The 42,610-nt window shown below is 45.2% G+C and carries 26 protein-coding genes and 1 pseudogene; 16 read left to right on the top strand and 11 right to left on the bottom strand.

The features are described from left to right. Positions 1 to 18 precede the first annotated feature (18 nt). The 4 genes from F6K37_RS04350 to F6K37_RS04335 all read right to left on the bottom strand — a co-directional run bounded on the left by F6K37_RS04350 (position 19) and on the right by F6K37_RS04335 (position 5,029). Positions 19 to 1,083 carry a lipase family protein gene (locus F6K37_RS04350; protein WP_287248417.1) on the bottom strand — a complete coding sequence of 355 codons (1,065 nt, stop codon included), beginning with the start codon at positions 1,081 to 1,083 and terminating at the stop codon, positions 19 to 21. Between the two features lie 103 nt (positions 1,084 to 1,186). Continuing rightward, positions 1,187 to 1,477, bottom strand: coding sequence for a hypothetical protein (locus F6K37_RS04345; RefSeq protein ID WP_287248414.1), 291 nt, complete (start codon positions 1,475 to 1,477; stop codon positions 1,187 to 1,189). Between the two features lie 135 nt (positions 1,478 to 1,612). Then, positions 1,613 to 2,248, bottom strand: coding sequence for a single-stranded DNA-binding protein (locus tag F6K37_RS04340; RefSeq protein ID WP_287248412.1), 636 nt, complete (start codon positions 2,246 to 2,248; stop codon positions 1,613 to 1,615). 243 nt (positions 2,249 to 2,491) lie between these two features. Further along, entirely contained in the window at positions 2,492 to 5,029 is a 2,538-nt protein-coding gene (locus F6K37_RS04335) for a mannose-1-phosphate guanyltransferase (protein ID WP_008178697.1), read from the bottom strand. Between the two features lie 728 nt (positions 5,030 to 5,757). Between F6K37_RS04335 and F6K37_RS04330 the strand changes: the two genes are divergently transcribed. Further along, positions 5,758 to 5,952, top strand: coding sequence for a hypothetical protein (locus tag F6K37_RS04330; protein ID WP_008178699.1), 195 nt, complete (start codon positions 5,758 to 5,760; stop codon positions 5,950 to 5,952). Between the two features lie 2 nt (positions 5,953 to 5,954). Further along, complete coding sequence (locus F6K37_RS04325) at positions 5,955 to 6,746, top strand: cobalt-precorrin-6A reductase (protein ID WP_008178701.1); 792 nt, start codon at positions 5,955 to 5,957, stop codon at positions 6,744 to 6,746. A 129-nt stretch (positions 6,747 to 6,875) separates the two neighbouring features. Here F6K37_RS04325 and F6K37_RS04320 read toward each other — a convergent pair whose 3' ends face one another. From F6K37_RS04320 to F6K37_RS04310, 3 genes are all read right to left on the bottom strand, one after another. Beyond that, positions 6,876 to 7,526 (bottom strand): DUF3386 domain-containing protein, encoded by a 651-nt coding sequence (locus F6K37_RS04320; protein WP_008178703.1) that lies wholly within the window; start codon positions 7,524 to 7,526, stop codon positions 6,876 to 6,878. Positions 7,527 to 8,068: 542 nt separating this feature from the next. Next, positions 8,069 to 9,790 (bottom strand): ATP-binding protein, encoded by a 1,722-nt coding sequence (locus F6K37_RS04315; RefSeq protein ID WP_044492116.1) that lies wholly within the window; start codon positions 9,788 to 9,790, stop codon positions 8,069 to 8,071. A 132-nt stretch (positions 9,791 to 9,922) separates the two neighbouring features. Continuing rightward, complete coding sequence (locus tag F6K37_RS04310; RefSeq protein ID WP_008178707.1) at positions 9,923 to 10,207, bottom strand: type II toxin-antitoxin system CcdA family antitoxin; 285 nt, start codon at positions 10,205 to 10,207, stop codon at positions 9,923 to 9,925. Between the two features lie 175 nt (positions 10,208 to 10,382). Here F6K37_RS04310 and lepA point away from each other — a divergent pair, with 175 nt between their 5' ends. The 8 genes from lepA (at position 10,383) to F6K37_RS04270 (ending at position 29,273) form a co-directional block, all read left to right on the top strand. Continuing rightward, a complete protein-coding gene (gene lepA, locus F6K37_RS04305) occupies positions 10,383 to 12,194 on the top strand; it encodes a translation elongation factor 4 (protein ID WP_008178709.1) in 1,812 nt (603 codons plus the stop codon). Positions 12,195 to 12,469: 275 nt separating this feature from the next. After that, positions 12,470 to 13,420 (top strand): UDP-glucuronic acid decarboxylase family protein, encoded by a 951-nt coding sequence (locus tag F6K37_RS04300; protein WP_008178712.1) that lies wholly within the window; start codon positions 12,470 to 12,472, stop codon positions 13,418 to 13,420. A gap of 111 nt (positions 13,421 to 13,531) precedes the next feature. Next, entirely contained in the window at positions 13,532 to 14,923 is a 1,392-nt protein-coding gene (locus F6K37_RS04295; protein ID WP_008178714.1) for a UDP-glucose dehydrogenase family protein, read from the top strand. A 948-nt stretch (positions 14,924 to 15,871) separates the two neighbouring features. Beyond that, on the top strand, positions 15,872 to 19,609 hold the full coding sequence (locus tag F6K37_RS04290; RefSeq protein ID WP_008178716.1) for a hypothetical protein: 3,738 nt from the start codon (positions 15,872 to 15,874) through the stop codon (positions 19,607 to 19,609). Further along, complete coding sequence (locus F6K37_RS04285) at positions 19,606 to 22,038, top strand: tetratricopeptide repeat protein (RefSeq protein WP_008178718.1); 2,433 nt, start codon at positions 19,606 to 19,608, stop codon at positions 22,036 to 22,038. Before F6K37_RS04290 ends, F6K37_RS04285 begins: the two co-directional genes overlap by 4 nt. A 364-nt stretch (positions 22,039 to 22,402) precedes the next feature. Continuing rightward, entirely contained in the window at positions 22,403 to 23,707 is a 1,305-nt protein-coding gene (locus tag F6K37_RS04280) for a family 8 glycosyl hydrolase (protein WP_202799141.1), read from the top strand. Between the two features lie 189 nt (positions 23,708 to 23,896). Beyond that, positions 23,897 to 26,509 (top strand): cellulose biosynthesis cyclic di-GMP-binding regulatory protein BcsB, encoded by a 2,613-nt coding sequence (locus F6K37_RS04275; protein ID WP_008178723.1) that lies wholly within the window; start codon positions 23,897 to 23,899, stop codon positions 26,507 to 26,509. Between the two features lie 169 nt (positions 26,510 to 26,678). After that, positions 26,679 to 29,273 carry a glycosyltransferase family 2 protein gene (locus F6K37_RS04270; RefSeq protein ID WP_008178726.1) on the top strand — a complete coding sequence of 865 codons (2,595 nt, stop codon included), beginning with the start codon at positions 26,679 to 26,681 and terminating at the stop codon, positions 29,271 to 29,273. A gap of 196 nt (positions 29,274 to 29,469) precedes the next feature. Here the strand turns inward: F6K37_RS04270 and F6K37_RS04265 are convergent, their stop codons facing one another. Next, positions 29,470 to 29,646: a hypothetical protein gene (locus tag F6K37_RS04265; RefSeq protein ID WP_287248398.1), complete on the bottom strand. Its 177-nt coding sequence runs from the start codon at positions 29,644 to 29,646 to the stop codon at positions 29,470 to 29,472. A 239-nt stretch (positions 29,647 to 29,885) separates the two neighbouring features. Next, entirely contained in the window at positions 29,886 to 31,994 is a 2,109-nt protein-coding gene (locus tag F6K37_RS04260; protein ID WP_502708338.1) for a cellulase family glycosylhydrolase, read from the bottom strand. Between the two features lie 1,096 nt (positions 31,995 to 33,090). Between F6K37_RS04260 and F6K37_RS04255 the strand changes: the two genes are divergently transcribed. Beyond that, entirely contained in the window at positions 33,091 to 33,870 is a 780-nt protein-coding gene (locus tag F6K37_RS04255) for a hypothetical protein (protein ID WP_008178731.1), read from the top strand. Positions 33,871 to 34,203: 333 nt separating this feature from the next. On the opposite strand, the gene F6K37_RS04250 is transcribed toward F6K37_RS04255, so the two are convergent. Next, a complete protein-coding gene (locus F6K37_RS04250) occupies positions 34,204 to 34,575 on the bottom strand; it encodes a hypothetical protein (protein ID WP_008178733.1) in 372 nt (123 codons plus the stop codon). Between the two features lie 343 nt (positions 34,576 to 34,918). Here F6K37_RS04250 and F6K37_RS04245 point away from each other — a divergent pair, with 343 nt between their 5' ends. From F6K37_RS04245 to F6K37_RS04235, 3 genes and pseudogenes are all read left to right on the top strand, one after another. Further along, entirely contained in the window at positions 34,919 to 35,125 is a 207-nt protein-coding gene (locus tag F6K37_RS04245; protein ID WP_008178736.1) for a hypothetical protein, read from the top strand. A 1,644-nt stretch (positions 35,126 to 36,769) separates the two neighbouring features. Beyond that, entirely contained in the window at positions 36,770 to 37,552 is a 783-nt protein-coding gene (locus F6K37_RS04240) for an HAD family hydrolase (protein WP_008178737.1), read from the top strand. 631 nt (positions 37,553 to 38,183) lie between these two features. Next, a pseudogene (locus tag F6K37_RS04235) lies at positions 38,184 to 39,932 on the top strand (adenylate/guanylate cyclase domain-containing protein). A 3-nt stretch (positions 39,933 to 39,935) separates the two neighbouring features. Here F6K37_RS04235 and F6K37_RS04230 read toward each other — a convergent pair. Then, positions 39,936 to 40,106 carry a hypothetical protein gene (locus F6K37_RS04230; protein WP_154659655.1) on the bottom strand — a complete coding sequence of 57 codons (171 nt, stop codon included), beginning with the start codon at positions 40,104 to 40,106 and terminating at the stop codon, positions 39,936 to 39,938. 164 nt (positions 40,107 to 40,270) lie between these two features. Here F6K37_RS04230 and F6K37_RS04225 point away from each other — a divergent pair, with 164 nt between their 5' ends. Both F6K37_RS04225 and F6K37_RS04220 read left to right on the top strand, forming a co-directional pair. Beyond that, positions 40,271 to 41,131: an RNA-guided endonuclease InsQ/TnpB family protein gene (locus tag F6K37_RS04225; RefSeq protein WP_287248390.1), complete on the top strand. Its 861-nt coding sequence runs from the start codon at positions 40,271 to 40,273 to the stop codon at positions 41,129 to 41,131. A 73-nt stretch (positions 41,132 to 41,204) separates the two neighbouring features. Beyond that, on the top strand, positions 41,205 to 41,594 hold the full coding sequence (locus tag F6K37_RS04220; protein WP_008178744.1) for an RNA-guided endonuclease InsQ/TnpB family protein: 390 nt from the start codon (positions 41,205 to 41,207) through the stop codon (positions 41,592 to 41,594). The last annotated feature ends 1,016 nt before the right edge of the window (positions 41,595 to 42,610 follow it).

The following is a 42,610-nucleotide window of genomic DNA, read 5'->3' as shown; positions in this document are numbered from 1 at the left end:
ACAACCCCAGACCAAGAGCTACAACCAATATCTACAGACTTGACTAGGATCTGGTTTCACCGACTTCATCGTTTTGTCCTGATCGTAGTCAAAGGTTCTCTCACAAAAGCCACTTTCACTCTCCAACGCACAATTCAAAACAGTTTTATAATTTTTGTAATGATGATTGTCTATAACCTCAAATTTACCCATTAAGTTGTCTCGAGAAAATGAAACTAGATAGGCATAGGGCAAATGCTGATATCCTTCATATTTAAATGGGTCACAAGGAACTTTGTCATAAACATTTTGGATACGAATAGTTCGTGTCTCGGGGTTTTGTTGCGGTGCCTGTTGTTGATAAAATTCTACAAATGCTTGGTTGCCTACACGAGGGGAAGCATAGTTGTAGCTTGCAGACTTGATATCTGGTCTAGACAACGCCATATCAAGTGTGAATAAAGTGCTCAGTGTAGAGCCTAAACTATGGCCAGTAATATACAGAGTATCGATCGGTTTTTCAGATGCTTGGTATTTATCAACTAGGGCAAACACCTGATTCTGCATCGAGGGTGTGTTCCCATCACTATTGGAATAGATATGGTAGAAACCTGATTCAACCCTAAGCTTAGATGGCACTACAACATCTTCCTGATAAGGTACAAATGTTGTATGATTAACACCAAAAGTATCTATTAGATCCTCTGTGGAATAAGTACCTCTAAAGGCAAATATATAAGTGTAAGGAGACTGCTGAGATCGAAACACTACACCATAACACTCAACAGTTTTGTATTTATTAAAAATCGCATCAACACCAGTCCAGTAGTCTACAAAATCATAACCATCCGGTGGAGACACCTCAAGACACTCAGCAGGGTTTTGCTTATCAAAAGCATCATAAGTTAGACTGCTTGCTTGCGCTAAAAGGATGGCCCTGGTGGAATCAAGGTCAGCAGTTGTGAGGTAAGTAATTGTGTTATCCATCACGCATGCTTTCATTAGGATTGCTATATATAGCAATCCTATCTGATTTGTGAAAGAAATGGTCTGCTTTAAGGCAGGAAGCAGACGGCAGATGGCAGAAGGGAAGGGAGAAGGCACCAGTTTTTAACAATTCCAGTGATTTTACAAATAATTTAGGATTGCTATATAGGCTTCCTCCCCAGCAGCAAGGATGAAGCCAATGGCATTACTGTCGAGTCTGTTAAACCCTAGTCATGTAATTATTTTTTGCACAAAAGTCTATACAATTAATTGCTGCTTCAGAATTAGCAACAGAGGGATGCACGGTACATTTAAGACGATAATCACCAGTAAAAAACTGACAGTTAGAACAGGGAATTTGATGCAGTCGTTTGGCAACAGCAAAACTTTCTCGGACTGCTGACAAAACCGTCCAAACTAGAATCATCGTTATCCCCCAAGCCAAACAAAAGCAAATCAAGTCTAGATCAGGCTGGAGGGCATAGATCAGTACGTAAAGAAGTTGAAACACAATTTAATAGACTTCTTGCAGAAGTCGGGAACAGGGAGCAGGGAGCAGGGAGCAGGGAGCAGGGAATAGGGAAGAGGTAACACATTTTGTGTACCTCATAGCTATGATAAAAGCTATAATCTTTTCTCCTAATAACTAAAAGGGAATATCATCTAAATCTTGTTGATGACTAGGGCTACCAGAGGTTGGGTTTTGAGGAGATGAAGACCCAAAAGAAGAGTCAAAGCTTTGCTCAGTATTTTGTTCAGTGCTGGTATAAGCAAAATCTTGTCCGGTATTGTTAGGAGAAGAAACTGATGACGACATCCGATGTTGCTCCATGGATACCACCTTATCATGAGGTGCGACCCGTGGCGAATTTAATTCGCCAACGGAAAGCGCACCTATGGTTTGGGGACGAGATGGTTCTGGGGTCTGCTGGAAAGTTCTTTCCGAGCCCATGACTTGTGGCTCAAAGTGATCATCTGTTCCCAATTTGTGAATCCGGGAAACATTCAATTCTGCCCGTTTTTCCTTGAACCCTTCTGGTCGCTCAATCACATTCATCCTTAAGCTACCTTCAATCACCACGCGATCGCCTGTGGAATAGTTTGCTTTAATTTCATTAGCCAAATATTCCCCCCAACCTACCACTTTTAAGGTTGATGGGGATTCCTCAGCCTTAACACTGGCGAATTGTACTAGCATCTGAGTCAGGGGTGTCTGATTCTCTGAGGTGTAACGCAGTTCTGGATCCTGAATAATTTGTGCCATTAAAATGCAGCTGTTCATCTCCTATATCCCTGGTCCTTTGAATGTTGACTCCTTATTATAGAACAAGCGTACCAGTACTCTTGGCTTTTCTTTGATTGAACTTAACCTACCAACAATTAACTACCAACAAGGGCATAGCGGTGACTTTCCTGAGGTCTACAAACACTCTTTAGGTGCGCTTTCCAATGGGCGAGTAAATCGCCCTTGGGTCGCACCTGAGGAAAGCCACCGCTATGCCTGTTAAGAGCCGATTAATCGGATTTATGACACGGCTGAAGGTTGTGCTTCTACACCTTGTTCTTTTTCAACGAATTCCTGAACATGGTTGCGATAATGCTTGAGGTTTTCCTCAGCCCAATCCCGGTCATCGCTGTTGGCAAAAATATGAACTAAGGGTTCGCCAGCATCGGGTAAAATCAACACCCAGTTATCATTTTGCGGGTTGATAATTTTAACTCCATCGACAAGTTCGAGCTGCTCACTGGGATGGGTTTCGACCAGATGACGCATGAGGCTACCCTTAACTGTCCAAGGACAGCGCAGAGTAACGGTTTTGTACCATACCCGGGGGAGTTCGGCACGAATATCAGCAAGCGATCGCTCTTGGACTGTCAGCATCTCGATCAACTTGGCGATTCCAAACATGGCATCAAAGCCTGGATGTAGTTGGGGGAAAATAAAGCCCATGTCCCAACTACCTCCCAATACCACATTGGGGTTGCTTTGAGAAGCTTCCATCAGTGCTGTGGGGTTAGCTTTGGTGCGGATCACCTTGCCATCATGGCGTCGGGCAATTTGTTCCACCGCACTTGATGTCTGGACTGGAACCACCACAGTTCCCCTGGGATTAGAGGTTAACATAATATTGACCATCAGTGCAGTCAATACCTCACCTCGAATCGAGATTCCCGATTCATCAACCAAAATCAGCTGTTCCCCATTAGCAGAGACCTGCACGCCAAAATTGGCTTTTAGGGCCTCGACCACCTGACCCAGCTGATTGAGCAAACTCTCTCGTTCTTCTGTGGAGATAGCTGTTTGTTTCAAACTGGCATTGAGGACTACTGCATCAGCCCCAAATTTCGCTAACAGTTGGGGTAACACCGCACCAGACACAGCATAAGCATAGTCAATAACTACCTTAGCACTACTGTTGCGAATTGCCTCTACATTGAGATGCTTCTCAAAGGCAGTACCGTAGATATCGATTAACTGAATCGGGTAGTTAACATTGCCGATATCATTGATCTGGACTCGTCTTAGGTCTTCTTTAAAGTAAGCCCCCTCAATTTTTTTCTCTTTACCCTTGCTGATATTAATTCCCTTGGCATCAATAACTTCGATCAGGATATGATCTGGTCGGTCAGGATGCACTCGCACATGGATACCTCCGGAGACCCCTAGGGTTGGTACCACGGTTCGAGCCACGGGAATTGCGGTTGCATCTAGGTTCTGGACATCGACACCCACAGACATCAACCCCCCAATCAAAGACCGGGTCACCATGCGACAGATACTACGCTGGTCACGGGAGAGTGATACTTGGGAGCCTAGTTTTAAGGTAGACCCATAAGCCGCTCCCAACTTAACGGCAAATTCAGGAGTAATATCGATGTTGGCTAAGCCTTGGACACCCCGCTGACCAAAAAGATTCCGTTGGGCAGTGTTGCCCCAAATTAAATTGATATTCAATGTTGCACCTGATTCTATAGTTTTATTTGGCCAAACCCTTACAGTGGGACTAATTTGAGCTTCTTCTCCCACTTTAGACAGGGAACCGACAACGGCACCTTCCAAAACCTGAGCACGACGGTCTACCCTGGTTCCCCTGGAAATGGTGCAGGCACTCAGATTAACCTCTTCACCAATTAACGCTCCATTCCAAATAATCGGTCGTTTCAGGTTAGCGTGAGCAGAGATGGTAACATTATCGCCAATTACTGTTCCTGCTTCGATGTGGGCGTTTGGCCCAATCCGGCAGTTGCTACCAATTAGTACTGGGGTTTCAATCTTGGCAGTAGGGTCGATATAGGTATTTTGTCCCACCCACATTCCTGAGGATTGTTCTGGGTAAGCAAAGTCTAGTGTGACCTTATTCATTAAGCCGTCATACTGGGCTTCTCGGTAAGCCTCCAGGTGACCAACATCACACCAATATCCCTCAGCTACATAGCCATACATTGGCTCATCTTTCTCGAGGAGTTTCGGAAACAGGTCTTTAGAAAAGTCACATTCCTCATTTGATGGCAGGTACTCTAGAACCGATGGTTCAAGAATGTAAGTGCCAGTGTTAACAGTATCGGAAAAAATTTCTGAGGTCGAAGGTTTTTCCAAAAATCGGCGGATGCGCATTTCCTTATCGGTGATCACCACCCCGAACTCAACGGGATTGGGAACGCGAGTTAGGATTAATGTCGCCTTTGATTTCTTAGCTTTATGAAATTCGATCGCAGCAGTCAAATCAAAGTCGGTGATGCTATCGCCACTAATGACTAAAAAGGTTTCATTGAGTAATTCGGAAATATTTTTAACACAACCTGCAGTACCCAGAGGCTGTTCTTCTTCTACCGCATAGGTCATCTTGACCCCAAAGTCACTGCCGTCTTGGAAGTAGTCCCGCATGACATCTGGGAGATAGTAAAGAGTGGCAATGACCTCAGTGATATTGTGCCGTTTGAGTAGATTAACAATATGTTCCGCAATGGGTCGATTCAGGATTGGCACCATGGGCTTGGGCAGATCACAGGTCAACGGTCTAAGCCGTGTTCCTGAACCACCAGCCATCAGCACTGCTCGCATAATTCCTCCTCTTTTAACCCGTTAAGGGGTTTGATCATGTTGTCTACGTTCATTTGTCTTTTTATGGGCTTTTTTTAGTGAAGTACTTTCCTCCACAAACAGTGACTTGATCTGAAAACCGTGATTTTGGTATGGCCTAGTCGATAGTGATTCATAAGTGATTCACATAGGTGCCCTTGACCCATTAAGAATTAAATTCGCCACGGGTCGCACCTAAATAGTGCTTTCGACAAAGACTGGCGGAACCATAACAACGACACTGGTGTCGCCAAGTTTCCTCCTCCCTGAGAAGAAAGATCCCGTGTTGACCCGCTCCTTCTTCACTCACGTAATCATGACTACTGAGTTTGGCTAGTCTGTAACTCCTAAGGGTGACACCACATAATGAAGACTAGAGAAACTGGATCTGGATCAATGCTACTTTGAGCTGTAATCCGAATCAATTCGTAGGTGCGCTTTCGTGTCGCACCTGTTGATTAACCTACACACTTATGGTATTGAGGTCATGGTCTAACACTTGCTTGATAAGGTAAAATTATCATTAATATAAAAATTATCTTATAAAAAGCACCCGAGGTGAAAAACCATGTCACAATAACCAAATGTGTTCTACCCAGATTCATCGACGGTAGTTAAAACCGCCCCAAGGGCTCGCTTTTCCTCCCTGTCAGGCGAGACGCCTATCTTACTTGAGACGGGGTTTCCAAATATGGCAAGATTTTTGATGAATGGCTAACTTAATTGTCTTCGGGTTACTGGTAGTCTATGGGTATGGCGTGTGGAAATTCTGGAGGGGGTTTGAGCGGACTGACTTCAGCCGGAGTTTAACCAATCGGATAGCATTGTCACTGTTGTGGCCAGCTTTAATCGTTGCCAATAAGTCCTATCGCAAAAACTTTACTAAAGCCCTTAAGGGCAGATAGGAGTGGTAGATAGCAGTGGCCGTATTTGGCTGATTGGTGGAACCACCGAAAGTGTGACTCTGGCAAATGCGATCGCATTCAGGGGGATTCCCTGTACAGTAACCGTTACCACAACAGCGGCTAAATCCCTCTATCCCCAAACCCCAAATTTAAGGGTTCGAGTCGGACGTTTAGATACAAATGGGCTAGAGCAGTTTTTGGAGAACCATGGTATTGTAGCGATCCTAGATGCCTCTCACCCCTATGCGGTGGAAATTTCCCAAATAGCGATTTCAGCCGCTTGTGCTCGGCATATACCTTACCTGCGTTTTGAAAGGCAACAGCTAAATTCTCAGGTAAGTTCTGAACTAGACAATTCACCAATAATTTATCTCAATAGTTTCCAAGACCTGATTGCTGGTAACTATCTCCATCAGCAGCGGGTATTACTGACAATCGGTTATAAACATTTACCCTTATTCCGTGGTTGGCAAGACCAATCAACCCTATACGCCAGGGTTCTCCCCAGTGTTACTGCAATTGATTTAGCGATCGCGTCTGGATTTAGCCGGGATCGAATTATTGCCCTGCGTCCTCCGGTACCAGCTGATTTGGAAAAGGCACTCTGGCATCACTGGGACATCTCTGTTGTGGTCACCAAGGCCTCTGGGGTTGCTGGGGGAGAAGATATCAAACGAGCCGTAGCTACTGAGTTAGGCATCTCCCTAGTTATAATTACTCGCCCAGTTGTTGATTATCCGCAGCAAACCAGCCATGTATCTGTGGCATTAGAGTTTTGCGTACGTTATGTTTGAACTCTCTCCCGGTAAATAACAGGTAAGCCTATGGGCTACAGATGGTGCTACTTGAGGTGCCGTCAGCTGTCAGCCGTTGGTCTTTAGCTGATGGCTGATAGCTGATAGCTGAATGCTTACAACAAAAGTTTAAACCATAGCTGGTTGGAGTAACCTGATATTATAAAAGTTGAATTCAGTAGCTGTCCGCCCTTTTTCCTCGATGGCATAAACTACTTGACGAGTCATAATATAATAATCACCAACTTTCTCGAACCTGTCCTCAAATTCTCGTTTAGCCATCAAATCACCAGTTTTGGCATTGCGAAAAATGGCATTGTAGCCTGAAGAAATATACCCTTCTCCTGTATCTAGGCTATGGTTGGTATTAATTGTAAAAGCCATCGGACCCATAACCCGACTGACATGACAAATTTCCCTACCCCGGACTTTATAGTTAGAGCCCATAGCATCACCCTTGACCAAAATTTCCACTGCACCAGTAGAATCGTTTTCACCAAAGCTAAATTGGTTTTTCCCATGGGCTTTTTCAAAGGATGACCGCTTGCGATGGGTCACAATATCCCGCATCTGGTTATAGACACTTTCTTTGACCTTTTCATCATCAAACCCACTGACTTCAACACTGTGATCACTATTAATGCGAACTTGACCAGTGTATACTTCATCACCTTGCTTAATTTCCAGGTCAGCTTTGTAACCAGGAAAATTGTCGTCCCAGGTGTAGCGGTTTTCGTAAGCCGCCTGGAACACTTCACGAGCTGTTTCGTTTTCGATCATAGTCTTGTTAAGTCAACCGATATTTTGAGCTAATAGTTCCCAAACTAGACAAACTATACTAGGGAAGTGTTACTATCCAAAGACTACTCACTAATCTCTGACGGTGCTTATTATAGCATTACTGTTTTATAGAGAATCTTTAAATTTGGTGAGGTACTTTAAGCGTAAGCTATCAGCGTGTCGCGTATCAGCTATCAGCTAATGGGCTACAGATTGTGCTACTTGATGTGCTTATGGGCTATTATAAAGCTACGGAACTTTTGAATAAAACAAGTAAGGATTCGAATAATGCTGAGTTATGGAAAGCACCTCAAGCAGCGTGAGCCATTCGCGTAGCGTGGCCTTTGGCCAAGGCTCAGGGCTGACGGCTGACGGCTGAATGCTTACGTTTAATCTAACTTTCAGCTAAAACTAATACTAACACTTTTCACCATTACTCCCAAATTTATTATGGCTTGTAAGTGTTAGTAAGTTTAGTTTAAGTTTTCCGTAAAAAGCTAAGGGCTGAATCCTTACGTAAGGGGAACCTAAAGAGTGGATGGTTAATCAATATCAGTTGCTTGATTGGAAATCATCACAGGAACTTGATAAAGAGGTACTGTGAAGGTAACTGTTGACCCTAAATTTTCCCCCATACTGAAAAAATTGACCACACCCCCCATGGTTTCAATCAGCTTTTGGGATATGACTAAGCCTAAACCCGTGCCGCCATATTGGCGAGTCCGGGAACCATCGACTTGGGTAAAGGTTTGAAACAGCCGGTCTTGCTGGTCGAGGGAAACACCGATGCCAGTATCGGCAACTCGAACTTTAACCAATCCTGGGAATTCTGTACCTTTGAAAGTTATCTTCTTTCGGATCACCTCAGCACTAACAGTCACCCCACCTTCATCAGTAAACTTAATGGCATTGCCGACTAGGTTTAACATGACCTGTAGCAGCCTTTGATAGTTACCATACATAACAATGCCATCATAGACATCAGGCATTTCAATTCTGAGGCTGAGGTTTTTGAGCTGGGCTTGATTGATCGTAAAGTCCTCAACTTTTCTAAACAGAGAATCTAATTCTACTGGAGCGAGTTCTAGCTCCATTTTACCAGCTTCAATCTTGGCAATATCCAGGATATCATTAATAATATTGAGCAGATGCAATGCAGAATTGTAGGCTTCTTGGATAAAATCCCTTTGCTCCTGTGGATCGTCTGCCATGCCATCAAGAACCAACTTGAGAAACCCAATCATGCCATTGAGAGGGGTACGTAACTCATGGGAAGTATTAGCCAGAAAATCACTTTTGTGGCGAGAAGCTTCTTCAGCCCTTTCGCTAGCTATTTCTAACTCCTTGTAAAGGGTGCCATGAGCGATCGCTGTGCCGACTTGTTCAGCCAATTCTCCCACTAACTTTATTTCTGCGGCACTCCATTGACGGCGATCACCACACTGCTGTAGGCAAATCAAACCATTAGGTTCATCTTTATAGGAGGTTGAAACCACCAACACAGACAACTGTTCCCATTCACCGGGAAGAATGTGTTCTACCAGCAGTGGCTCCTGACTAGTGAGGGCTTGTTCGAGGTAAGGCTCAGAATCTAAGGGTAGCAGTTGTTTCGCCATTGACCGCAAGGGCTTTTGACAATATTCTGCCTGCACCTTGGTTACCCGTGCGTCTGGTTTGTAATAGCAGACGAGGCAACGGCTTACCTGGAGTGCCTCCCCTAGACTTTGGGCAGTTTGTTGCCAAATCGTATCTAGATCGAGGGTCCGACGAATCTGCCGGGAAATTTTGGTGAGTAATTGTTGATGGGGGTCTACACTTAGGTTTGTAGGAGATTCCCGCCATTCCAATATTGATGATTCCGGCAAAAAGCGACCCATAACTAGAACAGTGGTTGCTTCACCATCCGCTGGCAAAATGGGGCTAATCACCAACTCAAAGGCAAAGGATCTGTCCTGGTAACAAAACGATTGAACACAACGTTCAGGGGAACGCTTGCTCAAAATTCTCTGAAGCCTCTCTTGGTAGGCTTCGGCTTCAGTCGGGCAGAATGCATCTTCTAGGGGAAGTCCCACCACTTGTGTCAAACTCAGACCATATTGCTCAGCAGCTTGCCAGTAAAAAGAAAGGCATTTACCCGATGCCTCTTGAGTATAAACCAGCTCACACCCTAAACCCTGCAAAAAGTTAGAATCACCTTGTGCACTAGCGGATTGCCTATTTATATATCCAGTTTGAAAACATTGAAAATTCACAGGTGCAGCCATTAAAAGAAACCTGGAAACTACAAGCAACACCGGGAGCCTCAGTTCCCGTTTCAACAAGTAAATGCAACCAACCAACCCTAACCCACGAGCCAATGGCAACGTCTCAAAGTAGATGCCTTTACCTCTTGTCTATCAATCGTTCCACTCACCTCGGGGCGGCAGGGGAGGATTTCGGTCAAAGGTACGGGCTAATTCCTGATCTGTTCCCCTTTCACCCCTAAGCCATTGACGAATTGCCGTTTCTATTACTTTACTCGGATCATTAGTCAAGTGTTTGATTTGATCCAAGAGTTCCGTATCCAAATGAATAGAAATTTCTTCTTTGTCAGCTGAACGTGATAGATCTACGTTAGTAGCTTTGGTAGACTCAAGGTGGTTTTCAAGCAAACCCTCTTGATGTAAGGCATGATCATTCATAATCGATGGGCTAATAACACTACTAATATAACTTTACGATAACTGACAATTAGCCTGGCTCACTTATAACCATTCCAGGGATAGTACCCTTACCTCTGACGGAAAACATTAAAATACATTAAGTGAAGCATGAACTCAATAGACCAGTTATTGACTGGGTTTATACCAATAGCTTATGACTGATGCCCCTGTCTCTCATATTCGCAATTTTTCGATTATCGCCCACATTGATCATGGGAAATCGACCTTAGCTGATCGCCTACTGCAAGCTACTGGTACCGTAAGCGACCGCCAGATGAAAGAACAGTTCCTGGACAATATGGATTTGGAACGGGAGCGGGGAATTACGATTAAGCTGCAAGCGGCTCGGATGAACTATACTGCTAGCGATGGTCACGAGTACGTTCTCAATTTAATTGACACTCCCGGTCATGTGGATTTCTCCTATGAAGTGTCCCGCTCACTAGTGGCTTGTGAAGGAGCACTGTTGGTAGTCGATGCATCCCAGGGTGTAGAGGCTCAAACTCTAGCAAATGTTTACCTAGCCCTTGAACACGATCTAGAAATTATTCCCGTTCTAAATAAAATAGACTTGCCTGGAGCTGAACCGGAAAGGGTAAGTACCGAAATCGAAGATATCATTGGTCTTGATTGTAGCCAAGCGATTCGAGCATCAGCCAAGGAAGGTATCGGTATCGAAGACATCCTCGAATCTATTGTACATCTAATTCCACCTCCAAGCGATACCGTAGAGCAACCCCTAAGGGCGTTGATTTTTGACAGTTACTATGATGCTTATCGTGGCGTAATCGTTTATTTCAGAGTGGTCGATGGCACTCTAAAAAAAGGCGATCGCATTCGCTTGATGGCCTCTGGCAAGGAGTACGAAATTGATGAGCTAGGGGTGCTTTCCCCTAACCAAGTCCAAGTGGATGAACTCCACGCCGGTGAAGTTGGTTACCTGGCTGCTGCCATTAAGGCGGTAGCCGATGCCCGTGTTGGTGACACCATTACTTTAGCAAAAGCAGCAGCTATTGACCCTTTACCGGGATACACTGAAGCCAAACCGATGGTTTTTTGTGGCTTGTTTCCCACTGATGCTGACCAGTATAAGGATTTAAAGGAGGCATTAGATAAGCTGAAACTCAATGATGCTGCCCTGAACTACGAACCAGAAACTTCCTCTGCGATGGGATTTGGCTTCCGCTGTGGTTTCTTAGGCTTGCTGCACATGGAAATTGTTCAAGAGCGCCTGGAAAGGGAATATGATTTGGAGCTAATCACCACCGCCCCTTCAGTGGTCTATCAAGTGACCACCAATCAGGGAGAAGTCCTTGAAATTGATAATCCGAGTACCCTGCCATCCCCCCAAGAACGGGAAAAAATTGCCGAACCCTATGTCCGGGTAGAAATGATTACCCCAGAAACCTATGTTGGGACTCTGATGGAACTCTGTCAAAGCCGCCGTGGGGATTTTAAGGATATGACTTATCTTGCCCAAGGACGGACTACTTTAATTTATGAATTACCCCTAGCAGAAGTGGTTACTGACTTTTTTGATCAAATGAAGTCTCGCTCTCGGGGTTATGCCAGTATGGAGTACCAGCTCATTGGTTACCGAGATAATCCCTTAGTCAAGCTGGATCTACTGATTAATGCGGAGCCTGTGGACTCCCTGGCAGTAATTGTTCACCGAGACAAAGCTTACTATGTGGGTCGTACCTTGGTGGAGAAACTCAAGGAACTCATTCCCCGACACCAATTTAAAATTCCTCTTCAAGCGGCTATTGGTAGTCGAGTCATTGCTAGTGAACATATTCCGGCTTTGAGAAAAGATGTATTGGCTAAATGCTACGGTGGTGACATTTCCCGGAAGAAAAAACTTCTCCAAAAGCAGGCAAAAGGTAAAAAGCGGATGAAAGCTGTAGGGACTGTTGATGTTCCTCAGGAAGCGTTTATGGCAGTATTGCGTCTTGACCAAGGCTAGAGGGGGGATTCAGTCATTAAAAGTCCAGACCTGAAAGCCAAGTACTAATCTCGGAATGCTTACTACCAACCTAGTAATTCTCAACCGGTTAGCCAAGAGAATTCGATGATAACCTTCGGTAATTACGGAATTGGTTTTCAAGGTAGGTGAAAAACTATATGGAGAGATATATATCCGGACTTTTTGCCATAAATTAAGTAAAAATTGTCTAACTGGACACTGTTAAATTCAGAGGTTAGTTTAGGATTGATTTCACATCACAAAAGTTCAGTGGCATGAGAATACTAGTTACTGGTGGGGCTGGTTTTATCGGCTCCCATCTAATTGATCGTTTGATGGCAGAAGGTCATGAAGTTATTTGTCTGGATAACTTCTACACTGGTCACAAACGGAATATCCTGAAATGGCTGGCACACCCCTACTTTGAGTTGGTCCGCCACGACATCACTGAACCGATTCGGTTAGAAGTTGATCAAATATACCACCTCGCTTGTCCAGCATCCCCAGTTCACTACCAATACAATCCCGTCAAGACTATCAAAACCAATGTCATGGGTACCCTATACATGTTAGGGTTAGCCAAACGGGTGAAGGCGAGATTATTATTAGCCTCCACGTCTGAGGTATATGGGGATCCGGATGTCCATCCCCAGTCAGAAGATTATCGGGGTAATGTCAATCCCATTGGGATTCGCAGTTGTTACGATGAAGGCAAGCGAGTGGCAGAAACCCTCGCATTTGACTACCATCGACAAAATGGTGTAGACATTCGTGTAGCCCGCATTTTTAACACCTACGGTCCTCGAATGCTGGAAAATGATGGGCGAGTCGTTAGCAATTTTGTGGTGCAAGCTCTGAAGGGGGAAGCCTTAACGGTTTATGGGGATGGTTCACAGACCCGAAGTTTCTGCTATGTCTCCGACTTAGTCGAAGGACTAATTCGACTTATGAATAATGACCATACCGGACCGATTAATCTCGGGAATCCTGGAGAATACACTATATTAGAACTCGCTCAGGCGATTCAGAAAATGGTGAATCCTGATACAGAAATTATCTTTAAGCCTCTACCTCAGGATGACCCCCGACGTCGGCAACCAGACATTAGTAAAGCTAAAACCTTACTAGGTTGGGAACCTACTATTACTTTGTCAGAAGGGTTAGATTTCACAGTGTCCGATTTCCGTAAGCGTTTAACTCCTCAAGAGGAAAACAATCAGATTTAATTAAATCAATCAACCTCAGGTCAGGGTGCCAATACTATCTGTGGCTCCAACCGTGAGACTTTCTTAACCTTTACTAACCATTGAAGTTTATATTAATTGAGGTATAGGTCCATGCGCGTTTGTGTGATTGGTACAGGATATGTGGGCTTAGTAACTGGCGCTTGCTTAGCCCATATCGGTCATCAAGTAATCTGTGTAGACAACAACGAAGAAAAAGTTAAGCTGATGAAATCTGGACAGTCGCCCATCTATGAACCAGGACTGTCGGAAATAATGCAGGAGTCAGCTAATGCAGGTAGACTTGAGTTTACCACAGATTTGGCGGCTGGGGTAGACCATGGGGAAATTTTATTCATTGCAGTGGGAACTCCCCCCCTACCTACCGGAGAAAGTGACACTCGTTATGTGGAAGCTGTGGCCAGAGGGATTGGATCCCATCTCAAGGATGGTTACAAAGTAATTGTCAACAAATCAACGGTACCCATTGGTTCTGGAGATTGGGTAAGGATGATTGTCCTAGATGGGGTAGCTGAACGCCAGAAATCTTTGGTAACTGCAGGAGGGCAAGCTGAAACTGAACCAGCAGAAGACATTACCGCGGATTTTGATGTGGTCAGTAATCCAGAGTTTCTCCGAGAAGGTTCAGCAGTTTACGATACCTTTAATCCAGACCGTATTGTCCTAGGAGGCAATAGCGAAAAAGCGATCGCAATGATGAAGGAACTGTATCAACCAATTGTCGAACGCCAGTTTGCTGAAGACAAATCCCTTCCCCCAGTTCCAGTGCTAGGTACAGATCTCAGCTCAGCTGAGATGATTAAATATGCGGCTAATGCCTTTTTGGCTACTAAAATTAGCTTTATTAATGAAATTGCCAATATTTGCGATCGCGTAGGTGCTGATGTTACCCAAGTTGCCCAAGGAATTGGTTTAGATTCCCGGATTGGCAACAAGTTTTTACAAGCAGGAATTGGCTGGGGTGGTTCTTGCTTCCCCAAAGATGTCTTAGCACTACTCCATACCGCTGAAGATTACGGTTATGAAGCGGATTTGCTGACAGCCACTGTCAGTGTCAACAAACGCCAACGTCTACTTGCGGTTGAAAAACTCCAGAAAGAGCTGAAAATCCTCAAAGGTAAAACAGTGGGGCTGTTGGGTTTGACCTTTAAGCCCAATACTGATGATATGCGGGATGCTCCTGCTCTAAATCTGGTGGAGGAACTAAACCGACTCGGAGCCAAGGTCAAAGCCTATGACCCAATTATTTCCCAAACTGGGATGCGTCATGGTCTATCTAACGTGATTGTCGAAACGGATCCAGAACGGTTGGCTGATAGCTGTGATGCTTTAGTGTTAGTTACAGATTGGGATCAGTTCCAGAAGCTCGACTATGGTAAGATGGCCGAGCTGATGAATCATCCGGTGATCATTGATGGTCGCAACTGCCTAGATCGGAACCAGCTAGAACGTGCTGGTTTCTCGTATTTGGGAATTGGTTGTTGAACTATATCCCCTCCTCATAGAGCTAGGATTGATCGTCAACCTAAAGTTGTCAGAGCAGCTGATTAACTCTATCTGACAACTTTACCTTTAAAACTTCCCGACAAACCTCTGACTTGGGAAAATCAAGTTGTGTTGTTACTTCCTGCTCCAGGGATCAGGACTTTCCTGGAGCGCTTTGGTCACAAAATTAGCGGCATCTTTTAGGTCCGACCCGTGGCGAATTTAATAATTAGATGCGGAAAGCGCACCTTTAGAATTTTTGTGATAGCAAGTTTACCTGACTTATATGTAAATTGCCATAAGTGAAATCCTGTACTAGAATAACTGAGGGGTCAAACCCCTCAGTTATTTTGTGAAGACTAGCTGAGTACCCAAACCCCATCCCCAAAGCTAAAAATCTTAGTTGTTGGGATTTGGCAACAACTTTGTGTTAAGACTAATGTTGGTGTTGATCAAGAACAAAAGCCCAGTCAGCACCCCGCACCCTTGGTGACGGGGCATAAAGCATCTAAATTTAGTTAACTAACCAGTAATCCCCATTAAAATTGGCTAGGTGTACGGCAAGTCTTAAAGTCCTACCCAAAAATCGGCACTACCACAAAAGGGCAGGTCAGGGAACTGATTTGGTTGTTAACTATTGGGGGGATTAGATATGTGGATGGTTTAATGGCTTCATGGATGCCAGCAACCATTGATTATCAGCAAACCTGATCAGTAACCCAAGCGTGATCTAGTTGGCGACAAATCGAGCTAAGCACTAAACTCTAGTAATGGTAATTTTGGTGATAGTTTTGGCTTAGATTCACTAACAGTCCAGGTAAATATGAGGTATATGAGCTAATATTGGTTCATTTTTCCACAAAAATGAGCCAAAATCCTCTAAAACTGGGTGCGTCCTAAATTTTTGACCATAACTGGTCAGGCAAGATCAATGAGAGTGGAGGTAGTATGAGTCGCCCAAAACCAAGCCCTTTCCTAGAGCGGCGACAGGGTTTACAGAAAGGATTGATTAGTCAAAAAACCCAGACAATCCAGCAAACAACTAGTCAATGTCTGAGATGGATAGTTAAGAATGTCCTTCTATGGATGCAACTGCTTAGTACTGGGTCATTCGCCGTAGTCTGGATGCTGTCCTTGAGTGCCATTGAACCAGCTCAGGCAACTGCTATATCTAAACATACTAAGTTCTTAGAGCAGCTCCGGACAAATCAGAGCAATGATTCAGGTCAATCCGTTAGTGAGGAAAGTGAAAAAGCCCCCCAAACCAAAATTATAGCACTAGGAAAGCTTGGAAGTAAACAGGAGAAAATCCCTGAGCCAACTAAGACCCAAAAGTCTTCTGTCCCAAGGACCAACTCCACCAGAAAACTGGCTTCATCTGTGCTGCCGCACTCTAAATCCCAGACTGAACAACCAGCTAAACGGGCAGCTAAGCCTAAGTTAGGGTCACGCCAGTCAAGGGCTACCCCTAAGGCTATCCCTCCACTGCTTAAAACCAAGGCGGCTCAGCCCAGTTCTGCCGCTACCAGGCCAGGGGATTTACCATTATCTCGGTTGCAGCAGCAACAATTAGCCAAACGGGACTCTACAGCTAAAGCTGTTTCTGCACCGCTGAAAACCCAAAGCTCAGCTACCCCAAGAACTGCCTCCAAAAAAACCGTAGCTGCTCCAATCCAGGCGACAGCTAAGCCCCAGCCAGAGGAGATAGCCAAAGTTATTCCAGCACGGCCCAAAGGCAAAAAGTCTGCTGTACAAAGCAGTAACGGTAGAGAAAACAGCACTACCCTAGCCCAGCCGAGACGTAACCGCCAGCAAGGACAATCAACTAAACCCAAGTTCAGGTCACCCTATGCCAGGTCTAGAGCTAGGGCAGTCCCAGCCTTCGGAAAAGCCCAAGCCTTGGCTTCTCCAAACACCACCACTAGCAAAAAGGTGGGTTCGAGAATCCCTGAGTTATCTCAACAGCCTCAAAAACCAGGGAAACTGGATCTAAAACCAGGACACAGGGATGGGTTAGCCAAGTCATCTGTGCCCAATAAAACTAAAGTCTCTTATCGACCTAACCATGAGGTTACCTCGAAACTAGGCTCACCAGCCCCAGAGTCGTCGGAACTAAAACAGAGCAAACCAGCTAACTCTAAGCTAGTCACCCAGAAGAAATCTGCTAACACTAAAGCTGACACTAAAGCTGACACTAAAATAGACAAGTTAGCGTTAACGCCATCACCTCAAAAGCCTCTAGTGTCATCATCGACCCTAAACCTAGAGCAAATAGACTTAAAGTTCACGGAGTTCAAGCTCAGCCAACTGTTGCCCTATGGCAGCAGTTCGAGTGTGGATTTGGAAGGAGTAGTTCCAGCTAAGTGGAGCAACTGCCAAACAAACACAGCCTGTAATCAGCTGCTGCCATCCCTAATTCCGAAGTTAGTTCCAAATAGTGCCAACTCTAGCTCCAACCAGCAGACAACCTCCCAAGCAAAAACGGCACCTTTGCCAGTACCAACAGGGCCAATTCCCTCCAATGCTGGTAAACTTCCCAAAAAATTCAAGCAACTGCCTCCTTCCCCACCAACCCTGCCGGAACAGCTAGGGCAAGGAACGGCGACACCCCTATTTCTGAATAACTACCAAAACCAATCGGTAGGACAACTGCCTGTATTCCCACAAACCAAGACACCAGCGCCATTGCCAGCACTTCCTAACTCGATGCCGTTGGGAAGCAATACTCCTAACCCGAATTGGGGCTATTTCCCTTACGTGCCACAAACGGTACTATTGATGCCGATGATGCCAGGAGTAACTGGGTCGATGCCGTTGGGTACGAGTAATGGTAATCCTGGTCAATTGCCCTACGTACCACAAACTTTACTATTGATGCCAACGGCAGGGTTCGGCATGTCTACCCCCCAGGGAATAAATAGTTATAGCCCTAGCTATAACCCTAGCTATAACCCTAGCTATAACCCTAGCTATAACCCTAGCTATAACCCTGGGTTAGGTCAGCTACCTTATTTGAGAACTACACCGGCTCCCCTGCCAGCCCCAGTCAATCCCATTCCGATGGGGGGTACTACCTATAACCCTGGCTTCGGTCAGTTGCCCTACCCGAGACCCATGCCCGCTCCTCTGCCAGCCCCAGTAAATCCCATGCCCATGAGGGGTAGTCCTTACAATTCGGGTTTAGGTCAGCTGCCCTATCTGAGAAGTTCCCCAGCCCCCCGGCCAGTAGTCCCGATTAATCCCATTCCCATGGGGGGCACTAGTTATGGCTTGGGCTTAGGTCAGCTACCTTACTTAAATACCATTCCAGGGCAGGTACCAGGGCAAATCATGGCAGTACCAGTGGTGCCAAATCCCAACATCCCTGGCTTGAGCCAGTCTCCTTTCCCAACTACCCCCCCAGGTCAGGTACCAGGGCAAGTCATGCCCATCCCAGTGGTGCCAAATCCCAACACCCCTGGCTTTGGCCAGTCTCCTTTTCCAGCCACACCCCAACCACCGCTACCAGGGCAAGTCACTCCGATCCCAGTGGTGCCAAATCCCAACACCCCTGGCTTTGGTCAAGTACCCTTCTTCCAACCAGCACTACAACCCTGGCCACCGGCTCCCAACTCAAACCTAAATCGTCCAACTTCTCCGCCAGGCAATTCAACCGCCCAATCCACCGGTCGCCCGTTGCTGCCTAGCACCGCTCTAACCCCAGCATCCTTGCGTTTCCAGGGCAGCTTCGTGACTCAAGGGGAAAATTCAGTAGCCAGAGCTCGCTTGGACGGAAACTATGTGCTAACGCCCCAATTCCTGTTTGGAGCTACCCTAGATCTGACTAGCGAAAATGACCAATTGGTAGACTCACCTAACGAAGGGGCAACTATCAATCAGTTGTTCTTTACGGCTGCTCCTGCTAGCACCTTACCCACTCTGCGGTTTTCCGTCGGTCAGTTGGATTTAACGTCCTACTTTGATCGGAATAGTTTTGCCAAGGATGGGGTAAGCCATTTCTTTAATCCAGTTTTTCAAACTAATCCAGCCTTGAGTGCTACTGCGATCGCATCTCGTCCAGGTTTATTGGTTAACTGGGCAGTGACAGACAATATAGAAGGCAAAGTTGCTCTGTTTTCATCAGCTGAGAGTCTGGAGCGATTTGACCTCAATGGCTTGGCAGGAGAAATTGGTCTGCGCTACGATAATGTGATCGTGCGAGGAACCTATGCCTCAGGCAGGGATGGTGGTGCCAATAGTGGCTTCCGGGAAATTTTCTCCATCGAACGGGGAAGGGATGACTTTGGCATCAACAAGAATGATGATGAAGAAGCATTTGGTGTCAATGGCGAAGTGTTTATTCCTGAACTGAATATGGGCATATTTGGTCGCTATGGGATTTACCGCAACCGGGATTTGGATGAAGAGGGAAACACCTACAGTTTCGGAATCACCTTCTTGGATTTATTTTCTAAGAATGACCGGGTAGGGTTAGCCTATGGTCGGGATCTGTCCAATGAGGAATTGCGCCAGGAAAATGGGGATGATGTACCAGATGTGTTAGAGCTATACTACGATTTCCAATTTTTACCGAATGTGCGGCTTGGTTTTAGCCTTCAGCAACGCAATAGTTTCAAGGAAACGTTTGCCGGATTTCGATTGAAAACCGATTTTGATGTAACTCCTAGAGGTAGGTTTACTCCATGATTCTAGAGGAAGGCAAAAGGAACAAGGGAAAAGGCTTACCCCCCATAAAGAGCGGAGAATCCTCAGGTCAGAGGCAAAAGGCAAAGGGACTGGATTCACATTGCCATCAGTGTCGCCGTGTGGTAAAGTTTTTTCCCATTTACCTCTTACCCTTGACCGTTTACCTCTTACCATTGACTGTTTACCTTTTTCCTCTTGCCTTTTGCCTTGAGGCAGCTCAAGCCCAAACTATTCCGGTGCCGATTATCAGAGCCTTTAATCTGCTCAGGGAAGGACGAGTGGAAGAGGCAATTAAAGAGTTTGAGCAAGCTGTCCAGCGTTATCCCCAATCCATTGATGCGAAGATTGGCCTAGCCATCGCCTACCGCCGACAGGGATTGATTGACCAAGCTTGGGATGCCTATCAACAGGTGCTCGCTCAAGACCCCACCAATGAGTTAGCCCTAAGTGCAGTAGGTCTGCTAGGGACATATAAACAAGAATGGCAGACTCAGGGAATTGAAGCCCTTACGGTCTTGCTCGATATCAATCCCAATGATACAGAAGCTCGTGGCAGGCGAGCTCTGCTGTATGGTTATCAGCAGCGATTTGGTGAGGCGATCGCAGACTATGAAATTGTGCTGCAAACTGACCCTAGTCCAGATGTGCTAATAGGGGCAGCAGAAGTTTACACCTACAACGGTAACCCTCAAAGGGGTCTGGAACTCTTTAACCAATACCTCGCTACGGGGAATGTGATTAGTGGCTATGCTGTCCTGGCTTATGCCCAATCCTTAAGGCAAACCGGCAATGCGGCTCAGGCGGTGCAGGTTCTGGAAAACGAGTTAGTGGGGTTCGCCCTCATCGATCAACTCGACGACCTAGGCATCCAAACCAGAGCCGCCCTCTCCCAAGCCTATGCCGAAAATGGACAGATCTCTGAAGCATTGGCCGTATTAGAGCCTTTACAAGGTATCCCCCAAGCCACATTGCCCTTAGCGCGATCGCTAAATGAAATTCGCAATAAAAATCAAGATCCAGCCCTGGAACCCCAAGTCTCTATGCTCTACCGCCAGGCACTGGCAGAGAATCCTAATGACCCTAACTTAATTCGGGAGATAGCTGATGTGTTCACAGGCATACCCAGCGAACGGGCAACCGCATTGCAGCTTTACCAACAACAGCTTGCCTTCGAGCCTGATAACCGTAGTCTGATGATTAAGATCGTGGGTCTGGAAAGTCAGACCGGGTTAATTTCTCAAGCTCAATTGAGCAACCGTCTAGCGACCATACTGATTCCCCTACCTACTGAACCCAGCGAATTGCAAGCGGTGGCAGACGCCTTGATCCCGATCGAGCCGCCGGGGCCAGAATTTCTATCTATTTACCAAAATATCCTGGCATCTGGGGTTAACGCGCCCTTTTTGTACTTTCGGATCGCTCAACTTTACATTGAAGCCAATGACTTGATCTCAGCTAGAAATGCGTTGGCTACATATACCGCCACACCCCAGGGAGCTAACGATCTGGTAGTACAGTTGCTAGCGGCAGATATTGAACGTCTTGAGGGTAACTGGATTGCTAGCCGCCAGCGTTACCAAGCCTTGATTGCCAGCAACCCACAACGGGATATTCTCAATGGAGCATTGCAAGGATTGTCATCTATACTTCTGCTACAGGATAGACCAGGGGAAGCTGTGGCAGTTTATGACCAACTAGTGGCGCTCAATCCTAGTGATGTTAACCTACAGCTAGCACGAGCTACAATTGCCTATCAAGCGAATCTGATTCCAGAATCCCAAGCTGAGGCATTTGTCTACTATTGGTTGCAGACACAACCCAATGTGCTTCCGCCCCAAGAACTCTTTGCTCTAGTCGGTGCTCTACCTGCCAATCCCACACGGGAACCCCTATACATTTCGCTGCTGCAATCTGAACCAGACAACATACCAGTAAACCGCCGTTTAATTCAGGTTATTGCTCAGCGTAGTCCAGAATTAGCTAGAGCTCAGGTGATTGAATTAGTCAATCGGGCTCCCTACTCCGTTCAGACATACTTGTTGCAGGGGCGATTGGCAGAAGCGATTGATCAGTTAGACATAGCAGAACGCGCCTATCAGGTGATTTTGACCGCAGAACCCAGTAACACTGAGATTATTGCTGCTTTAGGTGGTGTTCGTTTCCAACAACGACGCTTTGACTCCGCCAAGCAACTCTATTATAGGGGTCTTGCGATCAAACCCCTGGATTTCGGGGTACGTCGTGCCTTAGTTGGACTAAATCAGACAGAAGATTTTAAAGTCAAAGCCCTAGAACAGTTGGAACAGCTACGACTGGAGGAATTCAGTCGAGGGTCTAGTACTGCTACCCTGTCCCGTCAGAGACAGCAAATCCAAGAAGGATTTCTGTTCCGCAGGGGTTTCCAACCGCCTTGGGAACGTTTTGATTAAGGATAAAAAATGAAGTCTAGATGAAGTGTCAAGTGTAAAGAATAAATTCTAAATGAAGTATAAAGGATGAAGTGTCAAGGATGAAGAATGAAGTGTCAAGGATGAAGGATGAAGTATAAAGGATTAAGGTATGACAAGGGAAAATCCCAAATGGCAATTAACACTTAAAAATTGGCAGTTTTATAATCACAAATGAATAATCCAGACATTTAAAGCCAATATCAGAATTGAATAATTCTGAACTCTGATGTTTTTAGGCTAGGCTTAGGTTCAGACTTCTTCCCTTAAAAGACTACGTTGGATCAATCCAGAGGCTTGTATCCAACTATGTTTGAGGAGTAAATGTAAGAGCCGCAAATTTACGATGTCATACAACAGCCGTCAAGGTTTATTTATGGGTCGCACCCTCAGCGTTTCTATCGTTACTTTCACCATTATGTTGTTGAGTCTATGGGGTTGTGCTCCCCATCAATTGTCAAGACGATCTCCAACCCCTTCACCACCCCAGTCATCACCAAGCAAAACGCCTTCAGTATACCGTGAGTATCCTGAACCAGAGGCTCCCCAGACTGCTTTACCTATAGACGAAAGCGGTATTATAGCAGAAAGTTGGACTGTATACAAAGAGAAATTTATTCAAAAAGACGGGCGAGTCATCGACTACGAAGCAAGCGATCGCTCAACCTCTGAAGGGCAAGCCTATGGGATGCTGCGAGCGGTAATTGCCAATGACCCCACCACCTTTGCCCTGACCTTAGAATGGTCTCAAAACAATCTCAAGCGCTCAGGAACTAATGGTACTCTCGAAGACCAACTTTGGGTGTGGAAGTGGGGTCGTGATCAAAGCGGTAACTGGGGTGCGATTGACAGAAATTTTGCCAGCGATGCCGATATTGATGCAGCAACAGCATTAATCCTAGCTTACCGCCGCTGGAATCGTCCGGAATACTTGGACTTAGCCTTAATTAAGCTGGAAGATTTGTGGAACTTGTCCACCAAAGAGGTAAGGGGAAAGCGCTATCTTTTGCCAGGACCTGTAGCAGCCTTTGTGCCTTCTCCATCAATTCTATATCTCAACCCCTCATATCTTGCTCCTTTCTCCTTTCGTCTCTTTGCCCAAGTTGACCCCAACCATGACTGGTTAAGTTTGGTGGATAGTAGCTACCAGGTGTTAAGAGAGTCTTCCCAGGTTTCTGCTGTAGGCTTACCCAGCGATTGGATAGCCTTTGACACCGAAACTGGTCAATTCCAGCCATTGCCACCAGACAGTCCACTCAAAAGTTCTTATAGCTTTGATGCCTACCGAGTGTGGTGGAGAGTTGCTTGGGATGCAGCTTGGTTCAATACCCCAGAAGCATTTTCCTATCTCGGTACTGCCACGCAGCATTTGCAATCCCTGTGGCGTTCTTCTTCAAAGCTGCCCGCCAGGATTGACATCCAGGGAAAACCAACGGTGACTTACGAAGCCACTTCCCAATATGCCATGCTTTATTCTGCCCTACGTTTAATTGAACCAGCCATGGCTAGAGAATTGATAGAGCAGAAACTAATACCACAATATCAGGAAGGGATTTGGGATGATCAATCGGCCTACTATACCCAAAACTTAGCTTGGTTAGGGTTATTGCCTACCACAGCCATCGACCGCAACCTGTTAAATCCCAGTTAGGGAGGGGAATAGTTTAAACATACCAATAACTATACCGATAAATATACCGATCAATCTATACCGATCAATCAGGTGATACAGGTGACAAAAATGGTCTCAATCGTTAAAGTTAAGCCTAAGCCATACAACTTTTCTTTATAAATTAAGGGTGATCTTACTATTCTCCTAGTATTCTCTATAGTTACAATTATGAAATTCTTGTTTCGCCGCTCCCAAGCCCAAGATCCTACGACTAATCATCAACGACGTGCTCTCTATGGTCCTAGATTATCCTTATTGCTGCTATGTACAAGCATGGTCTTAACCCTGGGCATCGGTACTACCCTAACTAGAGCTCAAGGGGACGGTAACCTCAGAAAACAGGAAGACCAGTTCATCCAGAAGTACACCTTACCCAAAACTCCCACTAAGGCTCCAGTCTACAAACCTAGACCTCGTCCTCGTCCTCGGCCAGCTGCCCGACCTAGACCAAAAGCTGCTCCGGCAGCGCCACGACAAAGACGCTCTAATCGTGCCCCAGCAAGGGTTGCTCCCGCCCGACCTCGGCCAGCTGCCCGACCTCAGCCACGGCGGACCCAATCCCCCTCCCAGCCCCAACCTCGTTCACAGCCCCAATCTACTCCAAATCCGATTTCTTCTACCCCGAATATCCCATTAAGTGAGTACATCTTGCAATTTAATCGCTCTCCGATTGTAGGCAATCGCCTCCGTATGCGGGGGGTTTATTCGGAAGCAAGACTGGGCTTTACCCGTCCTCGGGGTTGGAAGATAAAAACCGCCAAAGCCTTAATCCGCTTCCAGCATTCACCAGCCCTGATGGCAAATCGCTCTAACCTGACCTTGCGGATTAATGGCACCAGTGTGGCAAGTGTCCCTCTCAACCGCAAGCAGTCTCAGGTGGCTAACGTCATGTTTGCTATCCCAACGACCCTGATCCAGGACTACAATGAACTTTCCCTAGTAGCCCAGCAACACAACACCAAGGGTTGTACGGATGGAGGGGATGCCACGTTGTGGACTGAGGTTTTGCCGGATTCAAAATTAATCTTCCAATACCAAGTTGAACCTATTCCCCTAAACTTCAGTCGCTATCCTTATCCTTTCTTTGATCAACTCAGCTTAGATGCCAATCCCATTGCTTATATGCTGCCGCAGGGGAATGTCCAGACCCGATCCGTGGAGTCCTTAGAATCTTGGTTGACTGCTGCGCCTCGTTTACAGGCTTCCCTAGGCAGGTTGGCTGACTTCCGTCCCATTACCACCCGTTTGGTAGAGACTATCGACGAATTAGAGTGGGGCGATAGTTTAGTTGTGATGGGGACTCCTGGAAATCAACCGGTTTTGAAGTCTTTAGAACTGCCCTTTACCTTCTCCGGGAATCAAATTTTAGATGGGACTCAGATTCCCTTACCCGATGATGTCGGTGTGCTGGCACTTACCACCGTCAATGATGGCAGTAACCCGGTCTTGGTGGTGACTGGCAATGGTTCAGATGGCGTGAAAAAGGCTGCCCAGTTTTTAGTACAGCCAGATACCAGTAAACTTGGCACAGGTCAATTAATTTTCGTGGATCAGGTTCCGGATGTACCAATACCATCCTCCAGAAATTGGCCTGGTTATTTGCCAGAAGAAAATTCCTTTACTCTAGAAGACATCGCTACTCAGCCCAATGGTAAACCCTTTAAGGACGTCACAGTGCGAGGCACTTCAGCACCACCGGTAGAGTTTGATTTTCGGGCCTTACCGGATGATCGCTTTAAACGGGGCAGTTCCATGAATTTAGTTTACAGCTATGGTCCCCAGGTCAATCCTCGCACCTCTGCTGTAGAAGTCTTACTAGATGATGTACTAATTGGTGGTAAACGCTTGACCAAGAGGGATGGCTCACAGCGAGAAACCCTGAAAGTGGATCTTCCTGCCAATCTGATTAAACCCACCTCTAAAATCAAAGTTGCTTTCCGGCTGAACCCCAGGGAACCAGAGGAGTGTGGTAAAATCACCGATCAACAACTAACGGGTACGGTTCATGCTGAGACCAGCTTCAAAGTTAATCGGGAGCCCTCAGTTCAACTACCTAATCTAGAACTGTTGCAAGTAGGTTACCCATTTGCAGCTCCTCAAGATTTGTCTAATACAGCGATCGTGTTGTCAGAGACGCCATCTGATAACGATCTGCTCACCCTCATGGCTATCAGTGAGCGTTTAGGACGTCTAAGTAAGGCAGATTCAGTACAAATGGATGTTTACACCATTGAACAATTGCCTGATCAGATCAAGAGGAAGCGAAATCTAGTTGGAATTGGCACCAGGGAGGAATTTCCCTTTCCAGAGGTATTTGAGTCAAGTGGTTTGCGTTTGAGTAATGCTCTAGGACGTCAGTGGGGTGAAGCTAGTGTCCAGACTCTACCGGATAGTGAAGGGGTAATTAAACAAATCATGTCTCCCTATAACAATCAGCGGGTACTTTTGGCTTTGAGTGGTCAAACGGAAAATGGCTTAGACCGCGTGCGGCAGATTCTCACTAAAGATTCTTGGTTCTACCAGTTGCAGAAGGATACGGTTTTAGTTAGTAGTTATCAACAAGACCCTGCTGGTTATGACCCCGATGCCTATAAGCTAGAGTTCTTTGAACTAGCCGGTTCTAAGAAGCGCATTGAAAAAACCTCCGCCCTCAGTAAAGCATCGTTCTTCCTCCAACGAAACTGGTGGTTCCTAGCTTTAGGTATTCTGGGGGTAACCTTCCTACTTTATGGCATTAGCCAGTTGTACCTCAAGCGTGTGACAGATCAAAAAAGTCATTAGGAATTAGTGATTAGTGATTATTCTTTAGTTTTAATTAGTCTTTAGGATTGTTTGTCTATTAAATAGGATTAAATCAAAATTCCACTGTCAGCTATCAGCTGATAGCTGACGGCTGAATACTTACATCAATATTAGTTTCACATCTCAAATCAAAATGCTATAAATTGCTATGTCTTTTTCCTTATTCAAACAATCGAGAAATAGGCAAAATCGCCCTCGTCGATCCCCTGTAATTACATTACTCGTTGATCGCCTACCTCGGTTTTTTGACCGAGTCCTAGCACGGCTAGGGTCGAATCACTTGTCGTGGCTGATTTTGCTGCTGGTGTTGCTATCCATACCCCTGATTACTACACCCCTAACAGTCAGGCAGCAGGGGATTGTAGCGATCGCACTAATATTGGTTGGTCAAGTGGTAGTGCGCACTGAAGCCAAACAATCTGATAAAACAGTCAGTGAGTATTTTCATCTGTTTTTAGTATGGCTGAGCCTGGTGACCACCATGCGCTACCTATACTATCGCTTTGCCTATACCCTAAATTTTGATACTTGGATCAACGGGTTTTTCTGTGTGCTGTTGTTGGGGGCGGAATTGTATGCAATTCTAACCCTATTGCTAGCTTATTTTCAAACTCTCAAAATCAAAGACCGAGAAACCGTTGATCTGGCTAACTATCCTCAAGACCAATGGTTCAAGGTTGATATCTACATTCCAACCTACAACGAGCCTGTGGAAATTGTCCGCAATACAGCAGTAGCCGCTCTGGCTATGGACTATCCGGAGGATAAAAAACAAGTCTATGTCTTAGATGATGGCAGAAAGTATCCAGAGCGTCGCAAAAAGTTGAAGCAGATGTGCGAAGAAATCGGCTGTAAATTGCTGACTAGACCTAACAATGATCATGCCAAGGCAGGTAATATCAACACAGCGTTTAATACTACCAAGGGCGATCTGGTATTGATTCTGGACTGCGATCACATTCCAGTGCGAAAATTGCTGATGCGCACAGTCGGGTTTTTCTACAACCCAAACGTATCCTTTGTGCAAACGCCCCACTGGTTCTTTAACCCCGACCCCTTTGAGCGAAATCTCCAGACTAAGGGTGAGATTCCAGTGATGAATGAACTCTTTTATAAAGTACTGCAAAAGGGCAATGACTTCTGGAATGCTTCCTTTTTCTGTGGCTCAGCAGCGGTAATTCGCAAAAACCATGCGCTGGAGATTGGGGGAATTGCCGTTGAAACCGTTACAGAAGATTGTCACACGGCCTTCCGACTCCATTCCTTAGGTTATGAGTCAGTGTACTATGACCAGATTATGGTTGCTGGCTTAGCCCCTGAAACCTTTGCCTCCTATGTGGGTCAGCAAGTGCGTTGGGCAAGGGGAATGGCTCAGATTCTACGGCTAGAATTCCCCTTGTTGAACTGGAAGGCAAAACATCTCACCTTAGGCCAGCGGATTTGTTATTTTTCAGCCACCTCCCACTTCTTCTATGGCTTTCCCCGGCTGATTTACGCTGTCACTCCCACTCTATTCCTATTGTTTGGCATCAATCCCATTCAGGGTTTGGGGCTAGAAACCTTATTTTATGCCCTGCCCCATCTACTGATTAGCCTCAATGCTAACTATATCACCTACAAAGAAGTTCGCTTTTCCTTCTGGAACGAGGTGTTTGAATTTGTGATGTCATTCCAGACGGGGTATGTCACTCTGATGGCGGTGATTAACCCCAAGCTCGGTTCATTTAATGTAACTGACAAGGGGGTATCGGTTAGTCAGCGGAGTTTTGATTGGCAGTCAGTACAGGGTCTTTTGGTAGTAACAGCTATAGTGATTGCTGCCTTACTAGCTGTTCCCTTTTGGCTGCTGCTCCGTCCAGAAGATGCAGAAGCGGTCTTGGTTAACGCCATGTGGTGCGTCTTTAACTTGATTCTGCTGACAGCAGGTTTGTTGGTTGCCTTTGAACAACCCCAACAACGCCCCAAACACCGCCTGCTACGACGCCTTCCGGTGACAATTCACACCACTGACCAGAGTTGGCCAGGGGAAACGGTTAATATCTCAGAAAGCGGAGTTTTAATTGCCTTAGATAGCTGGCCCAACCTACCTGATCAAGTAGACCTTGAAATTGTGGGAGATTACGGCAGACGAGCCTTTGTTGCTGGAGAAATTATCCGCAAGACACCGATTAGTGACCATCAAGTTCACCTTGCGATTAATTTGATCAACCTCACTCAAGCTCAGCTAGATGATTTAGTCCTAGTAATTTATTCCGATGTCAGGGAGTGGTATTCCCAGAAGCGTGCGACCTTAGACCGACCCATGGGCTCCTTAGGTTTCTTAGCCACTGGTGTGTTCCGTGCCTTCCGAGAGTTGAATACCCAAACTAGTACTAAGGTGCGTAAACAGATTAGGGCTACTGTTCAGCTTTATTGGGAAGGTAAGTTTTACAGTGGTAGGGCAACTGAAATGGGAGTGATGAGTTTACGGGTTGAATTAGAACGCAGCACTGCCTATTCTGATACCACGGAGCAAACTAGTCCATTGCTCACACCAGAAGATTTACGAAGAATGGAGCAAGACCAACCCTTCGTTGGCTTGCTATTGAGTCAGGAATCGACTAACCAGTTACCACAGCGATTGTTGGCTCAAATTGTGGATGTCGAAGATTTATCCGATCAAGTTGCCATTGAGTTGAAGTTCCCAGACCAATTAAAGCAGAAACAGGAGACCAAAATTAAACAGCTTTTGAAAGTACTGTAGTTGAAGGTTTAATCAGGTTGAAGGTTTAATCAGGTTGAAGGTTTAATCGGGTTGAACGCGCACGCGTGGCCTATTGGCCAAGGTTGAAGGTTTAATCGGGTTGAACGCGCACGCGTGGCCTATTGGCCAAGGTTGAAGGTTTAATCGGGTTGAACGCGCACGCGTGGCCTATTGGCCAAGGTTGACGGTTTAAACCTCACGGGGTAACAACAACCCTAAAGCTCTCTGGGTGATTGTGGGAGTAGTCCCAGTGCTTCGGCGTTCGCGTAGCGTCGCCGTAGGCCAATGGCATCTCAATCAGGGGAGATGTCAGAAATGCGATTGGGTAAATCCTGCCAGGGCGATGCGTTCGCGTAGGGTGGCCGTAGGCCAATCCCATTCAACTTTTATTTATCAAAAGGGAGAGTTTGAGAGGGAAAAGAATACCCCTTGACTAATAGTTTGGGGATGAATTTTCCCTTTCAAATAGTGTTAAGATAAAAGATAAAGGTCTTAAAAAACTGGGAATTGACCTTACTCAGCTACCCCCGGTGCGGGGGAAAGTTACGCCCTAGGAGATAACAATCTATTTGGTTGTGCCTGGGAATCCCCATCCAAGACGGTTGGGGAAGTTCAATGCCCTGATGCCAACATTTGCTTGGGTTTGTAGTCAGACCCCAGCTTGTTGGCACAGAATCCTAAATGACGGCTTTGACCAGGTTCGATCAATCGTCCCCAATCCAGCGGGGTGACCACATAGTCTTTAGAGGATTGAGAGTTTTCCATGTTACGGGGTTGGAAATTACCATTCCAACTATTGTTAATTGCAGCTTGATTCATTTGGAATGTTAATTCCCAGTCTTCAACCTTAGTACTGCCCTCATTGATAACCTGTATACCGATGCAAAATCCTTCTTGCCAATCTGAATGCAGGTTAGGTACCACTTTTAAAGGGACACGGTTTCGAGTCTGTGACCTTGTAGAGAGATTAGGGTTAGGGAGATTAGGGCTAGGTTCGGGTGTTGGCATTGGCTCCCTTAAACCTTGGTTGGTATCCGGTGGCGGTGAAGGTAAGGGTGCCATGCCGCTGGGTTTGGCACTGGGGGATGGTAAAGGTAGTGGCTCCTTTAAACCTGGATTAGCAAGGGGTGACGGTAGGGGAAGGGGTGTAACTTGCCTTGGTGTGACAGTTGGTGATGGTGCAGGTAAAGGTGCCGGTAACGGTGCGATTACACCAGGGTTAGTACGCAGGTTAGGTGCCGGTAACGGTGCGATTACACCAGGGTTAGTACGCAGGTTAGGTGCCGGTAACGGTGCGATTACACCAGGGTTGTTACGCAGGTTAGGTGGGGGTAGTGGTGCCACGCTCCTGGGTGTGGGATTGGATAGGGATGGAGGTAGTGGTGCAACCCTCCTGGGTGTGGGATTAGAGAGGGGTGGAGGTAGTGGTGCAACCCTCCTGGATGGTTGCCCACTTGGTGTTGGTGTAGGCATTTGCCCGATTGAGCTGGGTTGGGAATTTGGCAATGGCGTGGGCATTGGTTTGGTTCTGCCTGGTGGGAAACTTGGTCGCCGTATGGAAATTGACGGGATAATCGGAGCAACTCCCACGTTCGGGGCGAAATTGTTGGCAATTAGCAGTCCCTGAAGCAGTTGTTGTTTAGGACCCTCCACACTCTGCCAATCATCTTGCAGGATCCCGCCAGTATCCCCACTATTGGGATTCCAACTCCAGTAGGCAAAACTTAGATTGTTTCGATTAATGTAATCTACCAGCCGCCGCTTCCAGAGTCCCTCTTTTGAGTTAGGGTCTACCTCCTTACCACCGAATTCTCCGATCAAAATCGGCGCAATGCCTTCTCTAGCGATATAGTTCCAAGCAATTTCCCAGCGGTATTCCAAATTGTTAGGGAAACTCGGTTCTGAAAACCAAGGGTGATTGAAAACTCCAGGGCCGTATTCATGGGGGGAATAGACCAGCTTATTGGCATTAGACAAACGTACTGGATATTCCCTAACCCCTTCCAGATTACCCCCATGCCAATGGGTTGCTAGTCGTTGACGTGGAACATTCTTTTCCACACCTTCAACAACTATCAGCCAATTGGGGTTGACCGCAAGAATGGCATTACCAGCCCTCTGTGCTGCCAGTCGCCAGTCAGTGGCTAGATCGTTTGTTCCCCAGCTGGCTCGACCATGGGGTTCATTTTTCAGGTCTGCACCAATGACATTAGGCTGATTGCGGTAACGAGTTGCCAGCATTTTCCAGGTTTCTATCCAATCAGTTTCCGTAAACCCATCCCCATACCATAATGGAGGAATACGTTGGTCATTGAGTCGGTGACAGTCCAACAAAATTAATATGCCTTGCTGCTGGGCTTCCTTGATAATGGCATCCATGACCTCCAAGGGCGATTTACCGTAAAGCTCCCGATTGTTACCGATGTTGAAATCAATCCCACTGACCTCTGAGGCTCTTAGGGATTGGATAGAAAACGGCAGCCGAATCATGTTGTAGCCCAAGCTTTTGATCTGCGCCAACATATCCTTGTAGTCTCGTTTCCACAACCCATGAGGAGCATGCAACTCTGTCTCAATCCCAAACCAGTTCACCCCTCTGAGTAATATCGGGCGACCTAGGGAATCAAGTAGTTGTGATCCTTGGGTAGAAAGAGGTAGCTGCATGGTTCTTGCTGCATTGGCTGCATCAACAGGATGGTGAGAAGGCAAGGTTAATTCCATCAGGGATAAAAAGACTAACGCTAAGCCAAGACCAATGATTCGCCAAGGAAGTGTAAATTTGGTTCGCTGGTACTTAGGAAGCCTACTATGCCCAGGCTTGCGCCGTCGAGGCTGCCCGAAATGGCTGATGATTGTCAGCAAGATAGTTGATAGGATGCGGGCAACTCGGGATATGTGCCGGAAAAATCTAGACATCGGTTTCTACAAGAGAAGAGGTAGAGTTAGTCACAACTAGAGGTGCGACCCGTGGCAAATTTAATTCGCCAAGGTCAAGCGCACCTAAGAACTTGAGATTGAGCTTCCTTCACCCTGGCTAACTCGACAAACTAAATTAAGCAACTATATATAGGGCAATGGGTAGGTGACGATAGACAATCCCTTAATATCAATACCCAAAACTAGCCCTAATGTCAGTGTATCTCGTCAAAACCGAAACCAGAAAATGCCCCTGATTAAAAATCCTGTAATGCTTGATGGGTAAAGCCTAGAGTCGAAATCAGCAGGTGCGACCCAAGGGCGATTTACTCGCCCATTGGAAAGCGCACCTATAGGAATTTCTGGTGGGGGTTACACAACCTTCACAAAGTATTTTGACAGATTCCAAAGACTAAGTCAGGGCAGGTATTAAAAAAACTCAACAACTTTTGGGGGGGCATACAGTCAAATACTTATTGAACATGGGTTTTAGCTCCATAACCCTTTTTAGTTTCCCCCACATCCACGTTGAAAACCGTCCCTTTTTCAGGGAGTATTGTGAGCTACATAGCCCCTGAATTGTAAAGCTTTCAGGTGATCACTAGGAACTGCAAGTTTCAATCTAGACCGGGTTTATATAGCTTTACTAGTTATTCATATAAAATTCATCAAGTTAGTGAACCGTTTCATGAAAGTTTTATGAAACATGGGCTCACTACGGATTAACTTAAAGAAAAGCGAAAGTATTAAGGGGTGTAGCTACAAAAAACTTCTGCCGCTGACCACTGATAAGTAGTGAGCCAAAGACTAAACTCTTGACAATTTGATCAAAACTTGGCAGAGTTTTGCACGGCTCAGGTTAAATGGCTTATGCGGCAACTATCCAAGGAAACTACTGATTATGACATCTCCGATTAAACAATTTGTCCTGAAACCGATCGTATTTTCAGCTGCACTGTTTGCAGTCCTAACCATACCACTGGCTTGGTTTGGCTCTGAACCTTTGAATATCCAAGTGCAAGAGGAGCCAGTGTTTGATGGTAAACTAATGGACGTAGCTCCACCTTACTTGGGCTTAGCAGCGCTACTAAGTGTGACTCTAGGAACTGCTACGGTGGCGATCACTGGATGGCGCTCCGCTGACCGCAACCGGTCTGATATAGAGGCACAGTTATCCGGTCTTGAGGAAAATCTCAAGAAAAAGGAGGAATTGTTAGAGACACTTCAGCTCTCAGACTCTAGGTTAGATGCTTCTGGACTCAGGGAGTTTACCTCAGATAAAGACACTTCAGTATCTTTGAACGACAACTACCAGCCAATTACCAATCTTGAGCAAGTCAGTTCTGAACCCTTGCCCAAAACCTACCATCCGATTCCCGAAACTGGGTCGGTAACTGAACCAGTAATCATTAACACTCAAGCAGTGGACCATGAACCATCCACTAAACCCCCCACTAAACCCGACTTGGACGTGCGAGCAGCTACGGCTAGGTTTCCATCGGTTCAATCATTTCTAGCCTATGCTCCACCCAATGCTGCTCAGGAGCCACAGATTAACCCAACTTCCCTTAATCGTGATGAGTTTGACCAACTCTACACTAAAATTCAGCATCTGATGTCTCAGATGGTCACTGTAAAAAAGGCTATGGAAAGACGGTCACCCAAAACTTCACTCGAGTAGTCGTGATCAGATAGCTACCAAAAAAACTTGGTAATGGCTAATTCCTAGATATTGATAGTTAAGTCATATCAAGGGTTAGTCATTATCTTTTCTTACTAGTCAAACCGGAATCTTACGACGTAATGTTTTAATAAAAGCCCTAATCACCTCAGCTGGAGTGTTTCTAGTCTGTTCATAATGTTGATGTGGATTGCTTCAATAATTCTATTGCTTCAATAATTCAAGGTCTGATTCTTAAAGAATTATCGTCACAAAGTATGCAAGCACTGTCAAGATCAATGCTGAATTGCTTGAATGCACCCTGACTATGCACTGACATCATATGCACTGACATCAATTAAGCTCAGAATGATTGGAAAGCATTGCTACAATGCGGTCGAACCTTTTCCTATTTTGCCAACCTAGCCATAGGGGGAGAACTTGGGATTCTGCTAATTCTAGTACCAAGGATTGAATTTCTTGGTCAGATGCCTGTCCATAAAGCAGTAGTACTAAGAACCCATTGAGTTGCCGTGCCATTGTTTTAGCTTGAGGTAAGGCATCTATAGCTTCAGTCCAATGGACAGGGAACATCAAATGAAGTGGCTTATCGTCTCCCATGTGGATGAGAGTGGGTTTGAGGAGATTGCAAGTTCCATGAGGTCCCTCGTACCAAGGGCGATGATTTTCTAGGTACGCAGCTTCTGACTTTACCCAAGTATTCATTTTGTACCTCTAAGTTTATTATAGCTCTTATTTTCTTTATGGTAATTGATGAAAAATGGATTCGCTAAAATTCGTTGTAGTCTACAACGAACAAATCCTCTTAGGGTTTGCTCTTGAGAATTTATCCCGTGGGATAATAACTTATTACCATTGGTATCCCAAGGTAATAGGTCTGGTGATATAAACGCTAAATTTATGTAGCTGTAGCTGTCGTAGTTGATTCTCTAAAAAGAACATGGATTGGTAGTATTTAGTCAGTTATGCAATGTTATAACGCTTAAATTTTAAAAAAATCCATAGTTTGCAATTAGTTTTTTTAAGTTATACTTTAGTTAACGACTAATTGAATTTATGGCCAATTTATCTTGACTTATATCCCCACACCAGTGAGGCGGGAATAACTTACGAGGAAGCGAGTTTTTTCAGTTATTGCTCTGACCAAGAGTCAAGATTTAGAGTGACAGTAACCTGGGATGAACCCGAAAAATTTCCCTTTACCTTTATCCTTATTGTGATGGCCAGGGTGCATCTCACTGTCTTGATGCAATAGCGAGTGGTTTGAAGTTACCGTAAGACAGTTGAGCCTTATTCACATAACTTAAACCAAATACCCATAACCTGCCGACGCTCATTGGCTCAACGTAATCAGGTTTCATCTCCGGGGGTTTCCCCCAAGACCGCGCTACCTCGCTGCATCGCTTTTACAATTAGGCAAAAATTCGCGCGAAAATTCCCACACTTCCCGCGCCCGGGCCCCACACTTCCCACACTTCCCTTCTTTTTTACAAATATGAGATGCACCCGATGGGCACAGGACAAGGGCTGATCGAAAAACTTGATCTCAAAAACCCTGGATTAGGTGGTGACTCCTATTAGTTTTTATGGTTCCTTGAGGAGGAATAGTGGTTTGGATTAACAAGTATAGCATTTTCAGGTGAAATGAAAACGCTATATACCTTGAGAGCTCCTCACTTATATATAGCGCTATAGTAATTGAGTAATTTAGTCAGTAATGCGATTGGCCGTAGGCCACGCTACGGGAACGCATATTTCCCAAGCCAGCAGTCCCTCACCAAGATCAAATTCTGAAACTCTGACCAAAGAGGGACTTTTGCATACATGACGTTTGCCTTTTCAAAAAAGGTACCCACACGGGTACTGTCCAAAGCTGGTGGCGTTTTCCATACTCAAAATACGAGTAAACAACACACAAGAAACGCAATGACCAGACATGGCCGACTCTATCTAAGAGATGTTCCCCAAGATCCAGATTCTACGATGGTAGGTTTGGCAGGCTTTTTCCTTCCCCCTCTTATCGAGCTCAGCGAAACCTGTTGCGGCATCTGACCTTTAGTCTAGCATCAGGACAAGCAGTTTCGAGAGCACTACGGATTAAACCGTATGTCTTATAGCGTTTCTCACAGTTATGAGGTACAGTCTTCTTGGAAGCTGATTCCCTGTTAGGTGCGCTTTCCGCATCTAATTATTAAATTCGCCACGGGTCGCACCTCTTGATGCAGCGCATCCCTATTCCCTATTCCCTATTCCCTATTCCCTATTCCCTCTTTTTTCTTCCCAGATCCGCTGTTCCGGTGATCTGCTGTTCCCTAAAATCCCGAAATTGTGTACCTCATAGCTATGATAATTGCTATATCTAAATCAAGACCAGGATTGGAGACCAACACTGGCTTCACATCCAGGCATATTTGGTATTGTCGATCTTCTTAAATTTGCTGGAGTTGCATAGAGACTATAGCAATCCTAAATCATTTCTAAAATCACTGGACTTCTTAAAAACTAGCTCCAACTCCTGTCCCTTCTGCATAGCTGCCTTCTGCCTTCTGCCTTAAAGCAGCCCATTTATTTCACGAATCAGATCGGATTGCTATATCACTTGATAGGGTGCTATAAAATTATACCAATTCACTAAAACCTTGCTATCTATTATAGCAATCCTAAATCATTTGTAAAATCACTGGACTTCTTAAAAACTAGTTCCAACTCCGGTCCCTTCAGCATAGCTGCCTTCTGCCTTCTGCCTTAAAGCAGCCCATTTCTTTCACGAATCAGATCGGATTGCTATATTGCATAATGGTAAAGATTAAGGGGAAAATGTAAAGGTAAAATCTTTGACTTTTTTCCCTTAATCTTGAGTATAGTAATTTGTAGTATTCATAAGTATTAATTAAGTGAAATGGTACCCACAATTCTGGCTCTCGACTTTGACGGTGTTCTGTGTAACGGACTATTAGAGTATTTTCAGACCGCGTGGCGTACATACTGTCAAATTTGGAAACCCGCTAGTCAAACACCACCCGAGAATTTAGCAGCTAGCTTCTACCGCTTACGACCTGTGATCGAAACCGGCTGGGAAATGCCAATATTGATTCACGCGCTGATTCTCGGTATTTCAGAAGAGAAGATTTTGCAGGATTGGTCAGCAGTTGCCCAGTCTATCGTTAATTCCGAGACCTTAGACAGAACCGATATAGCTAAGCAGTTAGACACTATTCGGGATAAATGGATTACCACCGATTTAGATGCTTGGTTGAGTCTACACCAATTTTATCCTGGTGTGATTGAGCGGTTGGATCAAATACTTTCTACAAATACCACACAGCTATATATTGTTTCTACTAAAGAAGGACGCTTCATCAAGCAGCTATTGCAGCAACAAGGTATTAACTTACCACAAGAGAGGATTATTGGCAAGGAGTCCAAACGACCCAAACATCAAACCCTACGACAATTAATTGAAACTTTTCCAGGGGAAGCCGTAACACTATGGTTTGTGGAAGATCGGCTCAAGACCCTTCAATCTGTGCAACAGCAGCCAGACCTCAAACCGGTGAAACTGTATCTAGCTGATTGGGGCTACAACACCAAAGCTGAGCAAGAATCTGCTGGTCATGACCCGAGAATTCAGTTGTTGTCTCTTGAGCAATTTTCCCAGGATTTTTCAAATTGGCTCGATTAACTATTAGGTATTAGGTAAGCTATCAGCTATCAGCTATCAGCTATCAGCTATCAGCTATCAGCTATCAGCTATCAGCTAATGCGCTACAGATGGTGCTACTGTTCGCGCAGCACCTCAAGTAGCGCAATCGGTGCTTTTAGGTGCGACCCGTGGGGCATTTAATAATTAGATGCGGAAAGCGCACCTTTGAATAAAAGAGGTAAGCATTCTTTTAATGTGAGTTAAGTCTTTTAAATAAAAGACTTAAGCATTCATTTAATTTGAGTTATGTTACAGCGCTTGTGGCCTGTGCCACAAAGCTGACGCCTGACAGCTAGCTGTTCGCGTAGCGTGAGCTAAAAGCTCACGGCTGAATGCTTACGGTATTAGTCCTTCTGGAAGCGAAATTTAGGTTTTGGCAGCATTTCAGAGAACTCTATAACTATCACCTCTGAGATTGTCTTCTCAACCAGGGGTGAAAGGGATTTTGAATAAAACGCTTTTCGGTTAGGGTTTCTATGGGATGCGACACCTAATTTTTAAATTCTGGAACTGGTTACTAAACCAAATTTTTCAGAGAATAATCCTGGTTCTAACGATCATGTTTTGCCTGGGAGTGGGAATTGCCCTCTCAAGTATGTCTCGTCTGTCAATGGATCTAATTGAATCCCACGCACTAGAGTATTCAGCCTTATCCGCTCAACTTATTAATGAGGCACGTAACCTCTACAGTACTGAGGTGGTTACTCGTGCTAAAACTGTTGATGGGATTACCGTTACCCATGACTACACTACCAAAAAAGGGGGAATTCCTAATCCAGCTACCTATGTGATAGAACTGGGTTCGCGCATCAGTGCCAATGATACGGGAGCTTTAATCAGGCTTTACAGTGATTATCCGTTTCCCAATCGACAAGGTGAAGGGGGTCCGAAAGATGATTTTGAATGGGATGCACTCAGATTCTTGAGAAAATATCCCACTCAGTCATTTTTTCGCCAAGAGCAGATCCAAGGTCGTTCTTCATTTCGATATGCAGAAGCCATCATTATGCAGCCTAGCTGCATTGCTTGTCATAACAGCCATCCGGATAGTCCCAGAATGGATTGGAAAGTAGGAGATGTCAGAGGTGTTTTGGAAATAATTCAGCCTCTAGACAAATTTGTGGTACACACACAAATGGGTCTGAGGAGTACATTTATCACCTTAGGAGGACTATCTGTGTTGGCACTCTCAGGGCTAATTCTGGTTATCGGTAGATTGCGTCAAACAGCAAAGGAATTAACAAGGCGGGTTAGGGAACGCACGGCTGATTTGGCTGAAGCTAACCAAGATTTAGAAAAAAGGAATCAAATCATTAGTCAGATTTTTTGGCGTTACCTGAGTAAGGAAGTGGTAGATAAGTTACTGGAAAAACCCGAAGAATTGAAACTGGGAGGCCAGCGCAAAACTCTCACCATACTAACCTCTGATTTAAGAGGATTTACAGCGCTATCAGAACGATTGCTTCCGGAAGAAGTGGTTAAAATTCTCAATCTCTATCTGAAACATATGTCAGAGGTGATTACTAAATACCAAGGAACCATTGATAAGTTCATGGGTGATGGAATTTTGGTTTTGTTTGGTGCTCCTACGGCGAGAGAAGACGATACAAAACGGGCAGTGGCTTGTGCTGTGGCGATGCAATTGGCAATGGTTCCTGTCAACGAAACGATGAATGAGTGGGGCTATCCACCTCTAGAAATGGGTATTGGTATCAACACAGGTGATGTTGTGGTGGGTAATATTGGCTCGGAAAAACGCACCGATTACAGTGTAGTGGGTAGCCAAGTCAACTTAACCTATCGCATTGAATCCTATACCATAGGTGGTCAAATTCTTATTTCACAATCTACCTTTGAACAGGTTAAGTCAATCGTGATTACTCACGGGCACAAACAGGTACAACCAAAAGGGGTTAAACAGCCAATTACTATCTATCAAGTTGTGGGTATTGGTGATGACTACAATCTCTTTCTACCTAAAGAAGATGAAGAATTTTTTTTCCTTCCTAAAGCCATACCACTCACCTACAAAATTTTGGAAGAAAAGCATATCGGTAAAAATCTTTTTCTTGGAAGTTTAGTTCAGCTTTCAGCTAAGGGAGCGAAAGTGCGTTCCTATGAGATAATAAGAGAGAATTTCCCGGTAGAGCTAAGTAATATAAGCCTGAATATATTAAATCAATACCAAGCAGAATATAGTGATGATATCTATGCTAAAGTGACGTCAATTTAACCAGAAAATAAAGGTTTTTATATCCGTTTTACATCCCAACCTCCAGAGGTAAATAAAATGCTTGATTCTCTATACAAGTCGATAAATGATAGAAGTGAATATAAGGCGTTAGGTATCAACAGTTAGCCGTCAGCTAGGGAAAGGCAAGAGGCAAGAGGCAAGAGGCAAGAGGCAAGCGTCGTATATAGGGATTTTTGGTAGTGATGCAGCACGGTCTTGGGGGAAACCCCCATGAGCGACTGCCGTTCCACGGGGCGTACAAGGTGCGTCGCGGTGTTCCGCACACAGACCCAAAACCACTCGTTATTGCATCAAGACAATGTATTTTTAGTTTATTGAATCCCTTGCTATTTAAGGGTTTAAGCTGATTTAAACTACTCATTTACTATAATCAGTCTAGGAGATACCGGAATGAATATTGCAGTGTGGTGTAGAATAAAGTAAGCAGAAAAGGTCGATACGTGATGATAGTGATAGAGTTCAAGGCATACGGGAAGCAAAAACAATATGATGCGATAGATGAAGCTATAAAAACCGCTAAATTTATTCGAAATAAATGCATCCGTTATTGGATGGACAATAAAGGAGTCAAGAAAACTGATTTAAGTGCTCTTTGTGCCGTCTTAGCTAAAGAATTACCGTTTGCCAATGAATTGAACTCTATGGCTCGTCAAGCCAGTGCTGAACGAGCATGGTCATCAATTGCCCGTTTCTATGACAACTGCAAAAATAAAATTCCTGGTAAGAAAGGATTTCCTAGATTCAAAAAACATTGTCACTCAGTGGAATACAAGACTACTGGATGGAAGTTATGCCCAGACAAAAAATCAATAATTTTTAGTGACAAAAAAGGAATAGGAAAACTCAAGCTCAAGGGTACGTGGGACTTATGGCGCTTTGACAAAAAGCTGATCAAGAGAGTCAGGATAGTCCGTCGAGCAGATGGGTACTATGTTCAGTTTTGCATTCAGATCGATATTAATGAGTCTGTTCCAGCAACAGGAACCACTATTGGCCTGGACGTTGGACTAAAGGATTTTTACACTGACTCCAATGGCAATACTGTACCCAATCCTCGATTTTATAGAAAAGGAGAAAAGCGTCTAAAATTCTATCAACGTCGGGTTTCCCGGAAAAAGAAAGGCTCTGCTAACCGAAAGAAAGCAATTAACAGACTAGGTAAGGCACACCTTAAAATAAGTAGGCAGCGTGAAGAACATGCCAAGAGACTGGTTAGAAGTTACCGCAAGAAGAGTGCAGCCTTTATAGTTGGTAGGCTATGCATCAAAGGTGGCAGGTTTTGTTGTAAGGCTGCACTCTTCTAAGGTTTCGTCTCCGGCAGGTTGCGTAGTCCGGTCAAACGACCTGGTCGCCTAGGTCGATTTAAGGGTTAAAAACTTGGTAAAGAACCACTATCTTGCCAAATCTATTAATGATGCAGGTTGGTATCAATTCCGGAAATGGATGGAACATTTTGGGACTAAGTTTGGCAAAGTAACTGTTGCAGTTAATCCAGCGTATACTTCTGCTGAGTGTTCTAATTGTGGTGAAGTAGTCAAAAAGTCTCTATCAACTAGAACCCATGTCTGTCAGTGTGGTTGTTCTCTAGATAGAGACCATAATGCTGCAATCAATATTTTGGAAAGAGCCTTGAGTACGGTGGGGCACACCGGAACTCTGATCTTAAATGATCCAAACGCTTGGGGAGAGGGAACCTCTACTTTTGCTGGTGAAAACCTGTCAAAGCAAGTTGCCTCGTTGAACCAAGAATCCCCGTCTCGCGATTAGCGGGGAGTGTCAAAGTGGTTTGACTTTGAGCCTGGCGGGATTGCTCTCTACAGTATGGTTGGCAGTCAGAAATTGGTATGGTTTGTGGGAAGTTAATCTAGCAGATTGAGCTACTGTGGGCGACAAAGGTGACGCAGCAAGCATTCAGCCGTCAGCTGTCAGCTATCATGCCTAATGCCTAATGCTAATCAACGGTCGGTAGTAAACAAGCTGGGGGGTGCTGGTACGGCTGGTTGAAAATCCCTGCTCGTTTTACTGATCCGAGCCCGTGCAGTTAAAGCGCCTGCTAGCTGATGGCTGATGGCACCTCAAGTAGCACCATCTGTAGCGCATTCGCTGTTCGCGTAGCGTGCGCGTAGGGCATAGGCACCTCAAGTAGCACCATCTGTAGCGCATTCGCTGAATGCTTACGTTATGCGATCGCAAAAGCAAAATTTCCTCAACCAGTTCTCCCCAAGCCCCCTTCAGATTTTTAATGTAATCCTAGTTGTGGTTGATAGCAGTTTTCAATGGAGAACTGCTATCAATGCATATTGTGCATATTGCCTTAACACAGAAAGTGCAGTGAAACAGTACCCTTTTGGGTACTGTCAGCATTGGGTGTGATTAAGAATAATAGACAAAGAAGCCGTTACTACCAACTCAAGCTTATACATGTAGCAGCTTGCAGCCATCGTCATGGTTTGCGGACCAAGACACTCAGCTCATGTGGCAAATGGTGAAGTATGACACTCACCTTTAAAGTCTTACCCAGGGAACTGCATTAACTCAGGCTTCCACTCCAATCAAAAAACTAGCTATAGCATTCAGGTGTGACAAGCAGCCTTGTCAGCCTTCAGTGATGCTCACTTCATCGGTGCTAAGGTCCCGGCTAGTGGCTAATTCCAATCCCCTGATAATTACAGATTACATCCATTGTGGATAAAGGAATAAACTATGGAATTTTATCTGATAAAAGTTTTTTTTATCAAAGCTTTATAGAGTTAAAGTTTTAGTTAATTTTTCGTGAAAGCGAT

The sequence above is a fragment of the Moorena sp. SIO4E2 genome, from assembly GCF_010671945.1.
Lineage (GTDB): Bacteria > Cyanobacteriota > Cyanobacteriia > Cyanobacteriales > Coleofasciculaceae > Moorena > Moorena producens.
The sequence above is the reverse complement of the archived record's forward strand: the minus strand, read 5'-3'. Positions and strand labels throughout refer to the sequence as shown.

Coding starts and splice junctions, on each gene's coding strand:
- F6K37_RS04250 (WP_008178733.1), bottom strand. CDS start 34,575: ATGAATACTTGGGTAAAGTCAGAAGCTGCGTACCTAGAAAATCATCGC.
- F6K37_RS04300 (WP_008178712.1), top strand. CDS start 12,470: ATGAGAATACTAGTTACTGGTGGGGCTGGTTTTATCGGCTCCCATCTA.
- F6K37_RS04255 (WP_008178731.1), top strand. CDS start 33,091: ATGACATCTCCGATTAAACAATTTGTCCTGAAACCGATCGTATTTTCA.
- F6K37_RS04290 (WP_008178716.1), top strand. CDS start 15,872: ATGAGTCGCCCAAAACCAAGCCCTTTCCTAGAGCGGCGACAGGGTTTA.
- F6K37_RS04225 (WP_287248390.1), top strand. CDS start 40,271: ATGATAGTGATAGAGTTCAAGGCATACGGGAAGCAAAAACAATATGAT.
- F6K37_RS04310 (WP_008178707.1), bottom strand. CDS start 10,207: ATGAATGATCATGCCTTACATCAAGAGGGTTTGCTTGAAAACCACCTT.
- F6K37_RS04270 (WP_008178726.1), top strand. CDS start 26,679: ATGTCTTTTTCCTTATTCAAACAATCGAGAAATAGGCAAAATCGCCCT.
- F6K37_RS04240 (WP_008178737.1), top strand. CDS start 36,770: ATGGTACCCACAATTCTGGCTCTCGACTTTGACGGTGTTCTGTGTAAC.
- F6K37_RS04295 (WP_008178714.1), top strand. CDS start 13,532: ATGCGCGTTTGTGTGATTGGTACAGGATATGTGGGCTTAGTAACTGGC.
- F6K37_RS04320 (WP_008178703.1), bottom strand. CDS start 7,526: ATGATCGAAAACGAAACAGCTCGTGAAGTGTTCCAGGCGGCTTACGAA.
- F6K37_RS04330 (WP_008178699.1), top strand. CDS start 5,758: ATGGCTAACTTAATTGTCTTCGGGTTACTGGTAGTCTATGGGTATGGC.
- F6K37_RS04280 (WP_202799141.1), top strand. CDS start 22,403: ATGTCATACAACAGCCGTCAAGGTTTATTTATGGGTCGCACCCTCAGC.
- F6K37_RS04260 (WP_502708338.1), bottom strand. CDS start 31,994: ATGGAATTAACCTTGCCTTCTCACCATCCTGTTGATGCAGCCAATGCA.
- F6K37_RS04275 (WP_008178723.1), top strand. CDS start 23,897: ATGAAATTCTTGTTTCGCCGCTCCCAAGCCCAAGATCCTACGACTAAT.
- F6K37_RS04315 (WP_044492116.1), bottom strand. CDS start 9,790: ATGGCTGCACCTGTGAATTTTCAATGTTTTCAAACTGGATATATAAAT.
- F6K37_RS04340 (WP_287248412.1), bottom strand. CDS start 2,248: ATGAACAGCTGCATTTTAATGGCACAAATTATTCAGGATCCAGAACTG.
- lepA (WP_008178709.1), top strand. CDS start 10,383: ATGACTGATGCCCCTGTCTCTCATATTCGCAATTTTTCGATTATCGCC.
- F6K37_RS04285 (WP_008178718.1), top strand. CDS start 19,606: ATGATTCTAGAGGAAGGCAAAAGGAACAAGGGAAAAGGCTTACCCCCC.
- F6K37_RS04335 (WP_008178697.1), bottom strand. CDS start 5,029: ATGCGAGCAGTGCTGATGGCTGGTGGTTCAGGAACACGGCTTAGACCG.